Below are 51,107 nucleotides of genomic sequence, written 5' to 3' on the forward strand. Positions count from 1 at the left end.
GTCAGCCAAGGTTGATGCTAGAGACGTTAACCTAGACACTTTTTATTGGGAGCCAGGTGGATATAGCAAGAAACGGCCAGCAAAAGTTATTGATGACGATTTAAAACAATTATCATCAGAGGATGCTTGGGTTGTCGAAGGTGTTTTTGGTGCGCTCGTTGAAGAGTTACTTGAGTTTGCTGATACATTGATTTTTATTGATATAGACTGGACCAAATGCGAAGAATCGTTACGTTTAAGAGGTCAAAATGTTAGCGAAGAAACGAATGCTGAGTTAGCGGAAAAGAACTTTCAAGCGTTAATCCAATGGGCTTCCGAGTATTATTTTAGACAATCAAAGAGCTCACATAGCTATCATCGCCAACTTTTCGAAAAATTTGATGGTGTAAAATTTCATTTTACGCGAAGGGAAGATGTCACGTCTTTCCTTGATACTTTTTAAGGCATAGGGAACTTTAGTCAATAATCAGGCCATGTCATGGATAAACATATTGTCGCGTTAGGCGGTGGTGGTTGGATGATGGGAGAACAGCAAAGCGAATTAGATCAATATGCACTCAGGTTGACTGGGAAAAGCGATCCGAAAGTTTGCTATATTCCCACTGCCACTGGGGATTCCTCAGTGCTTGGTATGGTGAGAGAAGTGAGTGATGACATGTGCTTGATCGAAAAGGCAAATGAGTGTGACATGCATGAACTCGTACGGTTGCAAATACGCGCATTTGCGTCTGACCGCGCGCTTTGTGGGTCGGGACCGCCTGGTTACGATAGTTATGATCATCAACGATACGCCGCAAGCTGTTACCAATATTATGTGATTAAGCAAAACAGTCAGCGAGTGGGCGGGTTTTACTTTTTATATCAATCCGGCATCCTCCAGTTGATAAGGCTGTTTATCGCCCCAGATTATCAAGGGCGAGGGATGGGTCAGATGGTACTCGAATTTCTTAAGGCACACGTACTGCCGGGAGAAGTGATCGAACTAGAAACTCCCACGTTCAGTGTCGGCGCGCAGCGGTTTTACGAGAAACAGGGTTTTCAAAGAATCAAACGGATTCAGTATGGGGCGAGTGACGCGTATTTGTATCGATTGATGGTGACCTAACAGCTTATGACTATTCAGCAGTCCTAAGTGATATGTCATGACAATGTATTTTTTTATAGGCAAATCTTGCTTGTTGTTGTTCTTGGGTCTTAACTTGAGATGACCAGTACTTAGCGGTTGGCGTATAGGGCGTTAGGGATACGCCTATAAGTGCTTTGATCGTGTCAATTGCCAGAATGCTAGGCATTTCGATGAGGATTAAAGATTTATAGGAGATAAACATGTCAAGTCCAGCCAATGTAACTATCAAGAACTTTACCCAACAGTCGATCACCACCCAAGTGACGCGCGACTCTTGGGTAGAAGAAGATGGCGCTTCCATCAATAACCAAGTAATACCTGAGGGGCACGAGCGAACCTTTAAAGTCATTGCAAAAACCGGACACCATGGCGAACTCGATATTGACCTTATCGGTGGTAACTCAGGTCAAAGTCTCGGTGTTTTCTACATCAAGAGCATTAAAGATCCACAAGAGGGCGAGAAAAGCCTTGCTGTTGAACCAGCGAAGGAAACGGTTGTAATGTCGGCAATGGGATACCGACATACGCCGGGAGATGAAGATTTACGCCGTATCGATCTGGTTATCATCGAGCGCTAATCGAGGTTGTTAAGGAATGGCGGCTTTTACTTTACGTAGAAGCCGCCATTTTTATTGTGTGAATCAAAGCACATTTCCCCGTGACCTATAAGCCAACATGATTGGAACCATATTAATATATCGACTTGGTTAATAATTGAATAAATGGATTTATTATCAATAGCTTAAATATGGAAATTCTCCCAGAAATCGAAGTGTCGAACGCGCAGCATGAGGCTATTCAAGCCCTTAGAAACAAGGCATTTCCTGACCATCAAGTTGCCCGTTCTTACTATAAGCAGCTTCTCCACATGCGGGCATTGCAGTACCAAGGTAATCAACTGATTGGTTATATGGGGTTGGATTATAGGGCAGTGAATGTCGGTGGCGACGTATACAAAGTATTAGGGGTGAGTGATTTTTGCATCGAAAGCGCTTGGCAAAGAAAAGGGATTGGCTCGGGTATGCTGGCGCAACTGGCTGACTATGCCAGAGATAAGGATGTTGATTTCATTATTCTTATCTCTGAGGTGCACGATTTTTATGTGGCTAATGGCTTTCAGCTTGTCGAGTCAGATGCCTCTTGGCTACGCATCCATGAACATACAAATTATGGCGTTGCGGTTGAGTATGTTGATGAATTGTACGTTAAACCGATGAAAGATAAATCATGGCCTGCAGGGCATATGGATTGGCTGGGGTATATGTATTAATGGCTTCGGTAGACGTCGTTTATGGTGTGTAAGAGGGGTGAGTCGCCTTTGGCTGGGCGCCTGCAGCTATCTGCAGGCGCGTGATGATATCGGCAACTAAACGCCCTTGCTACTGCATCACCGCAAACGACTCGTAAGGGGCTAGTTTGTAGGTGGTGCTTAACTGTTTGACCGGATCCATATTGTAGCTAAGGCAGGTTAAGGCCTTATCGAGCCAGTGTGTGGGGAGGGTGATGGTTTGTTTTTCCTCACTAAAGTTGCTGACTACCAAAATGCGGTGGGTATCGTCGAAGCGCTCGTAAGCCATCACGTTAGGGTGTGATTCTTCCACAGGCGCAAACTGGCCGTGTACGATCACTGGGTATTGCTTGCGGAGCTTGATCAGTTCACGGTAGTGATAAAGTACAGAGCCGCTATTTTCAGTGGCCCGTGCCACATTGATGGTGGTGTAGTTAGGATTAACCGGTAACCATGGTGTTCCTTGGGTAAAGCCTGCCTGCGGTGCGTTCTCCCATTGCATTGGAGTACGGGCGTTATCGCGACTGTTTTGGTAGACCGCCTCCATCATGGTGTCTGGATCAACGCCTTCTGCAACACGCAAGTCGTAAAAATTGCGGGTTTCGATGTCTTGATAATCGTCGATAGACGGGAAGGCGACATTGGTCATCGCAATCTCTTCCCCTTGGTAGATATAGGGCGTGCCTTTCATCAAGTGTAAGGTTGTGGCGAGCATTTTTGCCGAGCGGGTTCGGTATTGGCCGTCGTGACCAAATTTGGATACGGCGCGCGGCAAATCGTGGTTGTTCCAAAATAGTGAGTTCCAACCGCTATCGGCCAGCTCTTGTTGCCATTTGAACAGTACCTGTTTGAGGGCGGCGATATCCAGCGGTACGGGCTGCCATTTATCGCCATCTTTCCAGGTAGCGGTAATGTGTTCAAATTGGAATACCATGGAGAGTTCATTGCGTTCCGGTGCGCTATAAAGCTTGGCGATCTCCGGCGTTGCGCCCCATGTTTCGCCGACGGTGAGCAAGTCTTTGTCGCCAAATGTGGCTCGATTCATTGCCTGTAGCAGAGGGTGAAGGCGCGGCCCGTTGCCGGTAATGCCTTTGTCGATTTCCTTACCAATTAAATCAATCACATCGAGGCGGAATCCGCCAATGCCTTTGTCGATCCACCAGTTCATCATTTTATGCACTGCGTCATGGACGGCGGGGTTTTCCCAATTCAGATCGGGCTGACGTTTGGAGAACAAGTGAAAGTAATATTGCTCGGTGTTTGGCTCCCATTGCCATGCACTGCCACCAAAAATTGAGCCTTGATCATCGGGTGCACTGCCATCGGGTTTGGCATCGCGCCAAATGTAAAAGTCGCGATAAGGACTGTTTTTGTCGTGAAGCGCGGCTTGGAACCAAGGGTGTTCGTCGGAGGTATGGTTGACCACCAAATCCATCACGATTTTGATGCCAAGCGCGCCGGCTTTATCAATCAAGCGCGTCATGTCTTCCATGGTGCCAAATTCAGGCGCGATCGCGCAGTAATCGGAAATGTCGTAGCCATTGTCATCCATCGGCGATTGATACACCGGTGATAGCCATAACACATTGACGCCGAGCCAATGTAAGTAATCGAGTTTCTCGATAATTCCGTTAAGATCACCAATGCCATCACCATTGGTGTCGTAAAAACTGCGTGGGTAGATTTGATAAACAACGGCATCATGCCACCAAGCGTTCTGCATACCGATTACCTCTTATCGACAATAAAAATCCTCAAAGCCTCAGCTTGAGATGTGGCAAACAGCCTAGCGCGCGAGCAGTGCCAAGAAAAATAGGCGTGACGCTTATTGATATAACCTATTGGCTATATGTAAGGTGACAATAGATTAAAAATCGGCGGTATCATTGAATCGTGTATCCCTATTAGGCTATAAAGTAAGCCGCTAAATTGTGAGTGAGTGCGGTATGGATGTAGAAAAAGTTGCTGGCTACTTTATTGCAGTGGTTGAGGCAGGGGGTATTAAAGCGGCTGCGTTGCAGTTAGGGATCAGCCAACCTTCATTGACGGCACAGATCCAAAAGCTGGAGCAACGTCTCGCATGTCAGTTATTGGTCCGTCATCCTCGTGGCGTCAGTATGACAGCCGCAGGAGAGCTTTATTATCAGCATGCCACCGCACAGCATGCTGCGCGGCAACGACTTCATGCCCAGCTTCATGCTTTGCAAGCGCGTGAAGCGGGACAAATAAAGCTTGGCACTGGGGAGGCGTGGTGGCCTTTGTTTGTTAAACCGGCAGTGCTTGATTATCAATCAGAGCGCCAGTGTGCGGTCCACATCGAATTTGGCAATCGCTTGGCACTGATGGCATCGCTGCTTAGTGGCGATGTGGATGTGTTTATCGGTCATGAAATTGACGATCTGGTTGCGAGCCAGCAAGTCCGCTTTATGCCCTTGTTTCAGGATGCAGAAAGCTATTATGTGGCTGATAACCATCCGCTACTCACAGACACATCGACCCGAATCGATCCTCAGCGTCTGAGTGATTGGCCGTTGATGCGTGTCACCCCTGATCATGCCCGGCATGCGCATTTACTTGCCAACCCGATTACACCTGCCACTTGTTCGCACACCGTGGTGTTTGATGTTGATGCGCTGAGCGCCAGTATCGATCTGTTGCACGACACGCAAGCAGTGATGCCTTATACCAGCAAAGCCGACACATACCTCGCCAGTCAGGGTGTGAGCGTGCTGACAACCCAGCACTACAAAACGGGTAACGTCGGTTTATATACTCTGCGCAATGCGCGGCATGAGAAAGTCGAGGCACTGATCCAACAGCTGTGTGACGCTGCTCAGCAGATGGGCACTCGACCATGTCATACCAGTTAGGGTAAAGCTTATTGAGTAAGAAAGTGCTAGACTAGACCGCCTTTGTAGCACACTGGCTGGGAATGCTGAGTTCTCAATGTAGGGATGAACAAGGAACAGCCGCCAGATTCAGTGGTTACAACGATGGCATCAATAGGTAGCGCCAATTACCAATTTGGCCATAGCGCTGCTAATTTGTGGCGCAAATCACATGCAGTACCTTTATTATCAAAGGAAAGATGATGGTAATTCCAGAAAACAGCAGCATTGTTATTTTTGGTGCATCTGGCGATCTGACCTTCCGTAAGCTGATCCCAGCCCTGTATCATTTGTATGCGAACAAACAGCTGCCTGCGTCTTTCGCAATTTTAGGCGCAAGCCGCACCTTCTACAGTGACGAGTCATTTCGCGACAAATTACGTCACTCCATGCAGGAGCTAGAGAAGACCGATCCTGCTACGCTCGACGCCTTTATGGCGCATGTGCATTATCAGTCGTTTAATATCTCAGATACGCACGAATACCACCACCTAACCGAGCGGTTAGATGCGTTGGCCGATCAGTATGGCTTCACCCAGCGGAACACGCTGTTTTATCTCGCCACGCCACCAAAGCTTTACAATTCGATTCCTGCCAGTTTGGCCGAACATGGCCTCAATGACGAGAGCACCGGATGGAAACGCTTGGTGGTCGAAAAGCCATTTGGTTATGACTTAGTCTCCGCGCGCCAGCTCGACAAAGACATTCACGCCCACTTTGCCGAGCATCAGATTTACCGCATTGATCATTACCTAGGCAAAGAAACAGTACAAAACCTGCTGGTTTTCCGTTTCTCCAACGCGATGTTTGAACCGCTTTGGAACCGTAACTTTATCGATTATGTAGAGATCACCGGTGCGGAGCATCTGGGTGTAGAAGGCCGCGGTGGTTACTACGATCAATCGGGTGCGGTGCGCGATATGTTCCAAAACCACTTGCTGCAAGTGCTTGCACTTGTGGCGATGGAGCCGCCTGCACAAATCAATGCTGACGCCATGCGTGATGAGGTGTTTAAAGCACTACAATCACTCGAACCACTGTCTGATGATGATCTAACCAATAACTTGGTGCTCGGTCAGTATACGGAATCATTAGTGGGTGGGAATGCGTTACCGGGTTATCGCAATGAGCCGGGGGTTGCGGAAGACTCGCGCACTGAGACTTATGTTGGCCTGAAGATGTTTATCAACAACTGGCGTTGGAATGGGGTGCCTTTTTATGTGCGCACCGGTAAACGCTTGCCAACTCGCGTGACAGAAGTGGTGATCCACTTTAAACAGACTCCGCACCCTGTGTTCGGCAAAAATGCCCCTGAGAACCGTTTGGTGATCCGTATTCAGCCCGACGAAGGCATTCAAATGAGCTTTGGCCTTAAAGAGCCGGGCGCCGGCTTTAATGCGAAAGCCGTGAACATGGACTTCCATTACGCTTCGCTGGAAGAAACCCAGATGCTGACCGCGTACGAGCGCTTGTTACTGGATGCCCTTAAAGGCGATGCCACCTTGTTTGCGCGCAGTGATGCAGTCGAAGCTTGTTGGCAGTTTGTTGAGCCGATTCTGCAGTACAAAGAAAATGACAAAGCCTTGTTTGGCTATGCCTGTGGAACATGGGGACCGAAAGAAGCGGATCAGTTGCTTGAGCGTGATGGCCATGCTTGGCGCTTTCCCTGCAAAAACCTGACTGACACGGAATACTGCGAATTATGATAAATGCCCAAGTTTTTGATGATGCCGACGCGGTGGTCAATCATTTAGCGGACATGATGCAAGCACTCAGTGAGCAAGATCGTGCCGTACACATTTCGCTTTCTGGCGGCAGCACGCCCAAAATGCTGTTTAAGCGTTTAGCCAGTGACGACTATGCCAATGCGATTCAGTGGCAAAATCTGCATTTTTGGTGGGGCGACGAGCGCTGTGTAGCACCGGATGATACCGAGAGTAACTTTGGTGAAGCCAATAAGCTGCTGTTTAGCCACATTCGCATTCCGGAAGAGAACATTCACCGTATTCGTGGTGAAGATGACCCGGACGTGGAAGCGGCGCGCTTTAGTGCGGAAATGCAAGCCTTGATCCCAAGCGAAAACGGCACACCTGTGTTTGATTGGATCTTGCTGGGCGTCGGTGGCGATGGCCATACGGCCTCGCTGTTCCCGCACGATCCTCAGTATGACAATACCGCGCTCGCGCTGGTGGCCTTGCATCCTGAATCGGGTCAAAAGCGTGTATCAAAAACCGCCCGTGTGCTGCGCGCGGCGAAGAAAATTAGTTATCTGGTGTTGGGTGAAGGCAAACAAGCGATCGTACATGAGATCGCCACACACGAGCCTACCCAACTGCCATACCCTGCCGCCAATATCCGCAGTGCCAAAGGCACCACGGAATGGGTACTCGATGCCGCGGCAGCAAAAAAATTACCAGAACAGAATTAATGGAGAGCACGATGAAAGGTGATATCGGCGTAATTGGTTTGGCAGTCATGGGCCAAAACCTGATCCTTAACATGAATGACAACGGCTTTAAGGTGGTGGCGCATAACCGTACCGCGGCCAAAGTGGATGAGTTTCTGGAAGGCCCAGCGAAGGGCACCAACATTGTTGGCGCATACTCGTTAGAAGAGCTGGTTGAGAAACTCGAAAAGCCGCGCAAAGTGATGCTTATGGTTCGCGCAGGTGCCGTCGTGGATACCTTTATCGACAAACTGACGCCTCTGCTTGACGAAGGCGACATCATTATCGATGGCGGTAACACCAACTACCCAGATACCAACCGTCGTGTGGCAGCACTGCGTGAAAAAGGCATTCACTTTATCGGTGCCGGTGTGTCTGGCGGTGAAGAAGGTGCCCGTTTTGGACCGTCTATCATGCCGGGTGGCTCTGAAGAAGCGTGGCCAGCTGTTAAACCTATCTTCCAAGGTATCGCCGCGAAAACCGACGCCGGTGAACCATGCTGTGATTGGGTTGGACGTGATGGTGCCGGTCACTTTGTGAAAATGGTGCATAACGGTATCGAGTATGGCGACATGCAGCTGATCACCGAAGCGTACCAGTTCATGAAAGACGGCCTTGGCATGAGCCATGACGAGATGCAGCAGGTGTTTACCGACTGGAACAAAACCGAGCTAGATAGCTACTTAATTGAAATCACCGCAGACATTTTGGGCTATAAAGACCAAGACGGTGAGCCTTTGGTTGAGAAAATTCTCGACACCGCGGGCCAAAAAGGCACCGGCAAATGGACTGGCATCAACGCGCTGGATCTTGGCATTCCGCTGACCCTGATTTCTGAGTCGGTCTTCTCACGTTGCCTGTCGGCACTTAAAGATCAGCGTGTCGCGGCAGAGAAGCTGTTTGAAAAACACATCCAGCCGGTTGAAGGCGATAAAGCCGAGTGGGTTGATGCGCTGCGTCAAGCGCTGCTGGCGTCAAAAATTATCTCTTACGCGCAGGGCTTTATGCTGATGCGTGAAGCGTCTAATGAGAATGGCTGGGATCTCAACTACGGTAACGTCGCATTGATGTGGCGCGGTGGCTGTATTATCCGCTCAGCCTTCTTGGGTAATATCCGCGATGCGTTTGATAAAGATCCTAACTTGGCCTTCTTGGGCTCAGATGCTTACTTTAAAGGGATCTTGGATAACTGCTTGGCAGCATGGCGGAAAGTGGCGGCGAAATCGATGGAAACCGGTATCCCAATGCCATGTACTACATCGGCGCTGACCTTCTTGGATGGCTACACCACGGCACGTCTGCCTGCGAACCTGCTGCAAGCTCAGCGTGACTATTTTGGTGCGCACACCTATGAGCGTCTTGATCAGCCTCGTGGTGAGTTCTTCCACACCAACTGGACAGGCACCGGCGGTAACACCGCCTCGACCACGTACGACGTGTAACGTAGCAGACTAAGTCACTGCCCATAGCAATAAATAGAAAAGGGATGCGCTGGCATCCCTTTTTTAATTTCATCTCAATGATTGTCGTGAAAGTGAAGACTTGAAAACTAATGCTCCAATCTGCGTAGTCTCACTCACAATAGGTGTTAGCTACTCAGTAGAGATGAGTGAGTCATCATGCTCGCTTTCTCTCAAATCGTGACAACGTCACTTAATATTCGCTATCACCATCCAGTGCCCGTTGCGGTTGAGGCTGAGATACGTGCTTGGTGTGTGAAAGCGAAACACGGAATGAGTCAGTTGGAGGCAACGCTTACCGTTGCAGGCACTGTGTGTGCCAGCGCAACGGCAAGCTTTATGCGAATGCGTGCGTCAAAAACTAGCTGACGGCGCGGCGCAGGCGATCATGCACGGCAAGCCACGCTTCGCCATGAGGGGGCTGGGCGAGCCAGATCTCATCGACGCCGAGTTGATCGGCTTGGGCAAGTTGGTGATATAACGCTTGCCCGTAGCGTGCAGCGTCATCTGGCATAGCAATGCAGACCAGATCATCCCGTGTCGGTGCTTCGCCAAAGTGAAGCAAGGCCGCGCGTTTTTCCGGATGGGGCGCAGGGAGATCAGACAAGTCCGCAGCCACCATCTGCAACCGGGTGTTGGGTTGGTAATGACTTCCCACATTGCCGGGCACCACGGTGTCGTGCTGCTCGGGGGCGTCGACTGTTTCACCCAGCACGGTGCTTAGTTCGCTGGCGGTGATTGGACCGGCGCGAAGTACGCGGAATGGACGCTTGGTAAGATCGACAATGGTCGACTCCAGCCCATGCTGGCAAGGGCCGCCATCAATCACTGCAGCAATTTTTCCGCCTAAACCATGCATCACTTGCTCTGCCGTGGTGGGGCTGAGCTTCTTATACGGGTTCGCTGACGGGGCGGCAACGGCAAGCTGATGGCTGGCGAGCAGGTCCAATAACACAGGTTGCGCGGGCACGCGAAGCCCAATGGTATCTAATCCACCCGTGACCACCGGTGAAACATGCTCGGCTCGTGGCAGCAGCAGCGTCATCGGCCCTGGCCAAAAGGCATTCGCCAGCTTATATGCTTCATCCGGGATCTGCGTTGCCCACTCGGTGATCGATGCGACGTCACCGAGATGAACAATCAAAGGATGATTGGCGGGTCGCCCTTTGGCGGTAAAAATGCCCGCGACGGCGTCTGGATTGCTGGCATCCGCTGCCAAACCGTACACGGTTTCTGTGGGCACCGCGACTTGTTCGCCGGCTTTCAGTAGCTCGGCGGCTTGTGTTAGGTCCGTTGAACACTGCGCTGAGAGAAGTTGCGTTTTCAACGACATGCTCCGTTTTATTTTGCTACGTTCAGGTGATACCACTGACCCGAGCGATCGCGTTGCCAAACTGCACCCTGCGCATCAATTTGCATCAAGTACAGCCAGCCGTGATTCGCCAGCGCGGCTATATCGTCATGGCGTGCAAGTATACTATCAATTGCCTCCCGAGGGGCAGCGATAAATACGCTTAATCGCACTGGCTGGTGGCGATATCGACGGCCATCGTGCACGGATTGATGCGATAAGCCGATTCTTAAGTCGCCACCATTGCCTTCAAACACCCCAATGTGGCCACCCACGATGTTGTGTAGCAGTTTGTTTCCGCTGCCGAATTTTTCCGGTGCGGTGACAGAAGCAAAGTACTGCAGATTGATCCAATTGGTCACCACCATGGGCGCGGTGAGTATGGCTTCAAGCTGGCTAAAGTCACGGTCTTTATGCATGTCGTAGTCGTGTAAAAAGCTGCGACCTTGCAAATTAATCTGTCGAGACAGGGTGCGCGGGCCCACGATTAACGCGGCGTTGTCACACAGTCCCCACTCAGGACGCATTTGCGCCCAGTCTTTGGCCCGTGTAGCAAAGAACCGTTTGAGTTTGGATGGCTGGGTTGGTGTTTGATCAAACTGGTTGGCGCGGGTTGCACGTGCTTGTTCGCTCGCAGCGGCCAGCCAAGTTTGCCACGCGGCATGCTCGGGGGCGTGAAAGACATCCAGTGCGTCGGTGGTGGTGTTGTGCATGGCGGCATAAAAACGGGTACTGGCGGGAATCGTCACGCCTTGCTTTGCCATGGCATCACGTACGTCGGCATCGTTAAGAAGCTGTGCAAGTACGCGGACATTTACCTCGCCGGTTTGTCCACCGCAAGCACCACAGTCAAGCCCTGCTGCATGAGGGTTGTTACAGGTTTCACTGCCATGACCCACCAACAAGACGGCATCGGCCAGTTGGTCTGCAATGCCCATTGCCCGCAAGATACCAGCGCCTAGCTCTGCCTTTTCTGCTGCGCTTAACGGCGTATTGTCACGGGTGAGCGCCCAATCACTGTCAGTATGGCTGAGTCGATTTAGCGGGTTTTCGGTGCCAGAAATGCGTAATGCGCGTTTTAATAGGCTCACCAGCTTCAGCATGCCACCGGCTTCGACCATGCCTAAATTGGCGGCAGGCGCATCGAGACTGCGCTGCCAGCCGAGCTTGGTCATTCGTAACCAGCGTTCGGGGGTAGCATGGGTTTGTGAGGCGGTGACCGCCGGTGCCAATAAGCCGGGCAGTTGTGGGCGGTGAATATGGCTATCGGTGGGCTGATAGGCGATCGGCAAGCCAAAAAAGCCAGCAAAGCCAAGGGTTTGAATTCGTTCGGATTGCGATTCTAATGCGCGACGCATCGGTTCAGAGCGCACATCAATACAAAACACAGCTTGCAGCGTGGGCGAGGTGGCGAGGGTGTCGACACTGGCCTGCGCGGACAAGGCGTGTGCCCAAGGGCGCTGCTGACTAATTTCTAGCGCTTGTTGCCAAATCCACAGTGGCGCGAGCTGTTGTTGTGCTTGGTGATACCAATGGCGCACATTCACCGCTTGATGGTGCATGGACTGACGAATGCTTGCCCACGCTGTTTCACGGTGTTTGGCAAGCCAACGTGCCAGCACTGTATCCCAAGCAAGTAAAATCGCGAATAGGCCCATGCCATGTTCTTGCTGTTCACTGTCACTGAGCTGTTGCTGCCAATCTAACCAAGCCTGCCAGCTTGCCCAACCTGATAAACCATGCATCAGCGCGTGGCAATAGGCCAAGTTACCGTCTTGGTCGTGAAGGATCGGTTGCCAAAAGGTGGCCGCTTCAGCGATAAGTGCATCCATTTGAGTGGGCAGTGCGGCGAAATCGGCAAGCAAATCCACGCCAGTGAGGGTTTTAATGCCTTTATCTTGGCTCACTACATCCAACCAGCATTGATAAAGGTGCTCACCGCCTTGGCCTTGGGCATCAAAGCGTTGTGGGTATTGGTGATAAAGCGCGAGAAACTGGCTCACTTGCTGCTGGATTTCTTGCTGCCACGATAAGCCTTCTTGTGCTTCTCGAGTGCGGTCACACAACTCAGCCAATGGCTTCCAACGCGGGAGGTCACTGCTATGACTACGCAGCGCACGCAGACAATCACTGACCGTTAATGCGCTGCCAGAGGTTGAGATGGCCTCGGCAAGATGTGCCTCACTAATAGGCGATTGCCAATGCGACAGATAGTACGCCGACGACATTAGCGGACAGTGGCCACTTAACACCGCTTGTTCGGCAAAGACTTGTTCAATGGGGGTAAAGCGTTGCGGCCACCATGGGTTCACTGCAATCATTTGATCCAACGGCCAGCTTGGCGCAATCGCTGCGACTGCTTGCTGGGTGGCATCGCGAAAATCGCTCACATCGAGGGACTCAGGGTGTGCAGATACGTTGGGCGTTTTCGCAATCATTAACGCGTCTCCTTATGCGGTTGCCATTGGGTCGTTTGTAGTTGGATTAAAGAAGCACTCGGCCACCATTTGAGAGTCAAGCGCGTCGCCCATTCATCAAGGTAAGCCCCGGCGTTCAGCCAAATAAACAGGCGGTTGACCCACGCTTTGTGAGGCCAGTACTGGACCGCCAGTGACAGAGCAAACAGCGCGACAAACAGCACCAGCGCTAAGGCATCGGCAAATAAATAGGTGGCATTTCCGCCCGCGACAAACACAATCAAGCTATGTTTAATGGCGGCGTAGAGCCCAAGCAGGCCAAGCGCAAACACGCTACTGAGCAGCACGCGTGTCGGGCGAGCAGCGCCTGGGCGGGTAAAGGCCGGTAATAGCAGCATGGTCATCGCTATCCACAGCAACCAACCGGCGGCCAAGCTATTTAAAATACCGACACTCAGATGCACGGCGACAATCAAACCGGCGGCGGTGGCCATCGCGGCAAGCCAATGGCTACGACGCGGAACTGAGGCGTCAGCCAGTTGGGTGGCGAGCCAATGATTCACCCCATTGCCGCTGTTGAGGAAAGAAAACGCCTTGTAGAAAGAGTGCGCCAGCAAGTGAAGCAATGCCAACTCGTAAAGACCTAGGGCGATTTCGACTAACATCAGACCCATTTGTGCGACGGTCGACCACGCCAGTTTTACCTTAATGCTCACGCGTGTCAGGCTCACCAGTCCCGCCACCAGCGTACTGATGCCTGCGATAACCAGCAGGGCTAGGCTGGCACTGGGGCTCGCCGCGAGCACTGGCGCGAACAGCATCAATAAGATCCCGCCAAGGTTCACGATACCGGCGTGCAATAAGGCAGAGACAGGCGTTGGCGCTTCCACCACTTGAATCAACCAGCCGTGCAAGGGCAGTTGAGCGCACTTGATAATCGCCACGCCCACCAACATAAAGGCGGCGATGCTTACAGTCAGCGTGTGAGGCTGCTGGCTGACTTGAAACATCAATTGGTCAATCTGTGCGGTTTGGTAGTGGAAAAACAACAGTAAGAATGCGCCACCGAGTAGCAATTCGCTAAAGCGGGCGAGCAGCATTTTTTTGTGTGCCGCGAGTTGGGCGCGAGGCCGATGCGGATAGAAAAGAATTAAGCGACCCAATGAGAGGCTAACTGCCACCCAAGCGAGCCAAAACAGCAACAGGTGATTACTGACTAAAACCAACAAGACTGCTGACAAGGTGAGCAGTAAGGATGAAAGAAAACGGTGTTTGTCGGCTTCGCCCGCAAACGCAGTGGCACTGTATCGCCATATAACACCGCCAAGAAGAGCAACCAGTGCGAGCAGCACCAGTTTGAGCGGGGTGACGAGAAATAGGGATAACATGACTTACCTCACAGCAATAGTTATGAGATACATTGTGAAAACTTACTACAGTTAAGTAAAATACATAATAAATCATTTTTCATTCTGTTTTAGAGAACGATGAGCCGACTCAACTACCATCATTTATATTATTTCTGGCAGGTGGCGCGTCACGGGAACCTGACCCAGACCGCCCGTCAGCTGCATATTTCGCAGTCGGCGCTGTCGTCGCAAATCAAACAGCTTGAACAGGCGATGCAGGTGCAATTGTTTGAGCGGCAAGGTCGTACATTGACGTTGACCGAAAGTGGCTATCAAGCGATGAACTATGCCGAAGAGATATTCCGACAGGGGGAAGAGTTAGAGCAGTTGCTATCCAGCGGCGGGGCACTGTCTAGTGCCACGATTCGCATTGGCACTTTATCGACCATGTCGCGGAACTTTATCGAGCAGTTTATTCAGCCACTGGTCAATCAACGGGAGTGCCGTTATGTGTTGCAGTCGATGGATCAAACCGGCTTGCTGCATGCGCTGTCTGATCACCAGTTGGATTTGGCGCTAACCAATATCGCGGTGCGGGGGACCAATAAACAAATTTGGCAGTACCAGCAACTGGCACGCCAGCCGGTGGCCGTGATTGGTTGGCCGGGTAAAGCGTTATCGCCCACCTTAGATGCCAGCTACCAGCACCAAGCGTGGGTGTTGCCTTATGGCGATAACCCGATTCGCTCGGGGTTTGATGCTATCTCGGCGCAGTATCAACTCAAGCCTTACATCATGGCAGAAGCCAATGATATGGCAATGCTGCGCCTATTAACCCGCGACAATGATGCGTTGGCGGTGATGCCTGAAGTGGTGGTTCGTGATGAACTAGATAGCGGTATGCTCACCCGCTACGCCTTACTGCCGAGTGTGTATGAGCCGTTCTATGCGGTATCGATTAAACGTCAGTGGGTACATCCGAAATTGAATTCGCTTTTAGATGCGTTCAGTGCGTCGCCGCTCGCGCATGGCGACGACCTTCGCGACGGCAACGGTCAGAGCAATACCTAACGTCGTCCCAACAGCGCGCCCACTTTTTACGCCACGTAAAGGGGCGTTCGCACGTCAAACATACCTTGGTGGGAAGGTGCGGCTTTTTATGCGCCATCTGGGTTGCCTCCAGGGGATTGAGTGGCAGGTAAACGTGATTTTTTAGTGCGCTTGTCTGCGTGCTCCGGGCTTTTTCGTTGTTCAGGGCTGTTTGTTGGCTCAGGGCTATTTGTTTGCTCCGGGCTGCTTGGACGCACATGGGTGGCGAGTATCCGTGCTTTTTCGATACGAACCGCGTCTTGTTGACGAAACGACCATAAAATATCACGCGCACGTTTGCCAGTTTGTTCGATATCGACAATAGGTTTCGGGTAGTCTTCACCAAGCACCACCCCGTACATCATCGCTTCCATGTCGGTCATTTGCCACGGGGTGTGGATCAAACTGTCGGGCAAGGGAGAAAGCTCAGGTAACCATTCACGAATAAATGCCCCTTCTGGATCTTGCTCTTGCGATTGTTTCACTGGGTTATAAATGCGCAGGGTATTGGCGCCCGTCACGCCAGCCTGCATTTGAAATTGGGGGTAATGAATACCGGGCTCAAAATCGAGAAATAGCTGCGCCAAATGATGCACACCGCGGCGCCAATCGATCAGTAGATGGTGAGTTAAAAAACTGACCAGCATCGCCCGCATACGAAAGTTGATATAGCCGGTGGCGTGTAGGCAACGCATACAGGCATCGACGAGCGGATAACCGGTATGACCTTGTTGCCATGCGAGCAGATGCGCATCGCTCTGCGGACCGTTCGCGTACTCAAAATGTAAGTAGCCTCGATTAACGGGGCGATGCTCCATGTGGTGCTCGCTTTCAAATTTCTGCATAAAATGACAGTGCCAATGCAAACGTGACACCATAGCGACCAGCGCACGCCGCCAACCCTTTTTTTGCCAATGGAGGAGGGTGATTTGATACATCTCGCGCAAGCTGATGTTACCCCAAGCAAGATAGGGTGACAGTCGCGTACAGCTTTTGCGGCTGGCGAGCGGTTTAGAGATGTGGCGCTGATAAGTTTGCCCACGCTCGCGGAAAAAAGACTGCAAGGTTTTATACGCCCAACTCGGCCCGCCGGGCTGAAAGCGTGGCGCGGGAGAGTCCCACTGGTGGTGACCGAGCGCGGGTAGCGTGAGTGATGTGTCTAGCCAGCGCGCTTGTTGCCAATCGGGATCGGCAAGAGGGGCACGCATCACCTTTTGCCATTCTGCGTCCCAATCAACCCGGTTTTTAGCGCCGCGGATCACCGCTCCAGTGAGGTATTCATGCCACGGGATCTGATGGCTCTCTAGCCATTTCGCCACTGCTTTATCTCGAGAAAATGTCGCCTCGACGCCAATTTCTTGATGGCTGTATACCGCGCCAATTACCCGTTGCTGGTGGATGGCGTCGAAAATGGCGAGTGCGTCACCTTGGCAAATAGTGACCTGCCCGTCAAACGGCGCCAGCTGCTGATTAAGATCGCAAAGCGATTGCCAGACAAATCGCCAATGGCGCTCGCTATGGTGCGGATCGTTAAGCAGCAATGGCTCAAACAGGTACAAAATCACTAAGGGACGCCCAGCGGCAATGGCCGCTTGTAAAGGGGCATGATCCCGCAGGCGTAAATCGCGTTTTAGCCACACAAGGCTGATGGGCGCGGACATAGGGCTCTCGACAGTCGTAACAACAAACTTTTATTCACCCTTGGCGATACGAGGCTGAATGACGCTTGGATCCCTAATAGTGACTTGGTTGAGGTCTAATTTCTCTCATTAACAAGCGCTAAGCGTACAAAGCGAAATCAAAATGGTTTGCATTTGCCTTTTAAGCATCGGAAAATTACCGCTCTCAGAGATAACGGGCAAGTGCCACGCGCTTGTGTTTGCAGAAGTAGGATCGGGATATGTTAGAGGCAAAGGACGTTGCGTTTGCCGTCAACGGAAAAGTGTTACTCGATAAGGTGAGCTTGTCGTTTACGCCGGGAAAAATCTGTGCGTTAGTCGGACACAATGGGTCGGGCAAGTCGACGTTGATAAAGCTGTTAGCGCAGCAACAGGCAACCAGCAGCGGGCAGATCGCATTAGACCAAAAACCCTTATCAAAATGGTCGGAAAAAGCCTTTGCGCGCGAGGTGGCGTATTTACCACAGCATTTACCGGCAACCGATAACTTAACTGGGTATGAGTTGGTCAGTTTTGGTCGCTATCCTTGGCATGGCTTGCTGGGGCGGTTGACCAAAGCCGATCACCAAGCGATCAACGAGGCAATGGCGCTCACTGGTACTCAGGGTTATGCCGAGCGCTTGGTCGATACCTTATCAGGCGGCGAGCGCCAACGGCTGTGGATTGCGATGCTGCTGGCACAGCAAACGCGTTATTTACTGCTCGATGAGCCGCTATCTGCACTGGATGTGGCCCACCAAGTTGAAGTGATGACCTTGGTGCGTAAACTTAGCCGAGAGCTGGATAAGTCCATCATTATTGTGGTGCACGACATTAATATGGCAGCGCGTTTTTGTGATGAGATTGTCGCGCTGCACAGCGGGCAAGTCCTGACTCAAGGTGCGGTTAGCGATGTGTTTCAAGAGTCGGCCCTCAAATCGATTTATGGCATTGAAATGCCGATTGCCGATCATACCGCCGGCTATGCGGTTGCTATGCCGGGGGAGTTATCGCCGGTATGATCAAGTCCTCTTTTTTGACGCTTGTGGTCTGGCTGACCGCGGCCATGATGTCAGCGAGCGTGAGCGCGTCGCCTCGTATTCTCTCGCTAGATTGGACCCAAACTGAAACCTTGTTGGCCTTAGGGGTGACGCCCGTCGCGGTCGCGCAAAAGGCGGATTACAATTCGTGGGTGAAAGCCCCGCCCATTCCAGAAAAAACCGTCGATATTGGGCTTCGCACCCAGCCTAACATGGAGCGTTTGGCCGAGCTTCACCCCGATAAAATTCTGATCTCGCCCATTTTTAAGGCAATGAAGCCCAAGTTAAGTACCATTGCGCCGGTCAGTTCAGTTCCTCTGTATGAAAGCGGCCTAAGCTGGGCGTCGCTCAAAACCGTAACGCGGCAGATTGCACGTGAGGCAAACCGTCCTGAGGCCGGTGAAACCCTGATTGCTAATGCGAAGCGGCAATTAGCGAGCCTGCGCGATACTATTCCCGGCGAACAGCCTCCGCTGCTGATGATCCAGTTTCTGGACGCCAACCATGTGCGGGTGTTTGGGACGAACAGCCTGTATCACGCCGCTATCAGTGAACTGGGGCTTAGCAACGCGTGGCAAAATACCACCAACAGTTGGGGGTTTAGCATGGTCTCCACCCGCGAGCTGCTAGACCTTGATGCGCAACTAGTGATTGTGCGCCCACTCCCCGCGGGCGTCGAGCAAACTCTTCAGACCAATATGTTTTGGCAATATTTGGTTAAACGCACGGGGCATACGCCATTGATGATTGATCCGGTATGGAGCTTTGGGGCGATTCCATCGGCGTTACGCTTTGCCCGCCTTGTGACCGCGGCATTGATCGACCAAGGAGGGCAGGCATGAAACTGAACCTGTTATGGGTGCCCTTGGCGTTACTGGCGGCACTGTTAAGCCTCGCCTCCACTCAGTTGGGGCAGTGGAATGTGAATGCATCCATGCTCTGGCAGTCGCTGTGGTCGCTGGATGACAATGCGTCGATTGGCGTTGTGATGCATTTAACCTGGTGGCCGCGTTTGGTCACCGCATTGCTGGCGGGGGCGTGTTTGGGGTTGGCCGGTACCTTGATGCAACAAGTGTTGCGCAACCCCTTGGCCTCGCCCTCGACGCTGGGGGTAGCGAATGGCGCTAGCTTGGCGCTGATGCTTGCGACGCTTTATGCCCCTTGGCTACTGACTTGGTCGAGCGCGATGGTGGCGATGTCTGGCGGAGTGCTGACCATGCTGGTGGTCTTTGCGCTAGCATGGCGACGCGGCCTATCGCCCACCGTAGTGGTGATCGCGGGGTTGATTTTAAACCTTTACTGCGGCGCGCTCAGCACCGTGCTGCTGTTAATGAATCAAGAAGCGCTACACGGCATGATGGTGTGGGGCGCGGGCTCGATGGTGCAAACCGACTGGTACAGTGTGCAAGCCTTACTGCCGCGTATTGGATTGGCGGTCGTGTTGATCCTTGCCTTATTAAAGCCGCTTAACGTCTTGAGTCTTTCGGATGAAGGGGCGAAAAGCTTGGGCGTATCACTGGCGAAAATCCGTGTGATTGCTCTAGGGCTATCGGTGCTTCTGACCGCGTGGGTAGTTAGCTTGATTGGCGTGATTGGCTTTGTCGGTCTCGCCGCGCCCGCGATTGCGCGTTTATGTGGCGCACGTAAGCTTATCACCCGTTTGAGCTTGGCGATGATTTTAGGTGCCTTGATGTTGGCAGCCACCGATTTGGCTGTCCAACTGTTACCCGGCCGCCGTGCAATGATGGTGCCCACGGGGGCGGCGACGGCAGCGTTGGGAGCGCCTCTTCTTTTGTGGTTGTTACCACGGGTGTCACTGGGGAATCGTCAACGCCAACAAATGCATGCCGGGACGTCCGCACCACGTCAGGATTGGCCACTAGGCCGAACGTTGATGTTACTGGTGTTGGGGGTGGTGATTTTTGCCACTGTATCGCGTCAAAGTGAGGGCTGGCAGTGGCTGGCGCTCAGCGGCGATTGGTCCTTGTTGGAATGGCGCTTGCCACGCTTGCTGGCCGCGGCATTGGCGGGTGGTGTGCTTGCTGTTGCCGGTGCCGTGCTTCAGCGTTTGAGTGCTAACCCGATGGCGAGCCCTGAAGTGATGGGGATCAGTGCTGGTACGGCGCTGGGACTGATTGTCACCATTTTTGCGGGCATGGGCGCATCTATGCTGAGCTTATATATCGGCGGTCTAATCGGTGCGGGGGCGACCTTGGCGTTGATTGTGCTGCTTAATCGCAAAACCGGCTTCCAACCAGAAAAGGTGTTGCTCACTGGCGTCGCCATAGCCGCACTGATGCAAGCGGTAAAAAGCTTCTTGATGGCGGGGGGCGATCCTCGCGCGTATCAAGTGCTCGCGTGGATTTCAGGTTCAACCTACTATGTGACTGACAGTACGGTGACCACACTGGCCTTGGTCGCCGCGGTGCTGGTGGTGCTAGGATTAATGTGCCAGCGTTGGCTCGATATTTTGCCGCTCGGTGGCGAAACGGCTCAATCGTTGGGGGTTAAGGTTGGGCGTGCCCGCATGCTGTTGCTGGCCCTCGTTGCGGTGATGACCGTCAGTGCCACCTTGGTGGTGGGGCCGCTTAGTTTTGTCGGGCTGATGGCCCCGCACATTGCGCGTAGTTGGGGGGCGAAAAATGCCCGAGCGCATATGGTCACCGCCGGGTTGATTGGCATGGGCTTGATGCTGTTTGCCGACTGGCTAGGGCGACAATGGTTGTATCCGCAAGAAATGCCAGCTGGGATCATTGCTTCCTTGATTGGCGGGCTTTACCTCATGATTGTGTTACGTAAGCTATAGTTTTAACGTGCGGTGATCGACAGGATCGCCTCATCCCTAACTAAAGAGATGCAGTTTGCATCTCTTTTTGTTTGAGGAGCCAAGAGAATGAACAGTGATTCCATGCAGCGCGTGGCGGTTGTCGGTGCAGGTGGCGCGATTGGTGAAGCTTTTTGCCGCGCATTGCTCGACAAGCCATCCATTCAGCAAGTCTTTGCGTTGGGGCGCCACCCCGAGCGACTTGCTGAGATAAGTGAAAAGGTGGTGCCTGTGGCGGTGAACATTCGCGATGAAGCATCAATACAAGCGGCGGTCGAGCACATCGACGACAACAGTTTAGATGCGCTGATCATTGCCTCGGGAATGCTTCATGATGATGCGGTGAGTCCAGAAAAGCGACTCGCGGCGTGCAGCAGTGAGGCCATGCACCAGCTTTTTGATGTGAATGCGGTCGCGCCGCTGCTGTTGAGCAAACATCTTGCGGCCAAATTGAAACGCAACGCTGAGGCGAAGCTCGCAATCTTGTCGGCGCGCGTGGGCAGTATCAGTGATAACCGTGCGGGCGGTTGGTATGCCTACCGTGCAAGCAAAGCGGCGGTGAACATGTTGATCAAATGCATGAGCATCGAGCTCGGCCGACAAGATAAATCATTAACCGTGGTTGGCCTGCATCCGGGGACCGTCGACAGTCGTTTATCCGCGCCATTCCAAGCCAACGTTAAGCCCGGTAAGTTGTTCAGCCCGGCTCAATCGGCTGGCTACTTATTGTCGGTTTTGGATGGCCTCGACAGTCGTCATACTGGGCGTCTGTTTGCGTGGGACGGAGAAGAAATTGCCCCATAGGTTGGGGCATTATAGCGTTATTTCCAATGCAATGGCTGCTCTAGCGTCGACAAAGGCTTTTCCGTGCCAAGCCCTATCATTTCATCGTATGCCGTGTCAGTGACTAATACGTATTGCACGGCATTAACCCATTCAAAATCATCTTTTACCGCCAGCAAGCTGCGAGATAAATAGGGTTTATCGCCTTGATAAATTAGCTTCTGCTCCACCGTATCGCCGTGACGTAAAAAGGCGATGGCTTGATATAACATGCCATCAATGCCACGGATCTGAATCTTGTCAATGTTGTCGTAATTTATCAGTTCGCTCAGTTGTAAATTCATCACTCGTCCTTGCAGTTAGGCCTTTCTTAAATACTACGAGCCATGCAAGCACGCGGATCCCTCGAGGATGAGGCATTCCCCGTAGCGATAGCCTTTTGGATGCTTAATGTAAAATAAATGTTACGCAAAGGTAAAATTAAAACCGGGGTGAGGAGATGATTTTATCAGCAAAGTCGACGTAATCTGTGAGTAACGGAGACATTGCGTAAGGCTAAGGGCCGCTGTTTACGCGCGATTTTTACGCCAGACAACGACACAAGGCGGTGAACGTGAAACAGAGTAAATACGAATCCAAACCAGTTGATGAGCTGGGTCGTGTAGCCTGGTCGGCACAAGAAAACGATGTATGGCGCCAGTTAGTCACACGGCAGCTTGCGTGTATCAAAGACAAAGCGTGTCAGGAATATCTCGACGGGTTACGAATGCTCGACTTGCCGCATGACACGGTGCCACAGATCCCAGATGTGAATGCTGTGTTAATGCGAGAAACGGGTTGGCAAGTGGCCCCTGTGCCTGCGTTGATTGATTTCGACCAGTTCTTCGCTTTACTGGCGGACAAGAAATTCCCTGCGGCGACCTTTTTGCGCACCAAAGACGATTTCGATTACTTGCAAGAGCCGGATTATTTTCATGAGATCTTCGGTCACTGTGCGATGCTGACCCACCCAGCGTTCGCTGAATTTACCCATATGTATGGTCAACTGGGTAAGAAGGCCACGCCCAAAGAGCGCGTCTATCTTGCACGCTTATATTGGTTTACGGTCGAATTTGGTTTACTCAGTGACTCGCAAGGCAATCGCAGTATTTATGGCGGCGGGATCTTGTCTTCACCGGCGGAGACCGAGTACGCCTTTAATAGCGACAAAGCGGTGCGTAAGCCTTTAGAAGTGATAGATGTCATGCGCACGCCATATCGGATTGACATTATGCAACCCATTTACTTTACCATTGAGTCGATTGACGATTTATTTGCCATCAGCCAACGTGATTTGATTGCTGATGTGCATCAAGCCATGGAACTGGGCCTTCATGCGCCTTTGTTCCCGCCCAAACCGAAAAAGACAGAACAGCAAAAGGAAACGCAACATGTCTGAACTAACTGAGTTGAAATGTGAAGCCTGTAATATTGATGCCCCTTTGGTCAGCGCTGATGAAATGCCAGCGCTGCTTAAAGACATTCCGCAGTGGCGCAAAGTAACACGAGATGGGATTGATCAGCTCGAACGTGAGTTCACCTTCCGCAACTTCAAGTTGGCGTGGGCGTTTGCCAACCAAGTGGCTGAGCTGGCTGAGCAAGAAGGCCACCATCCGGCTATCTTGCTGGAGTGGGGTAAAGTGACCGTGACTTGGTGGTCGCATAAGATTAAAGGCTTGCACAAAAATGATTTTATTTGTGCGGCGAAAACTGACGGCATCGCCCCTGAATAAACCCAAAACGCCCCGAGAGTGATCTCGGGGCGTATCTTTTTCGCTCACTTGCTATCTATCCCTGTCACGCAAGTATCAATTTTGCGCCGCCAATGCTTTTCATTGGCATATCTCTAAATAGAACACGATAAAGTGACGCGGTCACTTTATCGTGTTGTTCTTACTCTTCTTCGTCGCTTGCGTCTTTTTGCTTAACGGCAAAATACTGCGCCAAGATGTCATCGGTGAGCTCACCTTTCTCTTCAAGGGCTTTGAGCTTTGCCACAATCGCTTTTTGTTCGTCGAGTGATGGCAAAGTCTCTGGCTCATGCTCGGGCGCGTCATCGGCAATATGCTGTAAAGGATCCATTAGTTTACATCTCATACGGGATTAACAAATTTACTGGCAAGCCTACCATATCTTTCTGGAAATCGCGTAGCTTGCTCAGAGCATCTCAGTTAACATCAAACCGAGACGTTATTTTATTGGTTTTCATCAAAACGCATTTTTGTTCGTCGTGCGGTCGAGAACTCGGCATTGGTTACTTTGAAATTACCGGCGATGTGTCGGAGTTTTTCTTCCATTTTGTTAATGTCACCGCTTAGACCTGCACACATATCAATGGCGCGACGCGTTGACTCAAACCTATCATCCATTACGGTAAAGTTATCGCTGACGCCGGAGAGGACGTTTACCTGTTGATTAATCGCTGAGTCAATTTGCGCTACATGTGCATCGATTGCAGTCATTGCATGCGCAATATCTTCGAGGCTAGATTCTGTTTCGGTCACACTCAAGGCGCATGCACGTGTCGATGTTTGTCCTTTTTCCATCGCCGAGGACAGGTGATGCGTACTGGCGACAATATTGTTGACCATCTCCGTTACATCGGATGTTGAGCGTGTTGTTTTTGAAGCTAAGTTTCGAACTTCATCGGCAACAACCGCAAAACCGCGTCCCATTTCCCCAGCGCGTGCCGCTTCGATAGATGCATTTAAGGCTAGGAGGTTAGTTTGCTCTGCGATATCGCTAATCACATCAACGACCTTCTTAATATCTTCAGCGTGTTGTTTTAGTTCATCGACCGCAGAGGAAACATCGTCAATTTCTCCTTCCAACTCTCGCATCACCGTCACCGTATCGCTGACGGCTTTCCGCCCATCTTTGACTTCTGTCGCGGCATGCTCTGTGGCGGATTTGATGTTGGTTAGTTCACTTTCAACGGTATGACTGGTTTCGAGTGATAACGTTAAACTGTTGCGTACTTCATCGGATTGCGATTGTGTGTCGGTCGCGTGACGAGTTAGTATGTCATTGATTTCATGAACATCTTCAGATATCGGTTTTAACCTAGCAATGGCGCTTAATAAGTTGGAGAAGGTGCTATCCAGATACTCGATAAAATAGTTAAAACCGGCAGACAGGGTTGAGAGCTCATTCGAACCTGAGGACTCGAGCCGATAACGTAGATCACCACTCCCAGACGACAGATCGTGCACCGTACCGACCATTTTGCGTAGCGGTGATGTAACCGCTTTAGCCATTAACCAGCTAACCAGGATACTTGCGAGTAATGCCAAGATCAGCATCACGGATAATGTTGAGTAGGTTTGGTTTTTGAGTGATTGCGCCAGCAGCATGGCTTCGCTTTCATCAATTTCGCTTAAAAGCACCCAGTTTAGCCCTTGAATATTCAAAGGCTGATAGGCGGAAAATACTGGAACACCGCGATAGTCCTCGAAGAGGGAAAACCCAGTGTCTCCAGCAAGTGCAGCTTGCGTTCCTGGCGTGTTTACCGGCTGCAAGCCGATGGTCGTATTACGAGCACGGATTTCGTCGATGGTCTCGTTCGCCACACCAGATAGCGCGAGTTGTTCAAAATAGTGGCTAGGATCGTCTATTAAGAATCGACCATCTGAGCGCATGAGGTTATCACTACCTACCAAATAGGTTTCACCACTTTCCCCAAAACCGGTTTCCTTCCAGTTTTGTTTATGCGTTGTGATTGCGTTTAGTGCATCTATGGGCATTTGAAAAATAAGTACGCCGCTGACTGAACCGTCATCTCGGGTTATGGGGGTGCCAATAAAAGCCGCCGCAGCATCATACGAAGGTAAGTAAGAAGCAAAGTCACTTAAAACGGTTTCACCCGACGATAGTACTCGCTTATACACCTCGGCAATACCCGTATTACTGTACGGGCCTGAGGTGAGTGATGTCGCAAAATCCAGCTCTTTATAGACCGAGTAAACGATGTGACCGTTATCAGGTTCAACGAGGAAAATATCGTAAAAGCCAAACTGGTTTAAAAACGCTTGAATGATGGGGTGATACTTGGCGTGCACATTGTCATAGTCGGTATCGTTTGGAGAACGATTCAAGTTGTCTTTGCTACCAAGGGGGGATGGATTATCACCAATATACAGTGTTTGAAAGTAGCGAGCCGGTGGCGATAGACCACTAAGCATGCTGTTTAATGGCGGGCTCTCGCCTGCGTTTTGATTTCGATACTGACTGGCAAATTCGTTGCTGTAGTAAGACTCTAGTGATGAAGATGCTGGAGTGGAGTGTGTTTGAAATGTTGTTGAAAATGCGACGCTAAAATCTTGCATCGCTTGCCGATACATCAAATTGTTAGCGTTTGATTCGACTTGACGACGAATGATGCTGAAGTAGCTTTCTAGCTGTTGTGCAACTTGATTTCGGCTGGCTGTGAGTTGACTTTCAATTCGGTTAGTAAGCAATGATTTGGATTCATTAACGGTGAGAAAGCCTAATGTAAGTGCACTGACCACAACAAAAGTGATCACTAAAGATGTTGTTCCAATCAATAACTTTGACTGCAGCTTCACGGCTTATCCTCCACCTAGTTCTTTATTCTAATAAAAGATTAGACCGGAACAGCACCTTCATAGCGATTTTATACATGTTTAATGTGTTGACCTACACGAAAATGGTAACAATATTGAATCAGACACAACTAATAGTTTGATTTATTTACCGTCTGTCTTGGCATACGGAATAAGTTTTTATTGTCATACTTTAGTATAAGCGCATAGGATGGAAGGAACACAAGGCGTGCAGGGTGTCGTGTTAAACGACGCAGGCCTTTAAATGGAAACCCGCACACAGCGGCTATCGCGAGGAAGCAATGATGGACAGATTTGTTGAGTTCTATCACTTAAATGCATTCGTTGCACAAGGACAGGGTGGGAATCCCGCCGGTGTTGTTAGGCATGCAGATGTGCTGGATGATGCACAAATGCAGGCCATTGCAACAGACTTCGGCTATCCTGAAACGGCATTTATTTGTCATAGCGAGCATGCTGATGTCAGATTGCGGTTCTTTACTCCGACTAATGAGGTCGCGTTTTGTGGTCACGCCACTGTGGCAACATTTTCTGCGCTTTGGCAGTTGGGTGAACTTGAAGCTGGCGATTATGAGCAAGAAACGGGGGCAGGCGTCCTGCAAGTGTCCATCTTAGATTCGGGAAAAGTTAACTTTGAGACGGCAATTCCAGTTATCAGTGACGGACCGAATGAAAAGGTGATTGCCGATGCGTTTCACATAGACAGTAAAGATATCCTATCGACGGGATTACCTGTCAAAGTCGTCTCCGCGGGTGGACCCAATATCATTTTGCCGCTTGCGTCCCTCGATGCACTGGCTCGGATGTCACAAGACAGGGAGGCGGTTATTGCGCTGACGGAGGCTTACGATTGCATTGGGGTGCATGCGTTTGCTTTGTCTCCCCACGAGTCGGATATCACTGCGTGTTGTCGAAACTTTGCACCTGCGGTCGGGGTGGATGAAGAGGCGGCTACTGGAAGTGCTGCTGCCGCCTTAGCAGCGTACTTGACTGAGTATCAGGGCACACATAATCGATTTGTTTTTGAGCAGGGTGAGCATATTGGGGCGCGATCGCTACTGTCTGCCGTGGTCAAAGTTGATGGGCAAGGCCACCAGCGCGCTTGGGTGGGTGGCGAAGCAAATACCCTAGCACGGCGTGGCTATCGGTTAGATGCGATTAGCGCTTAACTTACTCAGTTCAATCAGAAAAAATCATCAGGGTTGGCGCGATTAGTCTACGTTTATTAAAGGGATCTAATTTGCGGGGTTAACATCGTGAGTGAAACCTTCTTTTCGTGTCAGCCAATTTTTGATGACCGACAGCAGCACTGGGGAAGTGAGCTGCTTTTTCGTGAAGGTCTAGAAAACAAGTTTCCATCAATTGACGAAGACACTGCCACATCAAGAATACTGAGTGCTAATTTCCTGTCTGGTAATGAATTAGACGACCAGTTGCGTTACGTGGTGAGTTTTTCCGAAGCAGCACTACTTGACGAGTTACCTTTATCCATGCCGGTGTCACGTCTGGTGATCTGCATTAGTGAGAAAACACGACCAACACCGTTATTGCTTAAAAAACTTCGTGCGTATAAAAAAGCCGGTTTTATGTTGTTGGGCTCGAGTTCAGCTTTCTCGAATCAGTGGCTGGAGTATATCAATTTGTTTAATTTAGTCAGCGTCGATATGGATCGTGATGATCCTATGCGCTGGGTAGGTACGATATCTGATTATCCTGATATTCGATTTTTGATTCGAAAAGTAGAGAAACAAGAAGAGTTTACGTTAGCAAAGCAGTTAGGTTACAGCCTCTTTCAGGGCTATTTTTTCGAACAACCGAAAATTCGACGCCAAAGTGATGTTGCACCGTCAGTTATCACCCTGCTGGATGCCTGTATTATCATCAATCGAAGTCCTTATGACATTGACGAAATCACTGATGTGATATCGCGTGATGTGTCTTTGCTCTATAAGGTAGTCACCAGTGCCAATGTGTTGGCCAAGTCAAAGAAAAAGAGCATTTCTAATCCTAAACAAGCAGTCGTTTACCTCGGTTTAGAGGCATTACGCCGTTTAATTTCTCTCCTCATCATGTCCAACATGAATCATCAAGAGTGTTTGCATTTGCAAAATGCTGCTATTTTGCGCGCAATATTTATGCAACAAGCTGCATCTATGTTGAAAGGGCTGGATGCTGATGAAGGTTTTCTCGTTGGTGCCTTTTCCTTTTTAGATGCCATGTTGGGTTGTCCGATGGAAGATGTGGTGAGTCATCTAGATCTTAGTCAGGAAGCCAAGCAAGCCCTACAGTCACAAAGTGGCCATTACGGTGCTTTGTTGGAATTATGCAAGAATATCGAACATGCGAATTGGGACTGGGTGTCGAAAAGCTGCGAAAAGCTCACATTAAAAGAGCGTGTCGTGTTGAAGGCGTTTGAGAAAGCGCGAGAGCAAACGCAAACATTAGCCGCAACCATGCAGGTATAAGTATGAATCGAGTGGGAATGCGCTTAGCTGTTATTTTGATTGTGTTGGCAACACTGCTGCTGGGTGGATTTGGCTATTATAACTATCATGTTGCGAAGTCGCGCTTAGAATCCGATATGAATCAGGACTTAACGTCCATTAGCCAGCGACTCAAACAGCGCCTGCCCACATTGATGTGGAATTATGATTTTGAAAATGTCCAAAATGATCTTGATAGTGAGATGGGATCGCGATACGTCCATCGATTAGAGCTTGTTGATGCTAATGGGCAATTTCGTTATGTCACAGATTCAAAAGGGACGCGTGCAGATTCTGAACTGAGTCAGTTGACAATTCCACTTGAATACGATGATCGCAGCCGTTCGGTAAAAGTCGGCGATCTGATCATTTATCGCGATAGCAGGTACATCGATAAAGAGCTCAACACTGAGATATTACGTACGACGACGCAAATTATTTTGCTGAACTTGCTAGTGGGTTTCTTTATTTGGAAATATGCCAAGCAGATCAGCCGCGCAGAGCAAAGCCGCGCCTACCTCGATACCGTTATTCATAGCTATACCGATGCACTCTTGGTGCTGGGTGACAAGCATTCCATTATTACCATCAACGAATCGGCCAAACGGTTGTTTGAGCTTGAATCTGTCCCTGATGAAGCCATCACACTGTCGGCCATTGTGTCTCGTGTTAAGCCCAATTCGCGCGCCTATTTTTCTCAGGCACTCTACGATTTAAATGGCAAGACTAACCGCTCTTATGAAATAGAAACCGAGAGTGGAGAGCGGGTGGTGCAGGTGAAATCCACTCCCATCAAAGACGAAGACCCACGCGCGCTGAATGTCGCTATTATTCGCGATATCACCGAACAACACCTCGATAAACAAAAAGTCTCTAAAGGGGCAGAGTTATTCTCCGCCATGAAGAGCTTACAAGATAAATTTCTGATTCGAGAGGATTTTAGTAAAAGTTTTCATGATGTCCTTAAAATCTTGCTGCGTATCGGCGAGAGTAATCATGGCATCATTGTTGAAGTGGGTGGCAATGATGAACCAGAGCAAGCGGGCTTGCCCTACCATGTGCTTGCCCAAACTCGGTTGATTCAAAACGGTTATGTAGGTGATGAGTTTGTTCGCAATCTGTTGATTGAAATTATTGAAACCAAACAAAGTAAACGCAGCCTACAAATGGCGGGTGTCGCGGGTAACAACCAGAAAATGATCATCAATGTATTGGGCTTACCACTATACATGTCGAACCAGCTCGTTGGCGTGGTTTGTTTATTCGATGAATCAACCACCTATGATGATGAGCTGCAAAGCTGGATCGATCCGATCTTATCGAGTTTGAGTTCAATGATTCACTTTGTTCAGCAGAAAAACCTGAACGATATGATCTCTAAAGAGATGGCGAGAGCGAAAGAGCAGGCGGAACGCGCCAATGAATCAAAGACCAATTTCTTGGCGATGATGAGCCATGAGATTCGCACACCGATGAATGGCATTGTAGGGATGTCGAACTTATTAATTGAGACGCCATTGACGCAACAGCAGCGCTATTTCGTCGATACCTTGCAACACTCCTCTACCGCGCTACTAAACATCATCAACGATGTGCTCGATTTGACCAAAATCGAGGCCGGTAAAATGACGCTCTCTAAACAAGTACTCAATGTGGCTGATCTTGTTCACGAATCCTTGAGCATCTTCACTGCCAAAGCAGCAGAAAAACAGTTGCGACTCCATTGTTATATCGATCCTCGTATGCCATGTGATATTGAACTCGATGCGGTCCGCTATAAACAAGTGATTATCAACTTAGTCGGCAATGCGGTGAAGTTTACTAAGCAAGGGCATATTTATGTTCGCTTGTATCAAGCGAAAGATGGCGAAGTCACGAATCTTGTCATGGAAGTGGAAGATACGGGGATCGGGATCCCAGAAGATCGCCATGAGGCTATCTTTGAAAACTTTACTCAGGTGGATAACTCGTATTCGCGCTCTTATCAAGGGACAGGCTTGGGCTTACCGGTATGTCGTAAATTGTTGCGATTGATGGATGGTGATATCACCATTCGTAGTGAAGAAAATAAAGGTACGACGTTTGTGTCTACTGTGCCTATCACCTTCACTGACTCACCACATACACTGTTTGATGGTTATGAACTGAGCGCAGAAGAAAAAGCGCAGCACGTTTGTTTGGTCTCAGAAGATAATTTACTCACCACTACATTAGCCGCATACCTCGATCGCCTGTCTGTCGCGTTTGTCAGTGTTACTGAGGGGACGCAAGTTGATACGCGAGATAGCGAACAGTTAACCTTGATGATTGATCAAGATAAGATGCAAAGTTGCCAACATTTAGTGGGTAAAGTCGCCAAGAGTGTCGCCATTAGCCATGATGGCCATCATGACACAGGCATGCAAACGCTGACATGCCCAATTAATTACAGCGAGTTGTATCGAGTATTGACTTCGAATGAGGCGGAGCTTGATGACAACCTTGCGGTAGTTGGGCAGTACGACAATATTCGCTTTGATTTAAATGTTCTGGTCGCGGAGGACCACTTAGTCAACCAAGACTTAATCGATATCATTCTCGCCAAGCTAGGTTGTAAACGCACATTGGCTGAGAACGGCAAAGAAGCGCTTGAACTGCATAAAAAAACACCTTTTGATATTATTTTAATGGATTGCCAAATGCCTGAAATGGATGGCTTTGAGGCAACGCGCCGTATTCGTGAGTTTGATAAGCACACACCGATTATTGCCGTGACCGCCAATGCGTTATCGGGGGACGCAGAGCGTTGCTTGGACGCAGGCATGAATGGGCATTTAGCCAAACCTTTCAGCAAAGATCAGTTAATTGAGTTGCTGATTCTCTATTCCAGCAACGATGCAGTTCATTATGACGATCCGCATGACACCGATGATGGGCTGGACTTAGCGGATTTAGATGAAAAGACGTTGACGGAAGGTGAGCACACTAGCGATTCTGACACAGACACAGACACAGACACAGACACAGACACAGACACAGACATAAATACAGGTATAGATCCTGACCCCGATCATCGTGTGAATGGAGCGGCAACCATGGAATCCAATGAGCCTCCCGTCGATATTGCTCATGTCAAAGAACAGGTGGGCGATAGCATGGATCTAGTGAAAATGATCCTTGATAAGTACGTGAATAATCAGACCAATGACTTAGAGAAAATGGAAGTGGCGTTCGATGAGCAAGATGTCGCTGCTGTTAAGAAGCTCGCTCATAAAATGAAAGGTGCGGCGGCGATGATTGGTGCAAAAACACTCTCGGGTATTTGTTTAGAACTTGAAAAGTCATCGTCGGAAGACACTGAAACACTCAAAACGTACTTACCGACAATTCGTGAACATACCCAAGCTATTGTTGAGCAGGTCTCTGGCCTACCGGAAACATCTTGATACATCCTGTCACGCTCGTTAGCATGGGCATAGTGTCAACTTAGATTAAAAATTAAAGACCAATCAAACACCTAGTGCTTGACTATTTAGTCGAGTACTAGGTTTTGTTGTGAGGAAAGGCAGATGAAAAAAAGTGCTGTGTTGGTTTGCGCCGCTACTTTGCTACTCAGTGGCTGTGGTGAAAAGGCGACCTCTGCACCATCAGAAACGCCAGCTCGACCCGCTAAGCTGTTGACGGTTGCTATCGGTCATGAAGGGATCACCCGTCAATTTCCCGCTCAGGTTGAAGCCGATGATAAAGCATTGCTTTCGTTTCGCGTGTCAGGCGTGATTGAGAGCATGCCGGTGAAAGCAGGTATGGATGTTAATCAAGGCGATATCTTAGCGGAGTTGGATGGTCAGCAATATCGTCTGCAGCTAGACAAGGCTAAGGCGCAATACCAACTGGCTCAGGTGCAGTTCAATCGCGCAGATCGTCTACACAATGACAAAGTCATATCCGAACAGCGCTTTGACGAAGCGCGCTCCGCCTTGAGTGAGGCTGCTGCTGGTTTAGAGCAAGCACAGGCGAATGTGAATTATACGCAGCTAAAAGCGCCTTATTCCGGCACTGTCTCTTTGCGCATGAAAGAAGTCAATGAGTTTGCCCGAGCTCAAGAGCCTATCCTCCACATTCAGTCGAAAGATATCATTAACGTCAGCTTTCAGTTACCTGAACGATACTTTCATTACTTTAGCCAACAAGCCAAGCAGCTCACGCCATTTGTAACGTTTGATGCGTATGGCGATCGTCGTTTTCCTGCCCAGTTTAAGGAGATGGATACAGAAGCGGACACGAAAACAGCGTCCTATCGGGTTACGGTGAGCTTAATGCGACCACAAGCGGTGAATGTATTGCCGGGCATGGCAGCGAAGGTGAGTGTCACTATACCGACAGATGCACAGACCTCCATTCCTGACTCAGCACTGATCACGAAAGGAGAAGACCTTGGTGTTTGGCGAGTTGATTCGCAAGGTGTTGTGTCTTTCACGCCCATTCGTTTGGAGGATGGCAAAGTGAGTGATGGCCTTGAAAATGGCGATGTGATTGTTGCGACCGGCGCGGGTGCGCTTCAAGAGGGCGATCGGGTACGAGCTTGGGTGAAGGAGCGTGGACTATGAAATCAGTCGTAAAACTCTTGGGTATCGGAGGCTGTTTGATGCTCCTCTCGGCGTGCCAGCCTGAGTCGACTCCTCGCGAGGTGGCAACGCCAGTTGTGACAACCTTTACGGTACACCATCAGCAACAAGATGAGCGCATTACCTTCCCCGCGGTAGCTGCTGCGGCAGACAAGGCAACGTTAGCGTTTCGGGTGCCTGGCGAGGTGCAGCAAATTAACGTAAAAGCGGGTGATCTGGTCAAGAAAGGCGATGTGCTGGCGCGACTTGAACCAACGGACTATCGCTTAGCGGTTGAGAACGCCAGTGCGCGCTTTGATGTCGCGGATGCTCAATATCGTCGCTCGGCACCTTTGGTCGAGCAGGGTATGCTGGCTCAATCACAATTTGACGAGCTAAAAGCACAGCGCGAAATTGCGCAAGCAGAGTTGGCGCTGGCGAAGCTACATTTATCCTACGTTGAGCTGAAAGCACCGGAAAATGGCGTTATCTCTCGTGTCAGCGTGGAGCCATTTGAAACCATTGCGCCGGGGCAAGCGATCATGAATATCCACGATGCCACACGTGCCGACATTCGCATTCAAGTCCCTGATATTTTGTTTAGTCGCAATGCCGGTGTAAATACGCAATCGGTGCAAACGCGATTGGTCCCCGAAGTGATTACCCAACAAGGCAATACCTTCAAGGCGTCGATCGACGAATATACCGCCGAGCCGGATCCGCAAAGCGGTGCCTTTGTGGTGACCTTAACGATGCCGATGCCAGAGCAACAATTTATTCTCGATGGTATGCCCGTTCAAGTCAGTATTTCTCGTCAAGGCTTGCAGTTAACCCGAACTGGGCTCTCTATACCGATAGAAGCGGTGTTTAACCAAGATGGTGACCCGCTTGATCGCGAGCACAGTTATGTGTGGCTCTTGAATGCAAAAGACAATACCGTGCACAAGCAACAGATTGAGATGGGGCGCATCCATGGTCACCGGATTGAAGTGGTTGAAGGATTGAAACAGGGCGATCGCATTGTTGTTGACGGCGCGAATCAACTGGCCGACGGACAAACCGTACAGCTCGCGTCAAAAGAGGAAAAGAGATCATGAAGCAAGGCGTGGCAGGCTATTTTATTCAAAATAAAGTCATCAGTTGGATGATTACGCTGATCTTTTTGATCGGGGGTACCATCGCTTTTTTGGGGCTAGGGCGCTTAGAGGATCCGGCCTTTACCATTAAAGACGCAATGGTCATCACCAGCTACCCTGGTGCAACGCCGCAGCAGGTTGAAGAAGAGGTCACTTATCGGCTCGAAAAAGCGGTTCAACAGCTTACCTATGTCGATGAAGTTCGCTCTATTTCCAGTCGTGGCCTTTCCCAGATCACGGTTAAAATGAAACCCAAATATCGTTCGGATGACCTTCCCCAGATATGGGATGAGCTACGCCGAAAAGTGAACGATGCTCGGGGACAACTCCCTCCCGGCGTGAACCCGCCGCAAGTGATGGATGACTTTGGTGATGTGTACGGGATTTTATTGGCGATAACCGGTGACGGATATAGCTACAGCGAGCTTAAAGACTATGTGGATTATTTGCGTCGTGAGCTTGAATTAGTCCAAGGGGTGGGCAAAGTACAAGTGACCGGTGCGCAACAGGAACAAGTCTTTATCGAAGTGTCGATTCAGCGCTTGAGCAGCTTGGGTATCTCTCCTAATACCTTATTTAACCTGCTGGCAACTCAAAACTTAGTGAGCAATGCGGGCGCTGTGCGAGTGGGGGATGAGTATATTCGTATTCATCCTACCGGCGAGTTCTCGTCTGTGGATGAGTTGGGCAATTTGATCCTCACCGAAGCGGGTTCACAAGGCCTGATTTATCTGCGCGACGTTGCGGATGTAAAACGGGGATACCAAGAAGTACCTAGCCAAGTCTTGTCGTATAACGGTAAGCAAGCACTGCAAGTTGGTATTTCTTTTGCCGATGGTGTCAATGTGGTTGAAGTTGGCCAGAACGTCGATAAACGTTTGGCGGAGCTCAATGATAATCAGCCGGTTGGTATTCAAGTGCATCATGTGTATAACCAGCCCGATGAAGTCGACAACTCGGTCAGCGGTTTTGTGTCTAGTCTCGGGCAAGCGGTGGCGATCGTTATCATCGTGTTGCTGTTTTTTATGGGACTACGCTCGGGCCTTTTAATTGGCTTGGTGTTGTTGCTAACTGTGCTGGGCACATTCGTGTTTATGCGCTACTTCGATATTAATTTACAGCGTGTTTCACTCGGTGCCTTGGTCATTGCGCTTGGTATGCTGGTAGACAACGCCATTGTGGTGGTTGAAGGTATATTAGTCGGCTTAAAGCGTGGCCGAACGCGAATGCAGGCCGCGCACGATATTGTCACTCAAACTAAGTGGCCCTTGTTGGGGGCGACCGTGATTGCGGTAACAGCGTTTGCGCCGATTGGCTTATCTGAAGATGCAACCGGTGAGTATTGCGGCACCTTGTTTACGGTTCTGCTGCTCTCCTTGATGCTCAGCTGGTTTACGGCCATTACGCTGACGCCCTTTTTTGCCAGCATGTTTTTCAAAGAAACCACCGTCTCCGAGGGTGATGAGCAATCGGACCCCTACAATGGCGTGCTATTTGTTATCTATAAACGATTCTTATCGTTTTGTATGCATCATGCCTATCTGACTCTACTAGTCATGGTCATTGCGCTGGGAGCTAGTATTTACGGGTTTAGCCATCTGAAACAATCCTTCTTTCCTGATTCGACCACACCGATGTTCATGGTGGATTTATGGCTGCCTGAAGGGACAGATATTCGGGCGACTCAGGGCACTTTGGATGATGTCTCAAGCTGGTTGAGTGAACAAGAGGGCGTGAGCTATGTATCGACCAGTGCTGGGAAAGGCTCTCAGCGCTTTATGTTGACCTATTCACCAGAGAAAACTTACGCCGCGTACGGTGAGCTGATCGTCCGTGTGGATGAGTATGCCCATGTAAAACCCACGATGGGACTGGTGCGTGCACATATTCAGCAGCAATATCCGAATGTTCAACTTAAGCTCAAACCGATCACTTTAGGGCCGGCTTCGGGGTCAAAAATTGAAGCGCGGATTATCGGACCTGAGCCGACGGAACTACGAGCTATTGCTAAGCAGGTAGAAGCGCGTCTTCATCAAGATCCAGACGCCGTCAATATTCGTCATGACTGGCGCGAACGCACCAAAGTGCTCGAACCTGAGTTTAACGAGAGCCAAGCGCGTCGCTACGGGATTACGAAAAAAGACGTGGACGACCTTTTGACCATGACCTTCAGTGGCAAACGTATTGGCGTGTATCGTGATGGCACCAATCTGATGCCCATTGTGGCCCGCTTGCCGGATGAGGAGCGCGTCAATATTAATACCCTCGAAGGGATGAAGATCTGGAGTCCTGTGCTGAAAGATTATATTCCTTTGCAACAGGTGATCCTTGACTATGACCTGCGTTGGGAAGACCCCATCATCATGCGTAAAAATCGCAAACGCATGCTAACAGTGATGGCTGATCCCGATCCGCTCGGTGGCGTCACGGCGGCAACGTTATTAACCCGTGTCCGCAGTGACATTGAGTCGATTCCTCTTCCAGAAGGCTACCGTATTGAATGGGGCGGTGAGCATGAGTCATCCACAGAAGCAAAAGAAGGGCTGTTTAGTATTATGCCTCTGGGTTACCTCTTTATGTTCTTGGTAACCATACTGCTATTTAACTCGGTGAAAGAGTCGTTAATTGTTTGGTTAACCGTGCCGCTTGCAGTTGTCGGGGTGACCACGGGTCTGCTCTTACTGAATACGCCGTTTGGCTTTATGGCATTACTCGGCTTCTTGAGCCTAAGTGGTATGCTGCTGAAAAATGGGATTGTATTGATTGACCAAATCAATATAGAAGTTGCCAGTGGCAAACAGCGCTACCAAGCGGTAGTGGACGCGGCAGTAAGTCGTGTTCGTCCGGTCTGTATGGCTGCAGTGACGACCATTTTAGGGATGCTGCCGTTGCTACCGGATGTATTTTTCCGCCCAATGGCAGTGACTATCATGTTTGGGTTGGGTTTTGCGACCGTGCTAACACTGATTGTGGTGCCTGTACTGTACCGGATTTTTTATCAAATCCATTATCACCGTAATGCCTGATACGACGAAGCACCGCAACCGCGGTGCTTTTTTATGTCAGTGTCTCAAATGTTGAGGTTGTGGATAACTACAGAACTATCCACAAAAACAGTTAATAACTCGGTGAATTACGTCGCTAAGGGGCATCAGAAGCGCGATAGTTAAATGTCAATATGCTGAGTAAGACTTTTTAGATCAGTCACAGTCAACAGGACGCTAAATGTAACTGTTTGATTGCCAAAAAGAGAGCGTAAGAGGTTGAGTTGGTATGGCAAAGCAGCTTACCGAAACGGTAAGGCTGCTTTACGATAAATAAAGAGAAACTAGCTGATTTGTTTGAGGGATAGGGTTAACTCGAAAGTGGCCATGGGCTCATCGCCATGAAGCGTGGGGCAGGTCGCCACAATGGTGACAGGCTGGTTGACACGCTCACCGGTTTCGATGGTATCGCGGATCATGGCTTGGATTTTTTGCCCATCGAGGCAGGTAAAAATCACATCGTCTTCTGGGCGCTTATGAAAATCTGCCGTGACTGCTTTGAAAGCGAGACTGATTTTAATCCCGTGTTGCTCGGCCATCGCCATGGCAAGAAAACCACCTGCCACATCGGCACCTACCGCTAGCGCGCCAAAATACATGCTGTTTAGGTGGTTTTTAGTCCGGCGTCCTAATGGGATTCTCATTTGTACGTGCTGATCGTCAATGGCAAGAATTTTGGGTCGACACCAACCAATCATGGGAACTTTGAGAAACCCAAACAGCGAAAGGTGCTGATTAGCACGAGCCAAAGGGGAAGAAAACATACACACTCCTTGTTAATCTGGTCATACCTGTTCAAGCTACTCGTTGCTACACTGCGGCGTCAACATTTCATTAACAACAATGCGGAGTGGGTAGCTAAGATTGAGGCTGTGGCAGTAAACCTTGATAATCAGCACGTGCAATAAGGGCAACGGTCTTGTTGTCGTTTATCTCTCCTGACGCAATGCGTGCTCTTGCCTCGGCCACGGTCATCAGACGGAGTTGGATAAATTCATCATCATCCAGATTCATTTCAGTCTGGGTGAGGCCAGAAGCCAGATAGAAGTGCTGAACTTCATCACAAAATCCGGGCACGGGGAGCGCAGAACCCAACGAGTGCCACGAAGTGGCTTGGTAGCCCGTTTCCTCTTCAAGCTCACGCTTTGCGCCTTCCAGCGAGCATTCATTACCCTCTAACGTCCCGGCGGGTGCTTCTAGCAACCATTGATTAACTGCGGGTCGAAATTGATTGAGCAATACAAGGCGACCATCCCCGAGTATGGGTAAAATGACCGCTGCGCCTGGATGACGAATCACATTATGCCGATGATTGCGTCCATCAGGCAATACGGTTTGTGCCTCTACCAACGACAAGCGTTTCCATTGGTGGTAAATCGTCTCTTTCATCCTATCCTCAACGCGTGTTGTACCCGTTTTTAGTGCAGTGTTTTGGTGTAAAGTATGGTAGCATTCGCGACCTTAAATGGCGCTAATGCGCGCTTTGTCATAGAAATACCATTGGAGTAATACCTTGCAATTTGACGATCTGGGATTAGATAGACGTTTACTGTCGCTCATTGCCCACCGTGGATTTGAAAAGCCAACCGATATCCAGCGACAGGCGATTCCTGTTGTTATGGCCGGGAAGGATCTGTTGGCCTCCTCAAAAACGGGCTCAGGGAAAACGCTGGCTTTTTTATTGCCGGCGATGCAGCGCGTGCTACGTACTAAAGCTCTCAGTCGTCGTGACCCACGTGTTTTGGTGCTCGCGCCAACACGAGAATTGGCAAAGCAAGTGTATGGGCAATTGCGTATGCTGACCAGTGGTACACCCCATAAAGCCGCATTGGTATTGGGGGGGGAAAACTTTAACGAACAAGCGAAAGTTTTCCGCCAATCACCCACTTTCGTTGTGGCCACACCTGGACGTCTTGCCGATCATCTTAAACAGCATCACTTGTCGTTAGCTGGATTGGAAATGCTGATCCTTGATGAAGCCGATCGTATGCTTGATCTTGGCTTCAAGGCGCAATTAGATGCCATTAATGAGCAAGCCAACCATCGTTTACGCCAAACGCTCATGTTTTCTGCGACGCTGGACCATCAGCAAGTGACAGACATGGCTGCAGGGTTGCTTAAGTCCCCCAAACGCATTGCGGCGGGAGAAACGCATACGCTACATAGTGACATTGAACAGCATTTTGTACTGAGTGATCATCTTGATCACAAGCATGCGCTATTGGATCACTTAATGGAAGCCAATACGCACAAACAGGTGATGGTCTTTACCGCAACGCGCGCAGACACTGAGCGTCTCGCAGAGCGGTTCAATCAAGCCGGCTATAAAGCTATTGCCTTGAGCGGTGAGCTCAACCAGTCATCTCGTAATCGCATTATGGATGAATTTGAGCGCGGCATTCATGATGTGTTGGTCACTACGGATGTAGCATCTCGGGGGCTGGACTTGCTTAACGTTTCTATGGTGATCAACTTTGATTTACCGAAGCATGCGGAAGAATATATTCACCGTGTGGGGCGTACAGGGCGAGCTGGGCATCAAGGTTTGGCTTACTCATTGGTTGGCCCGAAAGACTGGCGAAGCTTTAAGAATATTGAAGCGTTTTTGCGTTTGAGCTTATCTTTCACTGCGATTGAGGGCCTAACGGGTAAATTTAAAGGCTTCAAAGAGAAAAAGTCGGCTAAACCTCAGTCGAAAGGGCCTGCGAAACGTAAAAAGCCAACTCAAAAGGCGAAGCCGAAAGCGCCCAAGAAACGCGATAAGAGCTTTTATAACAATGTGCCTGCTGGCGATACGCCCATGATGCGGAAAAAACCTAAACCAGAATAGGGCAAAATACCGTTTATCGAATAAAAGGAGGGGTATCCCTCCTTTGTTTTATCTATTATGTCGGCGGCTAGCTACCATCAGGAAGATATTCGCTGTATATCACTAAATTTTGTACACCAATGAAACTTTGTTTTGCTTAACGCTATGATGCCCAAAAATCTCACTTTTCTTTGGTGAAACTGTGCTTTTTTGCAGCAATTTAATTACATATTACGTACACTGTGCAGCAATCGTTGCTTGATGGTTAAGCAAATGCGGGTTGGAGTGTGCGGTGGACGGCTGCATACAAGATTCATTGACTATTAATAGGAAACGCTGTGGAAACTGCATTGGTCGTTGCTTTTATCACTGCTGCTGCGTGGATTGTGCGCCGCGAACGTGCCGCGCAATAAGCGCCTCACGAGATAACTTGCTGACTAGGCCCTTTAAAACCTCATTCTGTCAGTAAAAAAGCCTTCTCTTTTGAGAAGGCTTTGTTATTTATCGCGCACTGAACAGGCGCGTACTGAAGAGGGAAGTGAGGTTAGTTGTCGTAGTAATCGCCGTCTGCTACCTCATGAAAATCTTCAACTTGGCTCGCGGCTTTAAAATCCGCAGCCGGTTTTGTAAGCCGTCGACGTAACATCGACACTTGCTCTTCCAAGCGATGTGCGGTTTCGATATTACCTTCTTGATAGGCCTCTTGAATTTTTCTTTCAAATTCATCAATACGTTGAGTCATCACCATCGTTTTACCCTCCGACAGTTCCCACGCACAATGACGGCGAACGTCCTGACATGGGTTTTATCACCACGCACACAAGACACACACCACCTTCATAGGTGGCATACGTATCTCACATAAAGTTAGTTTAATATAGCGATAAAGCCAGTGAGAGAGGTCACACTGACACGGTCACCCAGAATAGGAAAGAATAGGGTGGATGACCGTGGCCTATTAATACAGGTATCTGACTGAAAAAATCAACCTATTTTCTTCAAGACCGTTTGCCCGCCACGTCGCACCCAGTGAAAGTGTCTCTGTTGAATGAAAGCGACCGCCAAACTCGACAATGCTCTTGCTGTCATCTTTGTCGAAAATAATCGAGCCTATGTATGTGTCTGCTTCAAAAGATGGAGCTAACCATGCTCTAAGTCCCCCGCCTATAACCGTCGTCAATTCACCTGTCTCATAGTGGGGCGCTTCGGGGCGTTTTAGCCAAGCTCCTTCAATTTCTCCGTAGATATCGACAAAGTCATTGATGGGAGCATGAAAACCAGCTCCGACAGAGGAAAACCAGTCGCCTTCAAACTGTGAGTCACCTCTCGCGACAAGATGAGCGCCGTCAGCGATTACGAATTTGGTCGAAGCGCCTAACCCTCCGGGGTTTGAGAGGACGTCAAATTGAAGGTAGTTATAGTTAAAATTCGTCGCTCCTGCTGCTGATGAGAACAGCAGCGCTGATATGAAGCCAAACTTAGTTAGATAGTGCACTAGGTTACTCCTTAATAATTAGGGCCTAGTTTAAAGAACATAGATCGTACTGTGCAACTTTGGTTTATCAGGTTGTTAGTTCGACATGTGATTTTAGGTTAAATTGAAACTGCAAGTTTAATCCTAAAATTTTCTATGTTTTTTTCGTAAAAAAATATTTGCACCGTCGCGGTGTTCACGTTAGCGTAAAGGCTCATGAAGAAAAAGCAGCCCGATGAAGCTGCATGCAAGCACAGGATCAAGCCCATGAGTGTACACCCGACAGATGATGTAAGAATTCAACAAATCAAAGAGTTGCTGCCACCGATCGCTGTACTAGAAAAATTCCCCGCCACAGAGATAGCAGAGAAGACCGTGGTCGACGCACGTCAATCCATTCATCATATTTTGAATGATGAAGACGATAGATTGGTGGTCGTAGTCGGCCCTTGCTCCATTCACGACCCAAATGCTGCCAAAGAATATGCCAGCAAGCTCAAAGCTCTCCGAGAAGAGCTTAATGACGATTTGGAAGTGGTGATGCGCGTTTATTTTGAAAAGCCGCGCACGACGGTGGGTTGGAAAGGCCTGATTAATGACCCTTATCTAGACAACAGTTTCAAGATTAACGATGGCCTGCGTTTAGGAAGAGAACTCCTCCTTGATATTGCCAATATGGGCCTACCGGCGGCAGGCGAATTCCTCGATATGATCACGCCGCAATACATGGCCGATTTAATCAGTTGGGGCGCCATTGGCGCGCGTACCACTGAGTCTCAAGTGCACCGTGAGTTGGCATCAGGCTTGTCGTGCCCGGTTGGTTTTAAGAACGGTACGGATGGCAATATTAAGATTGCGACGGATGCCATTCGTTCAGCAAGCGCGCCGCATCAGTTCTTATCGGTAACCAAATACGGCCATTCTGCCATCGTTGCAACGGCAGGGAACGATGATTGCCACCTGATCCTTCGCGGCGGCAAGGCGCCTAACTACAGCGCAACAGATGTTGATCAGATCTGTTCATCGCTTGCAGGTGCCGGGTTGCGCCAAAAAGTAATGATCGACTTTAGCCATGCGAACAGCAGCAAGCAATATCAAAAGCAAAAAGAGGTTTGCAACGATGTAGCAGGGCAAATTGCTGGCGGCAATGACGCAATCTTTGGCGTCATGATTGAAAGTCATCTGATTGAGGGGCGCCAAGATCTGATTGAAGGCCAGTCTCTCACTTATGGACAAAGCATCACTGATGGGTGCATTGGCTGGGAAGACACCGAACTAACTTTGCGTCAGCTAGCGGACGCTGTGAGAGCCAGACGAGGCGCAAAACAGCAGCGTAAGCGTGCTTAAAAAAGAAAAGGGCCAGCGTACAATGCAGGCCCTTACTATCGTGCGACAGTCTTACTGTGTGAACATTACTGCGCTTGAAAGATAGATTGAAACTCGCGCTTGAGCGCGGGTTTTAAACGCGCCTGTTTTAATTGCTTGGATAAGTCTTTAACGCAACGTTTAAGCACATCGTCCAGTACCTGCGCTTTGTAGTTCTCTTGATCGTCCTCGGACATGTCATCGAGTTTGACGTTTTGCAGTTCGTTGAGCGTATCAATCCCGACATAACTTTGGCTGATTGCTACCAAAGCATGAAACTGATCGAAGCTGTCGAGCACATTTTGCGCACTAGCAGGGAGCTTTTCCCATGCTTCGCGAACACTAGGCTCTGCCGCGTCATGGACGGAGGCGATCATCGTGTACATGGCCTCAGGGGCGTTTTCATAGCGAATCACGCTTTGCAGCTCTGGGGAAAACTCATCAAAACTCACATTGGTACTGCTGGTATCGGACATGCACCGACTCTCCTTCACTTTTTATACTAAGCCCACGTCGTTATGAGCGACTTGCGGCTTTTCGGTCTTTCTTTTCGTTATTCTCTGTACGCTCACTGCGTGTTTGGTCGTCGAGTGGCACGACGGTATCGGTGGCTAAGGTGGCTCGGTTTTCACCTGCGAGTAAACCGCCTTTCTCAATTGTGAGTTGCTCGGTGTTGAGCACGCCTTTCATTTTACCTTGCGACAGAATGTCAATCGCATCGGCTTCGCATTGTCCTTCAACTAAACCGTTAATCGTAATATGCTTGGCATGAATCGTACCACGGAAGTGTCCGGTTGCTGAGATAACCACGGCATTAGCCTGAGTGATATTGCCTTCACCAAAGCCATCAATTTGGATATCTCCGTCAAGCTCAATGTCACCAACAACCTTGCAGTTTTTCGCCACGATTGACAAACCAAGGTTACGGTTTGGGGTTGAACGAAACAGGCCCATAGTTTGTACTCCACAATCCATTTCCTACCAGTATATCATCTGGTGTCAGGCTATGTGTTGCGATCTTTTCACTCAAGCCTGACTAACATGTGATCCTGATACCAGTCTGTGTGCCTGTTTGTGCCGAATTATTCAGCACTTAGTTGGAGCGCAATTGCTCGGCTATGCCCAACTTGCTATAACACGATTATTATCTCGATGAGGACATGGATCATGTCAATGCTATTAACGCCCTATCAACAACGTGTCATCGGTTGTTTGCTTGAAAAAGAAGTGACCACGCCTGATTACTATCCACTGACCTTAAATGCACTCACGACGGCAGTGAATCAAAAGAGTAATAGAGAGCCTGTCTATACGCTCACCGACGCCGATGTGTTAGACGTCGTGAATGCGCTTATCGATGCACGTCTTATCAGCCCACAGGAAGGGATGGGGAGCCGTGTCTGCAAGTACCAGCATCGTTTCTGTAATACGCCTTTCGGTAATTTGACGTTTACGGATCAAGAAAAAGCGATTATTTGCGTGCTGTTGTTACGTGGCCCACAGACTGCGGGTGAGCTGCGCACAAGAACGCAAAGGTTATGTGAATTTGCCGATATGCAGCAAGTAGAAAGCACGCTGAGTGCCATGATAGAGGCCGAATGGATTATGAAGCTAGCACGTGAGCCGGGTAAACGGGAATCGCGCTACATCCATTTATTTGGTGAATCAACCGAAGCGAGCGCTGAAAGCGAAATGAGACCCGAAACAGAAATGCTAGAGCTAAGCGCAGATAACGCCGCGGAGCCAACCCCATCTCACGGGACGCAGCATACATTAGAAGCTCGGGTTGATGTGCTTGAGCAAGAGGTCGCCAGCCTGCGTGAGGCATTAAACGCGCTATTATCGAAATAAGAGAGATGAGCGAGTCGTGGTTCGTTTACTTGGTTCGTACGCGGCATAATGCTTTGTATTGTGGCGTATCGACGGATGTTGAGCGCCGCTTTCAGCAGCACCTCAGTGGCAAAGGTGCGCGTGCGTTGCGAGGGAAAGGGCCACTTTCTCTGGTGTGGCAATCTCCTGCAATGAGCAAACAAGCCGCTATGCAGTTGGAATATCGGATTAAACAGTGGCCCAAGCAGCGTAAAGAAGCATTATGTCTGGGAGATAACGACGTCCAGTGGTGGGAGTAGTGACGCGTGTACACGTCGGTTACTTGGCTATGAGCTCGAATAGCGTTGGTACGGAGTATGTTGTTTTAACAAGGTAAGGAGTTGATCGACGCCCATGGCGGGATAGTACAAGTGACCTTGGATATAACGACAGCCGATTTGGGCTAAGTAGTCCTTCTGGGCTTGATGTTCGACGCCCTCTGCGACCACTTTCAAGCCTAAGAGATCCGCCATACCGATCACGGCTTGGCAAATCACTGCATCGTCTTTGCATTCGGGGAGTTGGTCGATAAAGCTGCGATCAATTTTAACCGTATCGACAGGGAAATGTTTCAAATAGGCCAGTGATGAATAGCCGGTGCCAAAATCATCAATCGCTAGTGATATACCCGCTTCGGTGAGTGTGTGCAGTGTCTGTTGATTTTGTTCCAAATTTTCAATAAACACTTGCTCGGTCAATTCGATTTGCACGCGCTCTGCTGGCACTTGGTGGCGTTCGATGGCCTGTAAAATCGTATCAGCTAGAAAACTGTCTTGAAATTCATGCCCAGAGACATTGATAGCAAGCATCGGCGGTGCGCAGCCCTCGGTGAGTAGCATGGCATAATGCTCTAGCGCTTTGTTAATGATCCAATTCCCCAGTTGCTGCATCAACCCTGTATCTTCAGCAGTACGGACGATGGTGTCAGGCGAAATGATAGTCCCCCCTTCATCTTGCCAGCGGACTAAGGCTTCAATGCCGACGATACGCTGCGTTTTTAAATCAACCTGAGGCTGAAAATGCAGCATCAATTCATTGCCTTGGATGGCTTTGCGAATGGTGTATTCGATGTCGCGCTTTTGCTGAAGGTGGTCACGCATCGCCATTTGAAATACGACCACACGGTGGTGCACGAGTTGTCGTGCTCGATGCGCAGCGGTATCGGCGTGGCGTAGTAATTCATGAGCCGGCATAGATGTGTCATAGCGATACGCCACACCAATCGCGCAGCTAGGTAAAACAGTCACTCCTTGAGCGTGGCACTCTTTCCCTACAGTTAAACGTACCTGCTTGGCGTGTACCTCGGCTTCTAACGGCGATAGATCGGTGCGCAGCATGACAAAATGTTCATCACTGGTTCTGGCTAAATAAGCTTGTGGAGGCAATAGATTTTGTAAGCGTTTGGCGACGGTAGTTAATACGTCATCGTGAATGCGGTAGCCATGAAGATCATTGATTTCCTTAATATTATCAATGTCGATACAAATCAGCGACAGCGTACGCGTTGCCGAGAGCGTCTTATTAATGGTGTGCTGAATGTGATTAAGCAGTGCATGGCGATTTGGCAGATAGGTCAGGGGATCATGATTAGCAATAAAATGCAGCTGATTTTCAACGTCTTTGCGTTGAGCGATTTCATTTTGCAGTCGAGCAATCGTCGCTTGTTCAGCTTTTCTCGCCATCAAATTGATTTCAATTAAATACAAGGCGATACCCACTAAGATCGTGACGACCAACCCAGAAATGTAAATGAGCATTGGCAAAGATAAAAAGTGTTCTGAGTCAGGGGTGTTCCACAATGTGACGATAAATTCCGGGCTGGCGCCGGTTAGTGTGAGCCCAACTTGTCCTTTTGCTGCTTCATTGGGCGGTATGTCCCCGAATACAACGTGCCCATCACTTGCAGCGTAGAGCGTCAGCTTCTGAAATGTATCAAGATAATCGGCTGCTAGGTGACTGATATGTTCAGCAACATCCACAGTGCCACCGAGGAAATAATCAGGAGTAGTCCGATTTTTCGTATAGATAGGGTGCGCAATATGCCAGTTATGAAGCGACTCTACATCCATATGAGAAAGCTGAGCGTTACCGTCTCCGACAACGTCAAACGGGAATTGCTCGGGCTTTTCTGCATCACTTTGGGGGTAATGCCAACGAATTGTCCGATCAGGCTCAGCCCAGAATAGGGCTTGAAAATGAACGTCATTTCCCTGATGAGCCTGCACTAATGCTTGCCATGTCGAGTACGTTGAAGGGATGTTTGTTTCTATCTCGCTGGCAAGCACACTGAGTTCATTCAGGTGAGCATTCATGTGACGCGTTAACGCGTCAGAAAAGGATTTTGCTTCGACGCTTAACAGCTGCTCGGTGCGCAGTCGTTGTTGTTCTTGTGCGGTGTTAAATAAGGAAAAAGTGGCAATCAGGATAGCAAAGCAGATCATCGCAATCACGAGTATAGCGCGGCCGCGAGGTCGAAATGGGCGCTTCGCAATGGAGAGACGGTCATCGATGTTTAGTGTCGTTCTCTGTAAGGGCATGGTCGTGAGAGCTATGTCATGATGGCTTCAAGTGTATGTGACGCGAGTGACTCAAATCGTATCAATAGTGAGACAAATATGAGACTCCCTCTTTGATGAGGGATAGGTAAAGCGTAGCAGCTGTTAAGGGTACTGCGTGAGGACACATCAAGAACCAGAGCAAACTTGTACAAATAAAAAATATTGTACAAAAGTGATCCTTCGCCTACATTGAGTTGTACAACAAAATATAAATGTACAACTCTGCGGCTCATGCCGCTTGATAAGAAGAGGTGAAGCATGTCGTTTCCAGTTGGTGTTAGCGCATGTGTGATTGGTGAAAAGGTGCGTTTTGATAGCGGTCATAAACGCAGTCCATTTGTGACTAAAGAGCTCGCTCCCTATGTCAATTTTGTCCCCGTTTGTCCGGAAGTCGCGATTGGCTTACCGGTGCCAAGACCGACAATTCGTTTACTAGACAAAGGGAATGTGGGCGATATTCGTTTGGTTGAGACCAAAGACGCCAGCAAAGATCACACCGAAAGAATGGTGGCCTTTAGTGAACGAAAAGCGAATGAATTGGCCCATAAAGCACTGCGCGGCTATATCGTTTGTGCCAAGTCGCCCACTTGTGGCATGGAGCGTGTCAAAGTCTACCGTGAAAATGGCTACACCTCTGATATCTCTGGGGTAGGGCTGTATACCCAAGCATTGATGGATCGTATGCCGTGGCTCCCGATTGAAGAAGATGGCCGATTGAACGACCCCGTCCTGCGTGAGAATTTTGTATTTCGGTTATTTGCGTTAGACGATTTATATCGCAGTGTCGAAAGTGGCGTGACAAGAAAAGCGCTGGTCGCATTCCACTCGCGGTATAAATTAGTGTTGATGGCGCACTCGCCTGAGCGTTACCGAGTGCTGGGACGTTTTATGGCGAACATCGCGGAGTACGATATTGATGATTTCTTCCACCAGTATCGCACGCAGTTTATGCAGTCGTTGGCTATCCGTGCGACACGAAAAAAGCACACCAATGTGCTAATGCACCTGCAAGGCTATTTTAAGAACAACCTCGATAAGAGCCAAAAAGCGGAGCTGACTCATCTTATTCATGCTTACCGTCAAGGCACTATGCCATTGTTAGCGCCGTTGACCCTCATTGCTCACCATTTGCACAACCACCCAGATGATTACCTTGCTAGTCAAGCGTATCTGAAGCCGTATCCAGATGCCTTAAGGTTACGTTATGGACTCTAATCCCGAAAGCACGCTGACGATCAGCCAAGTCGCTGATCGTACCGGCGTTAATCCAGTGACATTGCGCGCATGGCAACGCCGTTATGGCTTGCTGTCTCCGGCCAGAACACCGAAAGGTCATCGTCTTTACAGTGATGAAGACGTCGCCATGATTGGCCGGATCTTACGCTGGCTCGACAAAGGTGTCCCGATCAGCAAAGTGAAACCGTTACTGTCGCAAACCGAGACCCAAATAGATAGCGAAGATGACACGTTAGCCCGTGAGCTGATGAAGTTGATTCATGACTTATCACTGAAAAAACTCGGCCAGCACGTTGACACCTTATTAAAAGAATATCCGTTTTATTGGCTCATCGAACACGTCTTTACGCCGCTTGATACGTGGTTGAATGAGGAGCAAAGTGCCATCAGTTCTCTGCAGAAAGATATGTGGCGCAGTACGGTGATCGAAAAATGCCAAGCGGCAATGTTGGCGAACGCAAAGCGCAACAGTAAGTTCCCTTGTTGGTTAGTGACACTTACTGACACAGAAGATTATCAGCGCACCATGATGGCGATGCGTCTGAATGAGAAAGGTTACAACGTCACTATCTTGCGTGAGCCACATTCCCAACTTGGCCTTATCCTCGAAGTGATGCGAGAGCAAAAGATCCCCACGCTCGCAGTGATGGCTGCGCACCGCCTCGATCGTTCCCAGCTTAATCAGCTTCGGCAGTGTTACGCACAATCTGACATTCACATTGTGAGCCAGCCATTTATTTGCTCCGTACATGGAGACGAGCTAAAAGAACTCAAGGAGAACAATCCGTTATGCATTTAGTTTGGTTTCGACGCGATCTGCGCTGCCTCGACAATCGTGCACTGCATGCAGCGTGCGAAGCAAACGAGCCTGTTGTGGGCCTTTTTGTGGAAACACCGGACCAATGGGCTGCCCACCATATGGCCCCGATTCAGGCGGGATTGATTGAAGCAAGGCTTAAGGCGCTGCGTGACGAACTCGGAGCACTTAACATTCCGCTGCTGGTGACACGAGCCGCTGACTATAAGAAGGCGTCTGAAACGGTCGCAACCCTTGCGAATTCGCTGAATATCAACGCCGTGTTTGTGAATCGTGAATACGAGCTGAATGAGCAAAATCGCGATCGCCAAGCACAGCAACAAGTGGAGGCGCAGGGCATTGATTGGTACGCCTACCATGACCGTAATCTGTTTGCGCCCGGCACGATTCGTTCTGGTAAAGGCGACGCGTATAAAGTCTTTACCCCATTTAAAAAAGCCTGTCTACGTGCATTAGAAGGCATGGATCAGTCACCGCTTAAGGCACCAGTCCCACGTGCTGACGATAAGCGGTTAGCCGCTATTTTTGCTTCTCTTGAGCCGATTGAATTTGACTATCCAACCAAGTCCGTCTCCGCATGGCCGACCACGGAAAAAGCCATCTTAGATAAGTTACGCACTTATTGCCGTGAACAAGCGGCTGATTACAAGACGCACCGGGATTTCCCTGCCATTGAGGGCACCAGTCAGCTGTCACCGTATCTTGCCATTGGCGCATTGTCCCCTCGCCAATGCCTAGCGCGATTGCAATCTGAGCATCCGAACTGGCGCGAGCCTGATTCAGGCGCAGCAACTTGGTTGTCAGAGCTAATCTGGCGCGATTTCTATCAAGAAGTGAGTGCCCAAAACCCCAGTATTAGCAAAAAGCATTGCTTTTTAGAGTGGGGAGAGTCTGTGGTGTGGGATAACGACAACGCTCGCTTTGAGGCGTGGAAAGCGGGTAAAACCGGCTTTCCGATTGTGGATGCTGCGATGCAGCAATTGAACACTACCGGATGGATGCATAACCGCCTGCGGATGATAGTGGCAAGCTTTTTAACCAAGGACTTGCTCATCGATTGGCGTTGGGGGGAGGACTACTTTATGTCCAAGCTGATTGACGGCGACTTTGCGTCCAATAACGGTGGTTGGCAATGGTCAGCGTCAGTTGGCACCGATGCACAGCCTTACTTTCGAATTTTTAATCCGACAACCCAAGGGGAGCGCTTCGACAGTGATGGCCGCTTCATACGTCGTTGGTTACCGGCACTAAAAGAGGTGCCTGGTAAGCAAATCCATCAACCTTGGTCGTGGGCAGAAAAGTATGCGCAGTCATTAGATTACCCCAAACCGATAGTTGATCATGCCAAGCAGCGCAAACAGGCATTGGCGATTTTTGAGGCGGCCAAAAATC

General features: G+C 49.7%; 44 protein-coding genes and 1 pseudogene. 29 read left to right on the top strand and 16 right to left on the bottom strand.

The window, feature by feature from the left end; translation table 11 throughout:
* The 4 genes from BZJ17_RS17215 to BZJ17_RS11740 all read left to right on the top strand — a co-directional run.
* Positions 1-442 (top strand): AAA family ATPase (locus BZJ17_RS17215; protein ID WP_077640832.1); only part of this gene is annotated, 442 nt, incomplete at its 5' end.
* Positions 443-478: 36 nt separating this feature from the next.
* Positions 479-1,105, top strand: coding sequence for a GNAT family N-acetyltransferase (locus tag BZJ17_RS11725; protein WP_241836796.1), 627 nt, complete (start codon positions 479-481; stop codon positions 1,103-1,105).
* A 221-nt stretch (positions 1,106-1,326) separates the two neighbouring features.
* A complete protein-coding gene (locus BZJ17_RS11735) occupies positions 1,327-1,704 on the top strand; it encodes a hypothetical protein (RefSeq protein WP_069589419.1) in 378 nt (125 codons plus the stop codon).
* A 170-nt stretch (positions 1,705-1,874) separates the two neighbouring features.
* On the top strand, positions 1,875-2,396 hold the full coding sequence (locus BZJ17_RS11740; protein WP_077640834.1) for a GNAT family N-acetyltransferase: 522 nt from the start codon (positions 1,875-1,877) through the stop codon (positions 2,394-2,396).
* A gap of 109 nt (positions 2,397-2,505) precedes the next feature.
* On the opposite strand, the gene BZJ17_RS11745 is transcribed toward BZJ17_RS11740, so the two are convergent.
* Complete coding sequence (locus tag BZJ17_RS11745; RefSeq protein ID WP_077640835.1) at positions 2,506-4,137, bottom strand: alpha-glucosidase; 1,632 nt, start codon at positions 4,135-4,137, stop codon at positions 2,506-2,508.
* A 223-nt stretch (positions 4,138-4,360) separates the two neighbouring features.
* Here BZJ17_RS11745 and BZJ17_RS11750 point away from each other — a divergent pair, with 223 nt between their 5' ends.
* From BZJ17_RS11750 to BZJ17_RS11770, 5 genes are all read left to right on the top strand, one after another.
* The gene (locus BZJ17_RS11750; protein WP_077640836.1) at positions 4,361-5,284 is read left to right on the top strand and encodes a LysR family transcriptional regulator; all 924 of its coding nucleotides are present in this window, start codon (positions 4,361-4,363) and stop codon (positions 5,282-5,284) included.
* A 221-nt stretch (positions 5,285-5,505) separates the two neighbouring features.
* Positions 5,506-7,008, top strand: coding sequence for a glucose-6-phosphate dehydrogenase (gene zwf / locus BZJ17_RS11755; RefSeq protein WP_077640837.1), 1,503 nt, complete (start codon positions 5,506-5,508; stop codon positions 7,006-7,008).
* Positions 7,005-7,730 (top strand): 6-phosphogluconolactonase, encoded by a 726-nt coding sequence (gene pgl / locus BZJ17_RS11760; RefSeq protein ID WP_077640838.1) that lies wholly within the window; start codon positions 7,005-7,007, stop codon positions 7,728-7,730. Before zwf ends, pgl begins: the two co-directional genes overlap by 4 nt.
* An 11-nt stretch (positions 7,731-7,741) precedes the next feature.
* Positions 7,742-9,190 (top strand): decarboxylating NADP(+)-dependent phosphogluconate dehydrogenase, encoded by a 1,449-nt coding sequence (gene gnd, locus BZJ17_RS11765; RefSeq protein ID WP_069589412.1) that lies wholly within the window; start codon positions 7,742-7,744, stop codon positions 9,188-9,190.
* Between the two features lie 177 nt (positions 9,191-9,367).
* Positions 9,368-9,577 carry a hotdog domain-containing protein gene (locus BZJ17_RS11770; protein WP_077640839.1) on the top strand — a complete coding sequence of 70 codons (210 nt, stop codon included), beginning with the start codon at positions 9,368-9,370 and terminating at the stop codon, positions 9,575-9,577.
* On the opposite strand, the gene BZJ17_RS11775 is transcribed toward BZJ17_RS11770, so the two are convergent.
* The 3 genes from BZJ17_RS11775 to BZJ17_RS11785 are packed head-to-tail and all read right to left on the bottom strand — an operon-like array spanning position 9,570 to position 14,364.
* On the bottom strand, positions 9,570-10,541 hold the full coding sequence (locus tag BZJ17_RS11775; RefSeq protein ID WP_108743812.1) for an L-threonylcarbamoyladenylate synthase: 972 nt from the start codon (positions 10,539-10,541) through the stop codon (positions 9,570-9,572). The two genes, BZJ17_RS11770 and BZJ17_RS11775, sit on opposite strands and share 8 nt — an antisense overlap.
* Positions 10,542-10,549: 8 nt before the next feature.
* The gene (locus tag BZJ17_RS11780) at positions 10,550-12,997 is read right to left on the bottom strand and encodes a DUF2309 domain-containing protein (RefSeq protein ID WP_077640840.1); all 2,448 of its coding nucleotides are present in this window, start codon (positions 12,995-12,997) and stop codon (positions 10,550-10,552) included.
* Positions 12,997-14,364 (bottom strand): NADH-quinone oxidoreductase subunit L, encoded by a 1,368-nt coding sequence (locus tag BZJ17_RS11785; RefSeq protein ID WP_077640841.1) that lies wholly within the window; start codon positions 14,362-14,364, stop codon positions 12,997-12,999. Before BZJ17_RS11785 ends, BZJ17_RS11780 begins: the two co-directional genes overlap by 1 nt.
* A 99-nt stretch (positions 14,365-14,463) precedes the next feature.
* On the opposite strand from BZJ17_RS11785, the gene BZJ17_RS11790 reads away from it, so the two are divergent.
* Positions 14,464-15,396, top strand: a complete 933-nt coding sequence (locus tag BZJ17_RS11790) for a LysR family transcriptional regulator (protein WP_069589407.1) — start codon at positions 14,464-14,466, stop codon at positions 15,394-15,396.
* Here BZJ17_RS11790 and BZJ17_RS11795 read toward each other — a convergent pair.
* Positions 15,332-15,493 carry a DUF2256 domain-containing protein gene (locus tag BZJ17_RS11795; RefSeq protein ID WP_077640842.1) on the bottom strand — a complete coding sequence of 54 codons (162 nt, stop codon included), beginning with the start codon at positions 15,491-15,493 and terminating at the stop codon, positions 15,332-15,334. The genes BZJ17_RS11790 and BZJ17_RS11795 overlap by 65 nt on opposite strands.
* Before the next feature lie 133 nt (positions 15,494-15,626).
* Positions 15,627-17,075: pseudogene (locus tag BZJ17_RS11800) on the bottom strand (deoxyribodipyrimidine photo-lyase); the annotation flags it as partial.
* A 239-nt stretch (positions 17,076-17,314) separates the two neighbouring features.
* Here BZJ17_RS11800 and BZJ17_RS11805 point away from each other — a divergent pair.
* The 4 genes from BZJ17_RS11805 to BZJ17_RS11820 all read left to right on the top strand — a co-directional run bounded on the left by BZJ17_RS11805 (position 17,315) and on the right by BZJ17_RS11820 (position 21,740).
* The gene (locus BZJ17_RS11805; protein WP_069589404.1) at positions 17,315-18,094 is read left to right on the top strand and encodes an ATP-binding cassette domain-containing protein; all 780 of its coding nucleotides are present in this window, start codon (positions 17,315-17,317) and stop codon (positions 18,092-18,094) included.
* Entirely contained in the window at positions 18,091-18,954 is an 864-nt protein-coding gene (locus tag BZJ17_RS11810) for an iron-siderophore ABC transporter substrate-binding protein (RefSeq protein WP_077640844.1), read from the top strand. The genes BZJ17_RS11805 and BZJ17_RS11810 overlap by 4 nt, the downstream gene beginning before the upstream one ends.
* Entirely contained in the window at positions 18,951-20,918 is a 1,968-nt protein-coding gene (gene fhuB / locus BZJ17_RS11815; protein WP_077640845.1) for a Fe(3+)-hydroxamate ABC transporter permease FhuB, read from the top strand. The genes BZJ17_RS11810 and fhuB overlap by 4 nt, the downstream gene beginning before the upstream one ends.
* A gap of 87 nt (positions 20,919-21,005) precedes the next feature.
* Positions 21,006-21,740: an SDR family NAD(P)-dependent oxidoreductase gene (locus tag BZJ17_RS11820; protein ID WP_077640846.1), complete on the top strand. Its 735-nt coding sequence runs from the start codon at positions 21,006-21,008 to the stop codon at positions 21,738-21,740.
* Positions 21,741-21,757: 17 nt separating this feature from the next.
* Here BZJ17_RS11820 and BZJ17_RS11825 read toward each other — a convergent pair whose 3' ends face one another.
* Positions 21,758-22,063: a DUF6482 family protein gene (locus BZJ17_RS11825; RefSeq protein WP_077640847.1), complete on the bottom strand. Its 306-nt coding sequence runs from the start codon at positions 22,061-22,063 to the stop codon at positions 21,758-21,760.
* Positions 22,064-22,284: 221 nt separating this feature from the next.
* On the opposite strand from BZJ17_RS11825, the gene phhA reads away from it, so the two are divergent.
* Complete coding sequence (gene phhA, locus BZJ17_RS11830; protein WP_077640848.1) at positions 22,285-23,157, top strand: phenylalanine 4-monooxygenase; 873 nt, start codon at positions 22,285-22,287, stop codon at positions 23,155-23,157.
* Positions 23,150-23,491, top strand: a complete 342-nt coding sequence (locus tag BZJ17_RS11835; RefSeq protein WP_077640849.1) for a 4a-hydroxytetrahydrobiopterin dehydratase — start codon at positions 23,150-23,152, stop codon at positions 23,489-23,491. Before phhA ends, BZJ17_RS11835 begins: the two co-directional genes overlap by 8 nt.
* A gap of 160 nt (positions 23,492-23,651) precedes the next feature.
* Here the strand turns inward: BZJ17_RS11835 and BZJ17_RS11840 are convergent, their stop codons facing one another.
* Together BZJ17_RS11840 and BZJ17_RS11845 are read right to left on the bottom strand one after the other, a co-directional pair.
* Positions 23,652-23,840, bottom strand: a complete 189-nt coding sequence (locus BZJ17_RS11840) for a restriction endonuclease subunit S (protein ID WP_077640850.1) — start codon at positions 23,838-23,840, stop codon at positions 23,652-23,654.
* Between the two features lie 113 nt (positions 23,841-23,953).
* Positions 23,954-26,323, bottom strand: coding sequence for a methyl-accepting chemotaxis protein (locus tag BZJ17_RS11845; RefSeq protein ID WP_077640851.1), 2,370 nt, complete (start codon positions 26,321-26,323; stop codon positions 23,954-23,956).
* 299 nt (positions 26,324-26,622) lie between these two features.
* On the opposite strand from BZJ17_RS11845, the gene BZJ17_RS11850 reads away from it, so the two are divergent.
* The 6 genes from BZJ17_RS11850 (at position 26,623) to BZJ17_RS11875 (ending at position 37,569) form a co-directional block, all read left to right on the top strand.
* Positions 26,623-27,510 (top strand): PhzF family phenazine biosynthesis protein, encoded by an 888-nt coding sequence (locus tag BZJ17_RS11850; RefSeq protein WP_241836798.1) that lies wholly within the window; start codon positions 26,623-26,625, stop codon positions 27,508-27,510.
* Positions 27,511-27,597: 87 nt separating this feature from the next.
* A complete protein-coding gene (locus tag BZJ17_RS11855) occupies positions 27,598-28,806 on the top strand; it encodes an HDOD domain-containing protein (RefSeq protein WP_077640853.1) in 1,209 nt (402 codons plus the stop codon).
* A gap of 17 nt (positions 28,807-28,823) precedes the next feature.
* On the top strand, positions 28,824-32,249 hold the full coding sequence (locus BZJ17_RS11860; RefSeq protein WP_241836799.1) for a PAS domain-containing hybrid sensor histidine kinase/response regulator: 3,426 nt from the start codon (positions 28,824-28,826) through the stop codon (positions 32,247-32,249).
* Between the two features lie 123 nt (positions 32,250-32,372).
* Complete coding sequence (locus BZJ17_RS11865; RefSeq protein ID WP_077640855.1) at positions 32,373-33,410, top strand: efflux RND transporter periplasmic adaptor subunit; 1,038 nt, start codon at positions 32,373-32,375, stop codon at positions 33,408-33,410.
* Positions 33,407-34,504, top strand: coding sequence for an efflux RND transporter periplasmic adaptor subunit (locus BZJ17_RS11870; RefSeq protein ID WP_077640856.1), 1,098 nt, complete (start codon positions 33,407-33,409; stop codon positions 34,502-34,504). Before BZJ17_RS11865 ends, BZJ17_RS11870 begins: the two co-directional genes overlap by 4 nt.
* Positions 34,501-37,569 carry an efflux RND transporter permease subunit gene (locus BZJ17_RS11875; RefSeq protein ID WP_077640857.1) on the top strand — a complete coding sequence of 1,023 codons (3,069 nt, stop codon included), beginning with the start codon at positions 34,501-34,503 and terminating at the stop codon, positions 37,567-37,569. Before BZJ17_RS11870 ends, BZJ17_RS11875 begins: the two co-directional genes overlap by 4 nt.
* A gap of 302 nt (positions 37,570-37,871) precedes the next feature.
* On the opposite strand, the gene BZJ17_RS11880 is transcribed toward BZJ17_RS11875, so the two are convergent.
* Both BZJ17_RS11880 and BZJ17_RS11885 read right to left on the bottom strand, forming a co-directional pair.
* The gene (locus tag BZJ17_RS11880) at positions 37,872-38,351 is read right to left on the bottom strand and encodes a DUF4442 domain-containing protein (protein WP_077640858.1); all 480 of its coding nucleotides are present in this window, start codon (positions 38,349-38,351) and stop codon (positions 37,872-37,874) included.
* 94 nt (positions 38,352-38,445) lie between these two features.
* Positions 38,446-38,976 carry an NUDIX hydrolase gene (locus tag BZJ17_RS11885; protein ID WP_077640859.1) on the bottom strand — a complete coding sequence of 177 codons (531 nt, stop codon included), beginning with the start codon at positions 38,974-38,976 and terminating at the stop codon, positions 38,446-38,448.
* 124 nt (positions 38,977-39,100) lie between these two features.
* On the opposite strand from BZJ17_RS11885, the gene BZJ17_RS11890 reads away from it, so the two are divergent.
* The gene (locus BZJ17_RS11890) at positions 39,101-40,417 is read left to right on the top strand and encodes a DEAD/DEAH box helicase (protein WP_077640860.1); all 1,317 of its coding nucleotides are present in this window, start codon (positions 39,101-39,103) and stop codon (positions 40,415-40,417) included.
* 523 nt (positions 40,418-40,940) lie between these two features.
* Here BZJ17_RS11890 and BZJ17_RS11895 read toward each other — a convergent pair.
* Positions 40,941-41,138 carry a hypothetical protein gene (locus tag BZJ17_RS11895; protein ID WP_131825065.1) on the bottom strand — a complete coding sequence of 66 codons (198 nt, stop codon included), beginning with the start codon at positions 41,136-41,138 and terminating at the stop codon, positions 40,941-40,943.
* 216 nt (positions 41,139-41,354) lie between these two features.
* Positions 41,355-41,891: a hypothetical protein gene (locus BZJ17_RS11900; RefSeq protein WP_069586446.1), complete on the bottom strand. Its 537-nt coding sequence runs from the start codon at positions 41,889-41,891 to the stop codon at positions 41,355-41,357.
* A gap of 246 nt (positions 41,892-42,137) precedes the next feature.
* Between BZJ17_RS11900 and aroG the strand changes: the two genes are divergently transcribed.
* A complete protein-coding gene (aroG, locus tag BZJ17_RS11905) occupies positions 42,138-43,217 on the top strand; it encodes a 3-deoxy-7-phosphoheptulonate synthase AroG (protein ID WP_069586475.1) in 1,080 nt (359 codons plus the stop codon).
* Between the two features lie 65 nt (positions 43,218-43,282).
* Here the strand turns inward: aroG and BZJ17_RS11910 are convergent, their stop codons facing one another.
* Together BZJ17_RS11910 and BZJ17_RS11915 are read right to left on the bottom strand one after the other, a co-directional pair.
* Positions 43,283-43,711 carry a DUF3069 domain-containing protein gene (locus tag BZJ17_RS11910; protein ID WP_077640861.1) on the bottom strand — a complete coding sequence of 143 codons (429 nt, stop codon included), beginning with the start codon at positions 43,709-43,711 and terminating at the stop codon, positions 43,283-43,285.
* Between the two features lie 40 nt (positions 43,712-43,751).
* Complete coding sequence (locus tag BZJ17_RS11915; RefSeq protein ID WP_077457476.1) at positions 43,752-44,189, bottom strand: polymer-forming cytoskeletal protein; 438 nt, start codon at positions 44,187-44,189, stop codon at positions 43,752-43,754.
* A gap of 213 nt (positions 44,190-44,402) precedes the next feature.
* Between BZJ17_RS11915 and BZJ17_RS11920 the strand changes: the two genes are divergently transcribed.
* Positions 44,403-45,086 (top strand): DUF480 domain-containing protein, encoded by a 684-nt coding sequence (locus BZJ17_RS11920; RefSeq protein ID WP_069586449.1) that lies wholly within the window; start codon positions 44,403-44,405, stop codon positions 45,084-45,086.
* Positions 45,087-45,091: 5 nt separating this feature from the next.
* Complete coding sequence (locus BZJ17_RS11925; protein ID WP_077640862.1) at positions 45,092-45,364, top strand: GIY-YIG nuclease family protein; 273 nt, start codon at positions 45,092-45,094, stop codon at positions 45,362-45,364.
* A gap of 27 nt (positions 45,365-45,391) precedes the next feature.
* Here the strand turns inward: BZJ17_RS11925 and BZJ17_RS11930 are convergent, their stop codons facing one another.
* Positions 45,392-47,641, bottom strand: a complete 2,250-nt coding sequence (locus BZJ17_RS11930; RefSeq protein WP_077640863.1) for a bifunctional diguanylate cyclase/phosphodiesterase — start codon at positions 47,639-47,641, stop codon at positions 45,392-45,394.
* 279 nt (positions 47,642-47,920) lie between these two features.
* Here BZJ17_RS11930 and BZJ17_RS11935 point away from each other — a divergent pair, with 279 nt between their 5' ends.
* The 3 genes from BZJ17_RS11935 to phrB form a co-directional block, all read left to right on the top strand.
* Entirely contained in the window at positions 47,921-48,877 is a 957-nt protein-coding gene (locus tag BZJ17_RS11935) for a DUF523 and DUF1722 domain-containing protein (RefSeq protein ID WP_077640864.1), read from the top strand.
* Positions 48,867-49,697: a MerR family transcriptional regulator gene (locus tag BZJ17_RS11940; protein ID WP_077640865.1), complete on the top strand. Its 831-nt coding sequence runs from the start codon at positions 48,867-48,869 to the stop codon at positions 49,695-49,697. Before BZJ17_RS11935 ends, BZJ17_RS11940 begins: the two co-directional genes overlap by 11 nt.
* The coding region (gene phrB, locus BZJ17_RS11945) for a deoxyribodipyrimidine photo-lyase (protein WP_077640866.1) at positions 49,688-51,107 on the top strand (1,420 nt) is incomplete at its 3' end. The genes BZJ17_RS11940 and phrB, both read left to right, overlap by 10 nt.

Origin of the sequence: Salinivibrio sp. IB574 (assembly GCF_001996205.1) — a bacterium.
GTDB classification, from domain to species: domain Bacteria; phylum Pseudomonadota; class Gammaproteobacteria; order Enterobacterales; family Vibrionaceae; genus Salinivibrio; species Salinivibrio proteolyticus.

Coding starts and splice junctions, on each gene's coding strand:
- BZJ17_RS11725 (WP_241836796.1), top strand. CDS start 479: ATGGATAAACATATTGTCGCGTTAGGCGGTGGTGGTTGGATGATGGGA.
- BZJ17_RS11735 (WP_069589419.1), top strand. CDS start 1,327: ATGTCAAGTCCAGCCAATGTAACTATCAAGAACTTTACCCAACAGTCG.
- BZJ17_RS11740 (WP_077640834.1), top strand. CDS start 1,875: ATGGAAATTCTCCCAGAAATCGAAGTGTCGAACGCGCAGCATGAGGCT.
- BZJ17_RS11745 (WP_077640835.1), bottom strand. CDS start 4,137: ATGCAGAACGCTTGGTGGCATGATGCCGTTGTTTATCAAATCTACCCA.
- BZJ17_RS11750 (WP_077640836.1), top strand. CDS start 4,361: ATGGATGTAGAAAAAGTTGCTGGCTACTTTATTGCAGTGGTTGAGGCA.
- zwf (WP_077640837.1), top strand. CDS start 5,506: ATGGTAATTCCAGAAAACAGCAGCATTGTTATTTTTGGTGCATCTGGC.
- pgl (WP_077640838.1), top strand. CDS start 7,005: ATGATAAATGCCCAAGTTTTTGATGATGCCGACGCGGTGGTCAATCAT.
- gnd (WP_069589412.1), top strand. CDS start 7,742: ATGAAAGGTGATATCGGCGTAATTGGTTTGGCAGTCATGGGCCAAAAC.
- BZJ17_RS11770 (WP_077640839.1), top strand. CDS start 9,368: ATGCTCGCTTTCTCTCAAATCGTGACAACGTCACTTAATATTCGCTAT.
- BZJ17_RS11775 (WP_108743812.1), bottom strand. CDS start 10,541: ATGTCGTTGAAAACGCAACTTCTCTCAGCGCAGTGTTCAACGGACCTA.
- BZJ17_RS11780 (WP_077640840.1), bottom strand. CDS start 12,997: ATGATTGCGAAAACGCCCAACGTATCTGCACACCCTGAGTCCCTCGAT.
- BZJ17_RS11785 (WP_077640841.1), bottom strand. CDS start 14,364: ATGTTATCCCTATTTCTCGTCACCCCGCTCAAACTGGTGCTGCTCGCA.
- BZJ17_RS11790 (WP_069589407.1), top strand. CDS start 14,464: ATGAGCCGACTCAACTACCATCATTTATATTATTTCTGGCAGGTGGCG.
- BZJ17_RS11795 (WP_077640842.1), bottom strand. CDS start 15,493: ATGGCGCATAAAAAGCCGCACCTTCCCACCAAGGTATGTTTGACGTGC.
- BZJ17_RS11805 (WP_069589404.1), top strand. CDS start 17,315: ATGTTAGAGGCAAAGGACGTTGCGTTTGCCGTCAACGGAAAAGTGTTA.
- BZJ17_RS11810 (WP_077640844.1), top strand. CDS start 18,091: ATGATCAAGTCCTCTTTTTTGACGCTTGTGGTCTGGCTGACCGCGGCC.
- fhuB (WP_077640845.1), top strand. CDS start 18,951: ATGAAACTGAACCTGTTATGGGTGCCCTTGGCGTTACTGGCGGCACTG.
- BZJ17_RS11820 (WP_077640846.1), top strand. CDS start 21,006: ATGAACAGTGATTCCATGCAGCGCGTGGCGGTTGTCGGTGCAGGTGGC.
- BZJ17_RS11825 (WP_077640847.1), bottom strand. CDS start 22,063: ATGAATTTACAACTGAGCGAACTGATAAATTACGACAACATTGACAAG.
- BZJ17_RS11835 (WP_077640849.1), top strand. CDS start 23,150: ATGTCTGAACTAACTGAGTTGAAATGTGAAGCCTGTAATATTGATGCC.
- BZJ17_RS11840 (WP_077640850.1), bottom strand. CDS start 23,840: ATGGATCCTTTACAGCATATTGCCGATGACGCGCCCGAGCATGAGCCA.
- BZJ17_RS11850 (WP_241836798.1), top strand. CDS start 26,623: ATGATGGACAGATTTGTTGAGTTCTATCACTTAAATGCATTCGTTGCA.
- BZJ17_RS11860 (WP_241836799.1), top strand. CDS start 28,824: ATGCGCTTAGCTGTTATTTTGATTGTGTTGGCAACACTGCTGCTGGGT.
- BZJ17_RS11865 (WP_077640855.1), top strand. CDS start 32,373: ATGAAAAAAAGTGCTGTGTTGGTTTGCGCCGCTACTTTGCTACTCAGT.
- BZJ17_RS11870 (WP_077640856.1), top strand. CDS start 33,407: ATGAAATCAGTCGTAAAACTCTTGGGTATCGGAGGCTGTTTGATGCTC.
- BZJ17_RS11875 (WP_077640857.1), top strand. CDS start 34,501: ATGAAGCAAGGCGTGGCAGGCTATTTTATTCAAAATAAAGTCATCAGT.
- BZJ17_RS11880 (WP_077640858.1), bottom strand. CDS start 38,351: ATGTTTTCTTCCCCTTTGGCTCGTGCTAATCAGCACCTTTCGCTGTTT.
- BZJ17_RS11885 (WP_077640859.1), bottom strand. CDS start 38,976: ATGAAAGAGACGATTTACCACCAATGGAAACGCTTGTCGTTGGTAGAG.
- BZJ17_RS11895 (WP_131825065.1), bottom strand. CDS start 41,138: ATGACTCAACGTATTGATGAATTTGAAAGAAAAATTCAAGAGGCCTAT.
- aroG (WP_069586475.1), top strand. CDS start 42,138: ATGAGTGTACACCCGACAGATGATGTAAGAATTCAACAAATCAAAGAG.
- BZJ17_RS11910 (WP_077640861.1), bottom strand. CDS start 43,711: ATGTCCGATACCAGCAGTACCAATGTGAGTTTTGATGAGTTTTCCCCA.
- BZJ17_RS11915 (WP_077457476.1), bottom strand. CDS start 44,189: ATGGGCCTGTTTCGTTCAACCCCAAACCGTAACCTTGGTTTGTCAATC.
- BZJ17_RS11920 (WP_069586449.1), top strand. CDS start 44,403: ATGTCAATGCTATTAACGCCCTATCAACAACGTGTCATCGGTTGTTTG.
- BZJ17_RS11925 (WP_077640862.1), top strand. CDS start 45,092: ATGAGCGAGTCGTGGTTCGTTTACTTGGTTCGTACGCGGCATAATGCT.
- BZJ17_RS11930 (WP_077640863.1), bottom strand. CDS start 47,641: ATGCCCTTACAGAGAACGACACTAAACATCGATGACCGTCTCTCCATT.
- BZJ17_RS11935 (WP_077640864.1), top strand. CDS start 47,921: ATGTCGTTTCCAGTTGGTGTTAGCGCATGTGTGATTGGTGAAAAGGTG.
- BZJ17_RS11940 (WP_077640865.1), top strand. CDS start 48,867: ATGGACTCTAATCCCGAAAGCACGCTGACGATCAGCCAAGTCGCTGAT.